Here is a 42271-nt window from a genome sequence, read left to right on the forward strand (position 1 = left end):
CGGGCAGGCCGGGCGCGGCGGCACGCCCACCGGCGGCGGTGGCGGGCACGGGCCCGCCAGGTCCGGGCGTGTCCGGGGCGTCGACGGGCGGCGGGGCCACCGGCGCCTTGGGCGCGCCGGGTCGGCTCCACCACGTCGGCTTCGGGCTCGTCCGCTTCCCGTCGTCCATGCTCTCCCCGCTACTGGCCACTGACACGCCTTCCGCGGCGCCCGTGCCCCTGGATTCAACCAGGTCTCCCGGGCGGCCCGCAGCGGACCCCGCGCCTTCTTCCCTACGGCGGCGGGGCCGCGATCCCGGTGGTGGCGGCGACCGTGGGCGGCGGCCCCGCCACGGGAGCGGGGACCGGATCGGAGGCGTACGGCCCGGGGGCCGTGCCGAGCGGTCCCACGAGCGGGGCGAACAGGTCGAGCCTGACCGGCACGGGCCCGGGCGGCAGCGATCCGGCGGCCGCCGGGGGCACGGCGGCGTGCAGGTAGGGCGGAGGGGCCGCCCCCGACCGTTCGGAGGGCCGCGCCACGCCGGTGTGCGCGGACAGGCTGGACCCGGTGCCCGCCGTGCTGAGGGCACCGCCGCTGCGGCGGCGCTGGCCGTCCGCGCCCGTGGACGAGGACTGGCCGGACGCCGAGCGCAGGGGCGTCACCTTGCTCCCGGTGCCGTCGCCGCGGGCGTCCGCGGTCGTGGCGACGGGCAGCGCCCCGCCCAACGCGATCGCCGCGAACGACACGGCGCTGGCGGCGGCGAAGGCGAACCTGCGGCCGCGCCACGGCGACCTCTCCGCCTCGGGACGGCCGACCTCGTGGATCCGGAAACCGGAACCGGACCGGCCGCCGGGCAGGACCGGCCCGTGCGCGCCGGGGCCGTCCGGCGCGGGCAGGCAGCCGAGCCCGCCGGTGCCCGCTGCGTAGCCGCCGCGGGCCCCTGCGATCCGCTCCGCTCCCGGCCCCGCGCCGCCGTCGGGCCCGGGCCCCGGCTGGACGTCGAAGCCGGTGCCCGTGCCGAAGAGGCCGCCGCCGGGGCCGTCGTCTCCGAGGGCGGGCAGCCCCTGGAGCCGGGCCAGCAGCCCTTCCGAGGGTGGTGGCGGGGCCGCCTGCGCGAAGTAGCTCTTCACGCGGCGCTGGGCGTCCGCCTCCGCCTTGCAGCGCGCGCACGTCGCCAGGTGGGCGAGGACCCGCTCGCGGGCGTCATGGCCGAGTTCGCCGTCGACGAGGGCGGCGAGCCGGTCCCCGAGGTGCTGTTCGGCCGGGGTGGGGTGTGTGCCACTCACGCAGCTCCACCCTCCCCGCCCACGGCGACGAACACCTTCCCCCGGCTGTGCTCGAACGGGCCTGACTGGGGCTCCGTGGCGGCGTCGTGGTGCTCGGCACGCGCCTTGGGAGAGCGGTGCTTCAGGGCCTTGCGCAGATGCGAGCGGCCGCGGTGGATGCGGCTGCGGACGGTGCCGAGCTTCACGCCGAGCGTCGCGGCGATCTCCTCGTACGACAGTCCCTCGATGTCGCACAGCACCACGGCCGCGCGGAACTCGGGGGCGAGGGTGTCCAGCGCCTGCTGCACGTCCGCGTCGAAGTGGGTGTCGTGGAACACCTGCTGCGGGGACGGCTCGCGGCTCGGCAGCCGCTCCGCCGCGTCGTCACCGAGGGCGTCGAAGCGGATGCGCTGCTTGCGCCGGACCATGTCGAGGAACAGGTTCGTGGTGATGCGGTGCAGCCAGCCCTCGAAGGTGCCGGGCGTGTAGGTCGACAGCGAGCGGAAGACCCGGACGAAGACCTCCTGTGTGAGGTCCTCGGCGTCGTGCTGGTTGCCCGTCAGACGGTAGGCGAGTCGGTAGACGCGGCCGCTGTGCGTACTGACGATCTCCTCCCAGGAGGGCGGAGCCCACGCCTGCGATTCCGCATCCGATGCGAAGGTCGCCGTGGTGGCTGCGGTGTCGTCGGCGGCGTGGCTGTCAGCGATGTCGGTCACGGATTTCGGCTCACCCGCCGACCTGAGAAAGCGCCGCAACCGCGACACTCCTCCCCGATCCACAGGCGCAGCCGCACCTCCCCTGTCGGCTCTGGTGGTGTCCAGTGGAGCCCCTACCATAGCCACCTCGCCCGTTAGCTCCGGATAAGAATCTTTACGTGCATTTGGGACGGACGTGCGGTCCGGCCCTCCGTCCCGGTCCGCGCCCGGGTCCGCGATCCTGTCCACGGCGTTCCCCCCTGCCCCTCCCAACGCTCGGTCCCATCTGCGGGTTCCCGACGGCGAACGGCTACAGTCACGGTTGCCGACTACGGGACAGGAGAGGGCCATTACCGCCAACCGGCAGACGAGCTGGGCGTTCGCCGACGCCTTTGTCTGCGAGGACGAAGCGCTGCTCTGGGCTCGTGAGCGGGCCCGGGAGACGGGGCTCCCCTCGGTGTCCCCGGGCACGGGCGCCGCGCTGCGGATGCTCGCCGCGTCGGTGGACGCCAAGGCGGTGGCGGAGATCGGCACGGGTACCGGGGTCTCCGGTATCCACCTGCTGCACGGCATGCGGCCCGACGGGGTGCTGACGACGGTCGACCCCGAGCCGGAGCGGCAGCAGTTCGCCCGGGAGGCGTTCCGCGCCGCGGGCTTCGCCGGGAACCGGGCGCGGTTCATCCCGGGCCGGGCCCTGGAGGTCCTGCCGCGGCTGGCGGACGGCGGATACGACCTGGTGTTCTGCGACGGCGACCGTACCGAGTACCCCGACTACCTCGCGGAATCGTTGCGGCTGCTGCGGCCCGGCGGGCTGGTGTGCTTCGAGGGCGTGTTCGCCGAGGGGCGCACGGTGGACTCCGCGGCCCAGCCGGCGGAGGTGCTGGCGCTGCGCGACCTGCTGCGGACCGTACGGGAGAGCGGCGGGCTGGTGGCCTCGCTGCTGCCGGTCGGCGACGGCCTGCTCTGCGCGGTCCGTCCCTGACCGTCCGCCTCACCGTGGCCGGCCGGCGACGGGCCGCCCGGGACCGGCCTCATCCGAGGGACCGCCTCACTGCGGCGGACTGCTCCCCGTCGGCGACGCCGGCCGTCCGCCTCCCAGGGGCCGCGCCACCGCCGGGCCTGCGACGGCCCGCTTCCCGCGCGGCCGCCGCCGAGGGGCCGCCACCCGCTGCCGGTCGGCGATCGTCCGCCGCGACCCGGCTCCGCCGGGGAGGTCCTGCCCCTTCCCCGCTTCCGGCACCGCCCGCTTCACACGCGAGCGCCCTGGCGGGTCGGGGAGGTCCCCAGCCCGCCAGGGCGCTCGGAAGACAGCGCGACGCGCGTGCCGGTGCCGGGTGTCAGCCGACGACCTTCTTCAGCGCGTCACCGAGGGCCTCGGCCTCGTCCGGGGTCAGCTCGACGACAAGCCGACCGCCGCCTTCGAGCGGAACGCGCATGACGATGCCCCGCCCCTCCTTGGTCACCTCGAGCGGGCCGTCGCCCGTCCGCGGCTTCATGGCCGCCATGCTCGTTCCCCTTCCTGAAACCAGCTCATCGCAAGCCGATCGGAGGCCCCGGGAAGGGCACGTACCGGCTTCGAACACATTGCTTCCAGGTCATTATCCCGCATGGCGACACCCGATGACCAACATCGGGCCGCATCGCTTGGGCAACGCGATTACGCAAAACCCCACAATTGGGCTTTCCGCCTGCGATACTGCGCCCTCGCCGCACCTGGCCCGGAGTGCCGTTCTTTGACGCAGGTCACATGCCCGGGCTCGTGTCGGAGCCGGATGATCTCCGCCATGCTGGGCGGGACACCAGACGCCCGGAGCCGCGAAGGGACCCGCCAATGGCCGACACCGTGCTGTACGAGGTGAGCGACGGACTCGCCACCGTCACCCTCAACCGGCCCGATGCCATGAACGCGCTGAACACCGAGGCGAAGGTGGCCCTGCGGGACTGCCTTCAGGCGGCGGCTGCGGACCCGGCCGTGCGGGCGGTGCTCCTCACCGCTACCGGGCGGGCGTTCTGCGTGGGGCAGGACCTCAAGGAGCACGTGCGGAGCCTGGGCGAGGACGAGCCGATGCGGACCGTCCGAGAGCACTACAACCCCATCGTGCGCGCGATCACCGGGATGCCGAAGCCGGTCGTGGCGGGGGTGAACGGGGTCGCGGCGGGCGCCGGTTTCGGCTTCGCCCTGGCGGCGGACTACCGCGTCGTCGCGGACACGGCGTCCTTCAACACGGCGTTCGCGGGGGTGGCCCTGGCCGCCGACTCGGGCATGTCCTGGACGCTGCCCCGCCTCGTGGGCCCGAGCCGCGCCGCCGACCTGCTGTTCTTCCCGCGGACCGTGTCGGCCCAGGAGGCCGACGAGCTGGGGATCGTGAACAAGCTGGTCCCGACCGCCGAGCTGGCGGCCGAGGCGCTGGCCGTGGCCCGCACGCTGGCGGCCGGGCCGACGGTGGCGTACGCGGGGCTGAAGGAGGCCCTGGCGTACAGCGCGGGCCGCGGCCTGGTCGAGGCACTGGAGAAGGAGGACGAGCTCCAGAGCCGCGCGGGCACCTCGGAGGACCACCGGATCGCGGTGGAGGCGTTCCTGGCGAAGGAGAAGCCCGCTTACGTGGGCCGTTGACCGCGCCCCCGCGGTGGCCGGGCCGTCGCACGGCGCCGGTCCCGCGGGAGCCGCTGGCGTGCGGAAGCCGGGCTCCGTCCGGTCCCGGACCGGCGGCGCGCGGGGCCGTTGCTCCTCCGGCGGTGCGGGGGCGGCCCCCGGTGCGGGGCCGCGCAGGGCGCGTCCACCGGACGCAGGCCCTGTCCTCATCCCGCGGGCGGCCTCCGGCACAGGGGCTTTCCGGTGCCCGCTCGGCGACTGCCGGTCCCCTGGCCGGTGGGCCGGCGCAGGTTGGTGGGTCCGCCCGGCACGGCGACGGGCGGCCGCTGGGCCGACGCCGCCGCGCGGACCGGCAGGAGGTCGACCCGGGGCCGCGCCCGACCCGCCGGACCGCCGGGGCCCACCCGCGCCCGCGCCTGCACCGGCGGTGGCGGGGGACGCGGTCGGGAAGCGCGGGGGTCAGGTGTCCGCGGGCGTCCGGGCCACGCAGTCGGCGAGGTGGTCGTTGACCAGACCGCAGGCCTGCATCAGCGCATACGCCGTCGTGGGGCCCACGAAACGCAGGCCGCGCTTCTTCAGCGCCTTCGACAGCGCCGTCGACTCGTCGGTGATCGCCGGGACGTCGTCGAAGGTCCGGGGCGCGGGGCGGGTCTCCGGGTCGGGGGCGTGCGACCAGATGAGGGCGTCCAGGTCGCCGGGGGCCCATCCGGCGAGGACCCGGGCGTTGGCGAGGGTCGCGTCGATCTTGGCCCGGTTGCGGATGATGCCGGCGTCGGCCAGGAGGCGCGCCCGGTCCTCGTCGGTGTAGGCCGCCACCACGGCGATCCGGAAGTCCGCGAACGCCCGGCGGAAGCCCTCCCTGCGGCGCAGGATCGTGATCCACGACAGTCCGGACTGGAACGCCTCCAGAGAGAGCCGTTCGAAGAGCGCGTCGTCCCCGCGGACGGGCCGGCCCCACTCGCCGTCGTGGTACGGCAGGTAGTCCGCCGTCGAGACGCCCCACGGGCAGCGCAGGGCGCCGTCCGGTCCCGGCACGGCTCCGCCGGCCGCCATCAGTCCCCGCTCCCGCGTGCGGCGTCCCCGGCCTCCCCTGCCGCGTCGTCGGCCGGCGCGCCGCCCCGCTCGTCGGCCTCCCGGTCGCCCGCGTCGCCGGTCCCGGGCGGCTGCTGCGGCCGCTTCGCGAACAGGTCGCCGCCGACGGCCGTCGCCTGGGCGCCCGCGAGGGCCGCCTCCAACTCCGCGATCCGGGCGTCGCGCTCGGCCAGTTCCGCGGCCAGCCGGTCCAGCACGTCGTCGACGTCCACCATGCGGTAGCCCCGGACCGCCATCGGCAGCCGCAGCGCCTCGACGTCGGCGCGGCTCACCGGCCGGGTCGCCGGGAGCGGGTCGACGAGGTGCTCCGGCGCCGCCTCGGGCAGCGGCTCGCTCCGCCCCCCGCCGATCACCGCGACGGTCACCGCGGCCACCACGACCACCATCGCCACAGCCAAGAACCAGAACACAGCGCGCCTCTCCCGGGAGCGGAAAACGTCCGGCCCCGATCGTGCCACGTGGTGGCGGCGGTTAGGGTCGCAGGGACGTCACGCGAGGAGGACATACGGGATGCTGCGCCTGGGACGACGCGAATTCGGGCGGCACGAGCCGGTGATCATGGCGATCGTGAACCGGACGCCGGACTCCTTCTACGACCAGGGCGCCACGTTCCTCGACGAGCCGGCCCTCGCGCGCGTGGAGCAGGCCGTCGCCGAGGGCGCGGCCGTCATCGACGTCGGCGGGGTGAAGGCGGGGCCGGGCGAGGAGGTGACCGCCGAGGAGGAGGCCCGCAGGACGGTCGGCTTCGTGGCCGAGGTGCGCCGCCGCCACCCCGACGTGGTGATCAGCGTCGACACCTGGCGGCACGAGGTCGGCGAGGCGGTGTGCGAGGCCGGCGCGGACCTGCTGAACGACGCCTGGGGCGGGGTGGACCCGAAGCTGGCGGAGGTCGCGGCACGGTACGGGGCGGGGCTGGTGTGCACGCACGCGGGGGGCGTGGAACCGAGGACGCGGCCGCACAGGACGGCGTACGAGGACGTGGTGGCGGACATCCTGCGCGTCACGGTGGGGCTCGCCGAGCGGGCGGTGGCGCTGGGGGTGCCGCGGGAGTCGGTGCTGATCGACCCGGGGCACGACTTCGGCAAGAACACCCGGCACTCGCTGGAGGCGACGCGGCGGCTCGGCGAGATGGTGGAGACGGGCTGGCCCGTGCTGGTGTCCCTGTCCAACAAGGACTTCGTCGGCGAGACCCTGGACCGGCCGGTCAAGGAGCGGCTGGTGGGGACGCTGGCGACGACCGCCGTGTCGGCCTGGCTGGGGGCGCAGGTGTACCGGGTCCACGAGGTCGCGGAGACCCGTCAGGTCCTCGACATGGTCGCGTCCATCGCCGGCCACCGGGAGCCCGCCGTGGCCCGGCGGGGCCTGGCCTGAGCGTCCCGGCCGCCCCGGGGGGTCGTCCCGGCCGCCTGGTGGCGCCCGGCCCGGCCGCCCGTGTCGGACGCTCGGGCCGGGCCCCGGGGCGGGCGCGGCGCTCCGGAACCCGGCCTCGGCGCGGGACCGCCCCGGTAGAGCGGACGGGTGCACGCGCCGTCAGTTGCGGCCGGCCTCCTTGCTGACGAGGGCCACGGCCTCGTCCACGTCGTCCGTGACGTGGAACAGCATCAGGTCCCGCTCCGCGGCCTTGCCCTGCGCGATGACCGTGTGGCGCAGCCAGTCCACGAGGCCCGTCCAGTACTCCGTGCCGAAGAGGACGATCGGGAAGCGGGTCACCTTGCGGGTCTGCACCAGCGTCAGCGCCTCGAAGAGCTCGTCCAGGGTGCCGAGGCCGCCCGGCAGGACGACGAAGCCCTGCGCGTACTTCACGAACATCGTCTTGCGCACGAAGAAGTAGCGGAAGTTGATGCCGATGTCGACGTGCGGGTTCAGCCCCTGCTCGAACGGCAGCTCGATGCCGAGGCCCACGGAGACGCCCTTGGCCTCCCGCGCGCCTCTGTTGGCGGCCTCCATCGCGCCGGGGCCGCCACCGGTGATCACCGCGAAGCCGGCCTCCACGAGGGCCCTGCCGAGCTTGACGCCGGCCTCGTACTCGGGGGTGTCCGGCTGGGTCCGGGCGGAACCGAAGACGCTGATGGCGCTGGGCAGTTCGGCCAGGGCACCGAAGCCCTCGACGAACTCGGACTGGATGCGCATCACCCGCCACGGGTCGGTGTGCACCCAGTCCGAGTCGCCGGCGGTGTCCAGAAGGCGCTGGTCCGCCGTGCCCGGCTGGACCTGCTCCCTGCGGCGGAGCACCGGGCCCAGCCGCTGCTCCGCCAGCGCACGCAGCCCTTCGGCCTCGGGGTTACCCATGATCCGCTCCCTTACGCTGGACATCGTTTGCCGGGATCAGCGTAGGACGGCGAAAGTGACGCGTGGCGAAATTACGGTCGTCAGGCAGTGAGCCAGTCGTACAGCCGCCGCTCGCAGTGGGTGATCCGGTCGACGGCCACGTGCTCGTCCCGCTTGTGCGCGAAGAGCGCGTCTCCGGGCCCGTAGTTGACGGCGGGCACGCCGAGGGCGCTGAAGCGGGACACGTCGGTCCAGCCGAACTTGGGCTGGGCCGTGCCGCCGACCGCCTCCATGAAGGCGGCGGCCGCCGGGTGCGACAGGCCGGGCAGGGCGCCGCCGGTGTGGTCGTCCACGACGAACTCGTCGACCCCGCAGTCGGCGAAGACCTCCCGCACGTGCTTCTCTGCCTCCTCCTTGCTGCGGTCGGGGGCGTAGCGGTAGTTCACGACGACGGTGCACGCGTCGGGGATCACGTTGGTGGCCACGCCGCCCTCGATGCCGACGGCGTTGAGGCCCTCGCGGTACTCCAGGCCGTCGATCAGGGGGCGGCGCGGCTCGTACGCGGCGAGCCGGGCCAGCACGGGCGCGGCGGCGTGGATGGCGTTGGCGCCCATCCAGGAGCGGGCGGAGTGGGCGCGCTCGCCGGTCATCCTGAGGTGGACGCGCAGGGTGCCCTGGCAGCCGCCCTCGACCTGGCCGTCGGTGGGCTCCAGGAGGACGGCGAAGTCGCCTTCGAGCCAGTCGGGGTGGGCGGCGGCCACATGCCCGAGGCCGTTGAGGTGCGCCGCGACCTCCTCGTTGTCGTAGAAGACGAACGTCAGGTCGCGGTTGGGTTCGGGGACGGTCGCGGCGATGCGCAGCTGGACGGCCACGCCGGACTTCATGTCGGAGGTGCCGCAGCCCCACAGGACGCCGTCGGCGTCCAGCCGGGACGGGACGTTGTCGGCGATGGGCACCGTGTCGATGTGGCCGGCGAGGATGACCCGCTGGGCCCGGCCGAGGCGGGTGCGGGCCACGACGTTGTTGCCGTACCGGTCGACGGTGAGGTGCGGGAGGGTCCGCAGGGCCTGCTCGATCGCGTCCGCGAGGGGTTTCTCGGTGCCGCTGACGGAGGGGAAGTCGACCAGTGCGGCGGTCAGCGCGGGGCCGTCCTGCTTCAGGTCGAGAGCCGTGTACGGGGGCGCTTCGGGCGTGGAGTCAGGCATGTGCCGAGCCTATCCCGGCCCCTTGTACGGTGGGGCCGTGTCCAAGTCCACCGCAGCTCCCGCGTCGCCCCCGCCTCCGGTCGCCCGTGCGTCCCGTGCGTCCCGACGTGCCCGGATCGCGGCCGGGTTCGCCGTGCTGCTCACCGTGGCCGGCTATGTGGCGGTGCGCTACGAGACGGGCGGCCGGGGGGCTCCGGGCTGTGTGGTGGGCAGCGGCAGCCACACGTACCGGTTCACGCCCGAACAGGCGTCGAACGCGGCGACGATCGCCGCGGTCGGCACGACCAAGGGGATGCCGGAGCGGGCGGTGACGATCGCGCTGGCGACGGCGCTGCAGGAGTCGGCGCTGCGCAACATCGACTACGGCGACCGGGACTCCCTGGGCCTGTTCCAGCAGCGGCCGTCCCAGGGGTGGGGCTCGGAGCGGCAGATCATGGACCCGGTGTACGCGTCGGCCATCTTCTACGACCGGCTGGCGGAGGTGCCGGGCTACTCGCGGCTCCCGCTGACGGTGGCGGCACAGAAGGTGCAGCGCAGCGGGTTCCCCCAGGCGTACGCGAAGCACGAACCCGATGCGGCGCTGCTGGCGGCGGCGCTGACGGGCCGCTCGCGGGCGTCGCTCACGTGCACGACGCTGCTGGGGTCGCGGACCGGTGACGCGGCGCAGGTGCGCGCGGAGCTGACGCGCTCGTTCGGTACGGACCTGCTGGTGGAGGGCGCGGGCGGGGAGGACGGCCCGGACGACGGCAAGGGAGCGCCGGCCGGCGGCGGGTCCGCGGGGACCTCGGCTCCCGCGGAGGGCGCCGACGTCGTGACGGTGCCGGTCGGCCCGGTCCCCGGCTCGCCGGCGGACGAGGCGGCGGACCGGGAGGACACGGCGGGCGGCGGCGTGGCGCCCGCCGGTTCGCGGCGCGGCTGGGAGCTGGCCCAGTGGGCGGTGGCGCAGGCGGACGCGCTGCGGATCGAGGAGGTCTCGTACGCGGGGCGGGTGTGGAGCGCCCGGCTTCCGGCGCACGGCTGGCGGGAGGTGCCCGGGGGCGGGGACCAGCGGGGGGAGACGGACCGCGTGCGGATCCGGGTGGCGGCGCGCACGGCACGGTGAGCGCGCAGACCCTTTCCGCATCGTAGTCGACTCTGATCACAGAGTAATCACGCTGCTCTCGCACAGCATTCGGGCATCCTCCCGGCGGTACGCCTGGAAGAGCTAGCCGGGCCCGGGCCGCAGCCGCCCCCGCCCGGGGGGCCGCCCGTTCCCGCCGCCGCCCGCGAATTCGCTGCGGGAGCTGGGCAGTGACGGTTCCTCAGCATGCGGGAAAGCCCATTGTTTGCCCGGTTTTGGGCGGGGCCGAATACCGAGGGACCGCCCGGCGCATTGCCAACTCTTTACCTTGGCCCGCCGCAACCTTCCCGGGCCTCCGAGCGGTTGTCACAGCGTCCGATCGTCGGACAGGCAGCACAGCCCACACGACTCTCCCTCGTCGAAGGAGCATCATGTCCCTCCCCCTGACCCGCCGGATCGCCAGTGCCGCGCTGCTCACCGCAGCGGGAGCTGCCTCCGTGGTCGGTGCGGCCGGCTCCGCGAGCGCCGTGGCCCTTCCCGAGAACACCGACCTCGCAGGCGGCGTGACCGCCCTCGACACCGCCGCGGCGACCGACACGGTCGGCACCGCTTCGCAGGGCGTCACCGGCCTGGCCGGTGACGCGGGCAGCACGGTGACCGACAAGGCGGTCCCGGCCGCGACCGAGAAGGTCGGCGGAACCGCCAAGAAGACCGCCCCGGCCGCCCAGAAGGCCGCCGGCGACGTCGCCCGCAGCGGCGGCGAGGCCGCGGGTGACGCCGCCGGCGCCACCACGGACGTCGCGGGCGAGACCGCCCCGGCCGAGCTGCCGGGCGGCGGCCTCGGCGGCGGCCTGCTCGGCGGCATGCCGGTCGGCGGGCTCTGAACGGACCGGGCGCGCCCGCCCGCGACGGACGGGACGCCCGGAGCCGGGCGACCTGAGCGGGCACCACAGCCCGCCGCCCCTCCATGCGGAAGGCCCGGGGAGCACGCCTCCCCGGGCCTTCCGCATGCGCGCTCGCCCCGGTCAGCCGAGCCGCTTGACCGCCGCCTCGACCCGTTCATCCGTCGCCGTGAACGCGACCCGCACGAACCGCTCCCCCGCCGTGCCGTAGAAGTCGCCGGGCGCCACGAGGATGCCGCGCTCCGCGAGGTACCCCACCGTGTCCCAGCACGGCTCGTCGCGCGTGGCCCACAGGTAGAGGCTGGCCTCGCTGTGCTCGATGCGGAAGCCGTGCCCGACCAGAGCCGACCGCAGCACGGCGCGGCGGGCCGCGTACCGCTCCCGCTGCTCCCGCACGTGGTCGTCGTCGCCGAGCGCGGCGACCGTCGCCGCCTGCACCGGGGCGGGCGTCATCATGCCGCCGTGCTTGCGGATCTGCAGCAGCTCCCCCAGCACCGCCGCGTCGCCCGCGAGGAAGGCGGCGCGGTAGCCGGCCAGGTTGGACCGCTTCGACAGGGAGTGCACGGCCACGAGCCCGTCGTACGAGCCGCCGCATACGTCAGGGTGCAGCACGGAGACCGGGTCGGCCTCCCAGCCCAGCTCCAGGTAGCACTCGTCGCTGACGACCAGGACGCCGTGCCGCCGCGCCCACGCCACGATCCGGACCAGGTCCTCCTTCGGCAGCACCCGCCCGGTCGGGTTGGACGGCGAGTTCAGCCACAGCAGCTTCAGCCCCGCGGGGTCCAGCTCGGTCGGGTCGTCGTACACCACCGGCTCGGCCTGCGCGAGGCGGGCGCCCACCTCGTACGTCGGGTAGGCGAGCCGAGGGTAGGCCACCCGGTCGCCGGGGCCGAGCCCCAGCTGCGTCGGCAACCAGGCCACCAGTTCCTTGGAGCCGACCACGGGGAGCACGTTCGGGTGCGCCACGTCCCGCGCGCCGAGCCGCCGCCCGCACCAGCCGGCGATGGCGTCGCGCAGGGCGGCCGTGCCCCACACCGTCGGGTAGCCGGGTGAGTCGGCGGCGTCCACGAGGGCGCGCCGGATCAGCTCCGGCACCGGGTCCACCGGGGTGCCGACGGACAGGTCGACGATCCCGTCGGGGTGCGCGGCGGCCGTCGCCTTGTACGGCTCAAGCTTGTCCCAGGGGAAGACGGGCAGGCGGGACGAGACTCCGGACACGGGTGGTGCTCACTTTCTCGTACGGGCGGCGGCGGACACCGTCCGGCGCCGCGGGCGCACGGTCGCGAAACGCCTCGGCCCCGTACAGCGGGAGACCGTACGGGACCGAGGGCGATGAACAGGCGATCCGGTCAGCCCTGCGGCGGCAGGGCGGCGATGAACGGGTGGTCGCGCTCGATCAGGCCGAGCTTGGAAGCGCCACCGGGCGAGCCGAGCTCGTCGAAGAACTCGACGTTCGCCTTGTAGTAGTCCTTCCACTCCTCCGGCACGTCGTCCTCGTAGAAGATCGCCTCGACCGGGCAGACCGGCTCACAGGCCCCGCAGTCGACGCATTCGTCCGGGTGGATGTACAAGGACCTGCTGCCCTCGTAGATGCAGTCGACGGGGCACTCCTCGATGCACGCCTTGTCCTTCACGTCGACACAAGGCTGCGCGATGACGTAGGTCACGCTGTCGTTCCTCCTTGGTAGGGCTGGCTCTGCGCGGGAGCGCGGCGTCGTCGATGCCCGCCCCTAGTATCTCCGTTCTTGGAGAGGATCCGTACAGGAGGGGCGCAGGCAGCTGTGGAATTCACTGCGGGCGGACGGCTCGACGTCCACATCACGCCCTCTGACGTGGGCAAACGCATCTCGGTGCGCCGCCTGAGGAACGCCGACGACGGTGCGGGGACGTTCACGGACGCGGTCGGCGTTCTCACATCCTGGACCGGAGGTGTGCTGCTGATCACACAGCGGACCGGGGAGACGGTCCGCATAGCGGAATCGTCCCTGGTCGCGGGCAAGGTCGTGCCCGCCGCGCCGGCCCGGCGAAGGGGCCCCGCCGCCGGGTTCGCGGAGCTGGCACGGGCCCAGGCGCGGGCCTGGCAGCCCCTGGAGAGCGAACCACTCGGAGAGTGGACGCTGCGCGCCGCGCACGGCTTCACCCGCAGGGCCAACTCGGTGCTGCCCCTCGGCGACCCGGGCCTGCCGCTCGACGACGCCCTCGGAAGCGTCCGGGCCTGGTATGCGCAGCGGGGCCTGCCCCCGTACGTCCAGGTGGCGACCGGGGCCGAGGGCACGCAGGAGGCGCTGTGCGCGGCCCTGGACGAGCGGGGCCTGCGGCGCGAGGTGACGGCGGAGGTCCGCGTCGCCGCCCTGGCACCGCTCGCGGACGTGGAGGTGGCGGCCGACGTGGCGGTGGCCCGCACGCCCGGCCCCGCGTGGCTGCGCCGCTACCACCGGGTCGGCGAGCCGGGCGGGCACGTGCTGCGGGTGCTGACCGCGGGCCCGTCGGTGTGGTTCGCGTCCGTGCCGGGCGAGGGCGGCGTCCCGGCCGCCATCGGGCGCTGCGTGGTGGACGGCCGCTGGGCCGGCCTGCTGGCGCTGGAGGTCGCCCCCGAGCGGCGCAGGCAGGGCCTGGCCACGGCTGTCACGGCGGCGCTCGCGGCGAAGGCGCTGGAGGAGGGCGCGTCGGCGGCCTGGCTCCAGGTCGAGTCGGACAACGACGCGGCACGGGCCCTGTACGCCGGGATGGGCTTCGCGGTCCACCACCACTACCACCACTTCCGCCTCTGACGGGGTACGTGAACCTTATGCAGCGCAACGACAGCGACGACGGCGAGGACCGGAGGGCCCGGTTCGCGGCGGAGGCCAGGGAGGAACGGCCGGACCTGGCCGAGCTCTGCCTGCTGCTCTGCGCGGAGGCGGAGCCGGGCTTCGGCCGGGACCGGATGGACGCCGCCGAGATCGAACTGGACCGGCTGGCCGGCCTCGTCCCTTACGGGGCGAAGAGCCCGCAGGACTGGGCGCGGGCGCTGGAACGGCTGCTGGGCGGCGGGCACGGCTTCCACGGCACGCCCGCGGACTACCGCCGCCTGGAGTCGTCCCTGCTGCACCAGGTGCTGCTGCGCCGCCGGGGGCTGCCCATCACGCTCTCGGTGGTGTGGATGGAGGTCGCGCGGCGGGCGGGGGCGCCGGTGTACGGGGTGGCGCTGCCGGGGCACTTCGTGGTCGGCTTCGGGGACCCGACCGAGCAGGTGCTGGCCGACCCGTTCGCCGGCGGGCGCCTCCTGACGGGCGCGGACACGGAACTGCTGGTGGCCGGTGCGACCGGGGAGCCCCTCGACCCTTCCGTGCTGCTGCCCGCGGACGTGCTGGACATCGTCCTGCGGATCCTGAACAACATCCGCGCCTGGGCGTCGGCCCGCCCCGAGCACTCGGCGGTCGCCCTGTGGGCCCTGGAGCTGGCGCTGCTGCTGCCCGCCCACCCGGCCCGGCTGCGCTACGAGAAGGGCCGGCTGCTGATCCAGCGGGGCGAGTTCCTGGCGGGCGCCGCGGAACTCGACGCGTACGCCGATGTACTGGACGTGGTGGAGCCCGCCACGGCGGAGACCCTCCGCTCACAGGCGCGCGTGGCCCGCTCCCGCCTGAACTGAGGCGTGCGGCGCCGGGCGGGGGCACCGCTGCTCAGCCGAGCGGGTTCCGCCGTACGGCGCCGACGAACGTCCCCCAAGCGGCGGCACCGAAGACGACGGCGGGGCCGGTCGGATTCTTGCTGTCCCGGACGGGGACGCGGACCGGGCGGGCGGAGTCGTCGACTTCAAGGCAGTTGCCCCCGTTGGGGTCGCTGTAGGTGGACTTGCGCCAGACGTCGCTGACTTCGAGGCAACTGCCGTTGTTGGAACCGCTGTAGCTCGACTTGCGCCACAAGGGCAGCATCGATGCGTCAGGGACGATGTGCCGACTTCGCTTCATGCTCGAATCCCTCCGCTACGGATCTCATCAGGGCCAGCGAATCTTGATGCGACAGTGCGTCCCCCAGAGCAAGATCGTAGGCGGCGAAGGCCTGCTCCACTCGGGATACCTGCTCCCAGACCTTCCCTGTCTTCCACCCTTCCACGTAGGCGATCGGCGGCAGTTCTTTGAAGCGCATCAGCTTGAGCGACCCTTCGCCCAACGCGTGCGCTCCGACCCGAAAAGGGAGAACGTGCGCGCGAATGCGGTGCTGCTGACCCAACTCCACGATACGCCAGAGCTGTTCAGCCATCACCGCAGCACCACCGACCGGACGTCGCAGCACAGCCTCGTCCTCCAGAACCCACACCATGGGCGACTGGGGATTGTCGAGGAGCCGCGCACGCTCAAGCCTCGCTACAACTGCGCTGTCACACTGCTCGGCCGTCTTCACGGGCACGGCATGCTGGAACACGGCTCGCATGTATGCCTCAGTCTGGAACATACCGGGCACCAAAGCGCTGGCGAACTCCCGAATCTCCGTGGCCTGCTGTTCGAGCTCCCTTGCCACCTTGAAATGCTCGCCGACATCCCACGTTTCCTTGGCAGGCAGGAACCGTACGAGCACTCCTCCCGAGCCGAGTGCCTGGTCAAGGCGTTTCGCGTCGGGCAGTGACGGGCGGCGGCGCCCCGACTCGAAGTGGGCGATCAGCGATCGCGACATCACCGCGCGGTCGGCCAGCTCCTGCTGCGTGAGCCCCGCGAGCTCACGGAGCCTCCTGAGTTCCTCCCCGTACCGCTCACGCGCTTCCGGTGTGTCCTCGATGGCCATGCGCAGCTCCCTCGCGCTCCAACCGCGTCGCCACAGGCGACCCCCTTCCGAGCGTAGCGACAGCCGCGCCACCCTGTAAGCGGTTCACCACACAGAGCGAAAGGCCGCAGATCATGGACATCCCCTTCCCGCCCGGCGCGTACGTCGCCCACACCGGTACCGACGTCTACGGGCCCGGCAAGGTGCTCGGCGTCGACGACCTCGGCGGGGCGGGCGACTGGCGGCGCGTGCGGTTCGTGCACTTCGTCGCCAGCGTCCACGTGCGGGATCTGCGCGCCGCCAGGACGGCGGAGGCGGCCGAGATCCAGTTCTGGCTGGACACCAAGCGCAAGCAGTACGGCGGCCGCTGGTGAGCCGAACGCTCCCGTGGTCGCGTGACAGGCGGCAGGAAGGGTGCGGCTTCGCCGGGGGGCCGCGCCCCACAGCTTCAGAGTGAGCCGGCCACCCGGGCACAGACGACCACGAGCAGGACGAACCGGACCAGGCACAGGGCCCACGCCGTCCTCCATCTGCGGGCGACCACGGCTGCCGCAGATCGATAGTGGTTCTGGTCTGTCGGCGAGGCGTCGAGCCGGTGCGGTGATCAAGGGGGGTGAGCGAGCGGGCGATGAGTTTCCCCGACGGCGGGAGTCCTCCTTCCGTCCCCGCGACCGCGGACGACCACCCAGGGAAGGACGACCGCCATGACCACCCACCGCACCCTCACCGTCCCGGGCGCACGCCTGTACTACGAAGTCCGCGGCGCGGGACCGCTGTTGCTTGTCATGGGAGCGCCGATGGCCGCGCAGGAGTTCGCACCGCTGGCTGATGCGCTCGCGAGCGACCACACCGTCGTCACTCACGACCCGCGGGGCATCTCGGGCAGCGTCCTCGACGACCCTGAGCAGGACTCCACGCCCGAACTGCGGGCGGATGACGTTGCCGCTCTCCTGGACGCCCTCGGAGCCGAGTCAGCGGATGTGTTCGGCAGCAGCGGTGGCGCAGTGACAGGGCTCGCGTTGGCCGCGCGGCATCCTGGGCGGGTACGCACGCTTGTCGCGCATGAGCCTCCCCTGCTGGAGCTGCTCCCCGATGTCGCTGAGCAGCGCGCCGCAACCGACGACATCATCGAGACCTTCCACCGGGAAGGGGTAGGGGCGGCGTGGGTGAAGTTCATGGCCAACGCCGGATTCGACGTCGGTGACGGCGCGGACGGTGCCCCCACTCCGCCGCCGGGGGAGCCCTCGGAGCAGGACCTGGCCAACAGCGCCCGCTTCTTCGCCCATGAGCTGCGGGGCACCACCCGCTACGTGCCCGACATCCCCGCGCTGACGGGCGGACCGACCCGTCTCGTCGTCGGCGTCGGCGCCGCCTCGGCCGGCCTTCTCACGTACCCGACCTCCACGGCACTGGCCGAACTGCTCGGCACAGCGCCGGTCGAGTTCCCCGGTGACCACGGCGGCTTCCTCGGGCAGCCCAAGGAGTTCGCTGAGACGCTGAGGCAGGTGCTGAGGGACGAGGGAGCGAACGGGCCGTTCACTCGCTAGTACTCCGCACAGTCCGAGTGCGGCATCTGCGGATCGTGATCCCGCCGGCGGGGTCCGGTGCGGCCACCGTTGATCATCGTGAGTTGTGCGGACTGACGATGAGACGGTGGCCGCAGATCACAGCATGACCAGAAGCACCGATGGGCACGCCCTTCGGGCGTGCCCATCGGTGTCCGTCGCCGGTCGCTCTGCCGCCCGCGTCAGCCCTGCGGGTCGAGTTCGATGGTGACCGTGCGCTCCGCGGGCGTCTTGCCGAGGAGCGCCTTCTGCATGGCGCTGGCGACGTCGTCGGCGGAGAGCTGGTGCTTCTCGCCGTCGCCCTTGGTGATCTCGATGCCGTCGAAGACGCCGTCCAGGAGGCGGTCGATCGCCTTCTTGTCGTACACCTCCACCAGGCGGCCGTCGATGGGCTTCATCGACAGGATCTGCGGCAGGGAGCGCTGCGGGCCGAACTGGATCTGCTTGCCGCCTGCCCTGATGGTGATCAGGTCGGACATGGCGGGCTTGGCGAACTCCTTCATCGCCCGGTCCAGTTCCGCCTGGGTGATCGTCGGCTCCTGGGACGCGACCGGAAGTTCGACCGTGTTCGTCCGGCCGGTCTCGACCTGGGCGCGGTAGGCGTCCCGTACGGAGATCATGGACCGCTGGACGTCCAGGGCCTTGCCCGGCTTGCCCGGTACGGCGGTGACCTTGCCGGGTTCGAAGGTGATGGTGCCCTCCACCACGGTGCCGGCGCCCCCCGCGAGGTCGCGCAGGGCGACGGCGAGCTTCTCCTCGTCGACCGGGATGACCGGCTGGGCCACGCGCTCCTGGCCGAACAGCGAGCCGATCACGGACACCGGGTTGTAGTCGCTGCCCGCGGCGCCGCGGACGGTGGCCTGGGTGTCCAGGGTCAGGCCCGCCTTGTCGGGGGCGAGGCTCTGCTGCTCGCCGCTGACACTGATCTCCAGCGGGCGGGTCGCACGCGGGCCGAGGGCGGCGTCGAGCTTCTGAACGGCCTCTTCCTTGGTGCCGCCGCCGATGTCCACGCCGAGGACCACGGTGCCCTTGGGCACGTCCGAGTGGTTGAGCAGCAGGCCCGCGCCGTAGGCGACGCCGACCAGGCCGAAGAGGCCCGCGGCGGCGACGACCAGTTTGGACCGGCCCTTCTTCCTGGGCGCGGCCGACGGTGTCTGCGGGGCCCGGGTCTCCGGGACGGGCGTCGGCCGGGGCGCCGGCGGGGCGGGCTCGTCCAGGGCGGGCGGGTAGGCGCCGAGGCCGGACGGCGGGCCCTGATGGTGCTGCTGGTCCTGCGTCACCTGTGCGGGCCCGGACAGGGGGAACGGCGCGCCGGGGCGCGCCTGCGGCTCCTGCGGGATCACCGGGATGCCGGTCGTCAGGGTGTCGCCGGACACCTGCGGCGGCGGCCCGGGGCGCGGGTCCTGCGGGGCGAGGAGCGCCGTGTCGTCCCCCGGGTGCGGGGGCCCCGCCAGCGGGTCGCCCACCGGGGCCGCCGAGCCGAGGGGGCCCGCGCCGAGGGGCCCTGCACCATAGGGGTCGGGACCCAGCGGGCCTGCGCCCAGCGGGTCGGGGGTCGGGTCGACGGGCGGCACGGGGGTCGTGCCCAGGGCGGGGCCGGTGGTCGGGCCCGACGGGGTGTCGGGACCGTCGGAGAAGTACGGCATGCCCGGCGCGGCCGCCCGCTGTCCCTGGGCGTCCTCGGCCTGAGGGAGGTCGCCGGTCCGCGGGCCGCCGCCGTACGGGTCGGCGTCGCGGGCGCCACCGAACCCGCCGGCCTGCGCGGCGGCGGCGCCGTAGGGGGCGGGCTCCTGCACGCCGCCGGCCGGGTAAGCGCCCCCGGCGGGCGTCGGGCCGGCCGGGGCGGCCTGGTCGGCGGGGCCTCCGGGGCCGCCCGACTGCGGCGGGGCCGGCGGGGGCTTGCGCGGCGCGAACCAGTCGCTGGTCGCCTTCTCGCGGGGTTGCGGCGCGGGCTCCTCGGCCTGTGGCCGCGGCGTCGCGCCCGTGCGCTCGGCGGGGCTCTCGGGCTGCGGTTCGCGGGCAGCGGGGCCCGCGGCCGGGGGGCCGGGCTGCGGGTGCTCGCCGTCTTCGTCCGCGTCGGTCCTGGCCGCCGGCTTGTCGCCGTCGCCGACCGGCTTGCGGACCACGACCGGCGGGATCGGCCGCGACCCGGGGATGTTGATCCGGATCCGCGTCGTCAGCGTCGTCTCGGTCTTCGGCTGCTCCGGCTCGGCCGCGGTGGCGCCGGAGCCCTCCGGCGCCTCCTCTGACGGGTGGCCGGATCCGTACGGCTGCGTGCCCGAGGGGTAGGCGGCTCCACCGCTTCCCTGGGGCCCCGAGGGCGAAGTGTCAGTGTCACGAGTCAAAGCAGGCTCTCCCGGTTGGCTCCGCCGCCCGCTCTCACACCCGCGGGCGTCCGGCGGCGACGCACCACCATACTGGCCGCCGTCGGCGCGCCCTCCCCGGCCCGGGGGACATCAGGGTGCCCGATGCAGCAAGTTCTCCCGCTCACTTGTCAAGTGGGCGGACCGGACGCGGTTGTTGGGGGAACATCCCCAGAGTGGCGCACATCACAGCCAGGGCCATGCCGCCCAGCAGGTACACGAGGTCGGCGAGACCGCCCCAGAACAACTTGTCCCCCTCGCCACGGCCCAGGCTCAGCAGGACGACGGCGACCAGCCAGCCCGCCCCGGTGCTGATGACGCCCGCCTGGCCGCCGGCGGCGCGCAGCCCGCCGTAGAACAGGGCCGTGGTCGCGGTGAGGGCCAGCAGCAGGCCACCCGGGAACCAACCGCCCTGGACGAGGGCACCCGCGGTCGCGACCAGCACGCCCAGCAGGGCCAGCCCGGCGTGGAGGAGCGCCTTCACGGGGCCGTCACCCCGGCGAACAGGTCGGTCTCGCGCTCGCCTTCCGGAGCACCGGAGGTGCCGCGGGCCAGCTCGTAGTACTCGTCGGCGAAGATGGGCTGCCCCAGGTCGTTCGAGAGGGCGAAGAACGCCCCCTGCACGGCGACCTGCGTGGCGTGTGCCCGCATGGCCGCCGTCTTGCGGTCGACGTACGCCGCACCGTCGATGCACGCGGTGACGTGCGTGTCGTCGACGACGCCCGGGATGTCCTCGATGGCCGCGGTGCCCGGGAACGTCACGTCGGTGGCGGCGCGCAGGGCCGCGAAGCCGTCCTCGGCGACCGAGCGGGGGACGCGGTTCCAGTAGATCTTGTCGATGGTGTGGGCGGCACCCAGGTCGGGCCGGTAGTCCGGGTCGGCGGCCGCGTCGGCGGCCCACATGGCGACCCGGGGGGCCGGGATGTGGTCGGGGTGGCCGTACCCGCCGTTCGGGTCGTACGTCACCAGCACCTGGGGGCGGACCTCGCGGATCACCTCGACGAGGTGCGGCCCGGGTTCGTCCGTCACGCAGGTGTTCCAGAAGGCACCGGGGCGGCGGTTCTGCGGGGCGCCCATCATGCCGGAGTCGCGGAACCGGCCGGGGCCGCCGAGGAAGCGGTGGTCGGTGACGCCCAGCTCCTTCATGGCCGCGGCGAGTTCGCCGACGCGGTACGGGCCGAGCCGGTCCTCCCGGTCCGGTGCCAGGTGGGCGAGGGCGGGCGGGATGACCTCGCCCTCCTCGCCCCGGGTGCAGGTCACCAGGGTGACCTGGGCGCCCTCGGCCGCGTACTTGGCCATGGTGGCGCCGTTGTTGATGGACTCGTCGTCGGGGTGCGCGTGCACCAGGAGGAGACGACGGGCTGGCAGATCCGTCATACGGACACCCTACGAGTCCTCCCGCCCGTGTGCCCCGGAAGCCCGGTGACCGCCCGGCGGTCCGGGTGCGGGGCCGCTCAGAACTTGAGGTTGCCGATCATGCTCGCCACGCTCGTGGTCAGCTGGCTGACGGTGGGCGCGATGGACGAGCTGGCGATGTAGAAGCCGAGCAGCGCGCAGACCACCGCGTGACCGGCCTTCAGGCCCGATTTCTTGATCAGCAAGAAGACGATGATCGCCAGCAGCACCACCGCCGAAATCTCCAGTGCCACGGCGGTTCACCTCCAGAGACGTTCGGTCGGGAACGGGCAGCGTGCACGTGCCGGGAACTTCCTACCCACCTTGCGCTACGGATCATAACTTTGCGATGCCGCTCCGTGTCCGGTGCACGGCAGCACTGGGGGCGCACAACGCCGGTTTCGGTCACATGATCGCGACTGCGCCGACGCTCTCCACCCGGTCCCAGGTGGCTGGAATCCATGCCCGAGAGGTCCGCCGGGGCAGCCTGCCGCAGGCGCGTCCGCAGGTCGGACGGTTGCGCGGCCGGATCCCGTCCTGCGGGGGCTCACAGGGCAGTTGGGCGGCCGTGGCGGAGGACGGAAGGGCGGGACCGCGGCACGGAACAGGTCTGCGCGCGTCACGAGCCCCCACACGGGAAGTTGGCCGAATCTGTATGTGATGGTGTCCACATGGCGACCGGCCGGGGCGACATGGCAACGCCCCGGCCGGTCCACGGCACCCGCACGGCCGTACGCAGTACAGACTCCCGTGTCCGTATATCGGAACGGAGTCGGCGGGGTGTCACCGCTGTTAACACGGGCCGCCCCCGGTGGCCCTCGGGGCGGCCGCCGGTCAACCGGCCTCCGGCACCACGTGCTTCTCCTCGGCGTAGTGGCAGGCCGAGGCGTGCCGGGCACCGGTGTCGGCGTCCCGGAACCACGGCGGCACGTCGAGCGGCGGCAGCTCCAGGGCGCACCGCTCGCGCGCCTTCCAGCAGCGGGTGCGGAAGCGGCAGCCGGACGGCGGATTCGCCGGGGACGGCACGTCTCCGGCGAGGAGGATCCGCTCCCGGTGCTCGCGCGCCTCCGGGTCGGGCACCGGCACGGCGGACAGCAGGGCCTGGGTGTAGGGGTGCGTGGGGTGCTCGTAGATCTCGGCGTCGGTGCCGGTCTCCACGATGCGGCCGAGGTACATGACGCCGACGCGGTCGGAGATGTGCCGGACGATCGACAGGTCGTGGGCGATGAAGACGTACGACAGGCCGAACTCCGCCTGGAGGCCTTCCAGCAGGTTCACGACCTGGGCCTGCACGGACACGTCGAGGGCGGAGACCGGCTCGTCGGCGACGATGATCCGGGGCCGCAGGGCGAGGCCGCGGGCGATGCCGATGCGCTGGCGCTGGCCTCCGGAGAACTGGTGCGGGTAGCGGTTGACGTGCTCGGGACTGAGGCCGACGACCTCCAGCAGCTCCTGCACCTTGCGGCGGCGGTCGCCCTTCGGCGCGACCTCGGGGTGGATCTCGTACGGCTCGCCGATGATGTCGCCGACGGTCATGCGCGGGTTGAGCGAGGTGTACGGGTCCTGGAACACCATCTGGATGTCGCGGCGCACCGCCTTCAGGGCGCGGCCGGACAGCCGGGTGATGTCCTCGCCCTGGTAGCGGATGTGCCCGGAGGTGGGGCGTTCCAGGTTCACCAGCATGCGGGCGACGGTGGACTTGCCGCAGCCGGACTCCCCGACGATGCCGAGGGTCTCGCCCTTGTACAGGTCGAAGGAGACGCCGTCGACCGCCTTCACTGCGCCGATGTGCTTCTTGAACAGCACGCCGCGGGTGAGCGGGTAGTGCTTGACCAGGTCCCGTACTTCGAGGAGGGGTTCGCGGGCGTCAGCGGCGGCCATCGACGGGCTCCTTGTCGAGCGTCTCGCGCCAGAAGTGGCAGGCGCTGCTGCGGGTCTCCGACACCTCGTACAGGGGCGGGACGTCGGTGCGGCAGACGTCGCGGGCGCGCGGGCAGCGGGGGTGGAAGGCGCAGCCGGGCGGGATGGCCATCAGGTTGGGCGGCAGGCCCTTGATGGCGTACAGCTCGCGGCCCTTCTGGTCGAGGCGCGGGATGGAGTCCAGCAGGCCCTGCGTGTAGGGGTGGGCGGGCGCCTTGTAGATGTCGTGGACGGGGGCGGTCTCGACGATCCGGCCGGCGTACATGACGGCGATGCGGTCGGCGACGTCGGCGACGACGCCGAGGTCGTGGGTGATGAGGATGAGGCCCATGCGCAGCTCGCGCTGGAGCTCGGCGAGCAGCTCCATGACCTGGGCCTGGACGGTCACGTCGAGGGCGGTGGTGGGCTCGTCGGCGATGATCAGGTCGGGCTCCAGGGCCATCGCCATGGCGATCATGATGCGTTGGCGCATGCCGCCGCTGAACTGGTGCGGGTACTGCCCGACGCGTTCGCGTGCGGCGGGGATGCGGACGCGGTCCATGAGCTCGACGGCCTTCTCCCGGGCGTCCTTCTTCGACATGCCCCGGTGGACGACGTACATCTCCCCCAGCTGGTCACCCACGGTCAGCACGGGGTTCAGCGCGGACAGCGCGTCCTGGAAGATCATCGCCATGCCGGCGCCGCGGACCTTGCGCCGCTCGTCCTCCTTGGCCTGGAGCAGGTCGCGGCCCTGGAAGAGGATCTCGCCGCGGGTGATCCGGCCGGGCGGCATGTCGAGGATGCCCATGACGGCCTGGGCGGTGACGGACTTCCCGGAGCCGGACTCGCCGAGGACGGCGAGGGTCTCGCCCTCGTCGACGGCGTAGCTGACGCCGTTCACGGCCCTGGCGACGCCGTCGCGGGTGTGGAACTCCACGTGCAGGTCGCGGACTTCGAGCAGCACGGCGGCTCACCTCAGCTTCGGGTCGAGGGCGTCGCGGACGGCGTCGCCGAGCATGATGAACGCGAGCACGGTGATGCTGAGGGCGCCGGCGGGCCACAGCAGCATGTGGGGGGCGTTGCGGATCTGCGGGGCGGCGTTGGAGATGTCGATGCCCCAGGAGACGGTCGGCGGGCGCAGGCCCACGCCGAGGAACGACAGGGTGGCTTCCAGGGCGATATAGGTGCCGAGGGCGATGGTCGCGACGACGATGACGGGCGCGACGGCGTTGGGCGCGACGTGCCGCAGCAGGATCCGGGCGGGGCTCGCGCCCAGCGAGCGGGCGGCCTGCACGTAGTCGTGCTGCTTGCTGGTGATGACGGAGCCGCGGGCGATGCGGGCGAGCTGCGGCCAGCCCAGCAGCACGATGAAGCCGACCACCGGCCACACCGTGGTGCTGGTCACCACGGAGAGGAACACCAGTCCGCCCAGCACCACGGGGATGCCGAAGAAGATGTCGGCGGTGCGGGACAGCAGGGCGTCGGACCAGCCGCCGAAGAACCCGGCGAGCCCGCCGAGGAGGCTGCCGAGGAGGGCGGCGCCGAGGGTGGCGGTGATGCCGACGGTGATGGAGGCGCGCGCACCGTGCACGGTTCGGGCGTACACGTCGCACCCCTGGGTGTCGAAGCCGAAGGGGTGGCCCGGCTCGGCGCCCTGCTGCGACTTGGACAGGTCGCAGCGGAGGGGGTCGGTGCTGGTGAGGAGCTGCGGCCAGATCGCGATGAGCACCAGGAAGACGATGAGGAGCGCCGAGACGAGGAAGACGGGGTTGCGGCGCAACTGGTGCCAGGCGTCGGTCCACAGGCTGCGGGGTCTGCCGCCGGGCCCGGGGGCCGCGCCGTCGGTGGTGGTGGGCTCGGTCTCCCTCTTGTCGAGGGTCTCCGCTTCGCTCATGGCAAGGTCCATGGCGCCGCCGGCGCCGGTGGGGGCGATGGCTTCGCGCGGGTCGTCGTACGGGGCGTAGGGGCTGTGCGGGTTGCCGGGGGCGCCGATGCCGCCCGGGTCCTTCGGGTCGGCCGGGTCGTGGGGATGGTCCTCCGGCGGCCGGTCGTGGCCCTGCGGTTCGGGGCTGGTCGGGCCGGCGTGCGGCTCGTCCGCACGGTGGGAGCGGGAGACGCGGCCGCCGCGGTGCGGCCGGTGGGCGTGGCCCGGGGCCTCGTCGGACGGGCCGGGTGCCCCGTCGTCCGGGGACCGCGGCTGCCGCGGGGACCCGGCGTCGGCGGCCTGCGGGGCGGGCACCCCGCCCTCCGGGGCCGCCGGGCCCGGGGACCGGCTGTCGGGGTCCTGCGGGTCCGGGGACGGGCGGTCGGGGTCCTGCGGGTCCGGGGACGGGCGGTCGGGGTCCTGCGGGTCCGGGGGCCGGCGGTCAGGGTCCGGCGTCTGGCGGTCAGGGTCCTGCGGGCCCGGGGGCCGGCGGTCAGGGTCCGGCGTCTGGCGGTCAGGGTCCTGCGGGCCCGAGGACGGGCGGTCGGGGTCCTGCGCGCCCGGGGGCCGGCGGTCGGGGTCCTGCGGGCCCGGAGGCCGGCGGTCAGGGTCCGGCATCTGGCGGTCAGGGTCCTGCGGGCCCGAGGACGGGCGGTCAGGGTCCTGCGGGTCCGGGGGCCGGCGGTCAGGGTCCTGCGGGCCCGGCGACTGGCGGTCAGGGTCCTGCGCGTCCGGAGGCCGGCGGTCGGGGTCCTGCGGGCCCGGAGGCCGACGGTCGGGGTCCGGCATCTGGCGGTCGGGGTCCTGCGGGCCCGGAGGCCGACGGTCGGGGTCCGGCATCTGGCGGTCAGGGTCCTGCGGGCCCGAGGACGGGCGGTCAGGGTCCTGCGGGTCCGGGGGCCGGCGGTCGGGGTCCTGCGGGCCCGGAGGCCGGCGGTCAGGGTCCGGCGACTGGCGGTCAGGTTCCTGCGGGTCCGGGGTCTGCGGGTCAGGCATAGCGGATCCTCGGGTCCAGGACCGCGTACAGCAGGTCGACGAGCAGGTTCGCCAGCAGGAAGACGATCACGAGGATCGTCACGAAGCCGACGACGGTGGGTGAGTTGTTGCGCAGGATGCCCTGGTAGAGCTGGTAGCCGACGCCGTGGATGTTGAAGATCCGTTCCGTGACGATGGCCCCGCCCATGAGCGCGCCCACATCGGCGCCGATGAAGGTGATGACGGGGATGAGGGAGTTGCGCAGCAGGTGGCGGGTGATGATCCGGCGGCGCGGCAGTCCCTTGGCCACGGCGGTGCGGACGTAGTCGGCGCGGACGTTCTCCGCGATGGAGGTCCGGCTGAGCCGGGTGACGTACGCGAGGGACACCAGCGCCAGCACGACGCCGGGCAGGATCAGCTCGTCGAAGGGGGCGTCGGGCGACACCGAGGGCCGCACCCAGCCCCACTTCACGCCCAGCAGGTACTGGAGCAGGTAGCCGGAGACGAAGGTGGGGACGGAGATCACGACCAGGGTGAGGATCAGCAGCCCCGTGTCGAGCGGGCGGCCCCGCTTGAGGCCGCTGACGACGCCGAGCGTGATCCCGACGACGATCTCGATCACGATGGCGACGATCGTCAGGCGCAGCGTGACGGGGAAGGCGCTCGCCATGAGCTCCAGGACCGGCTGCCCGTTGAACGCGGTGCCGAAGTCGCCCTGGAAGATGGCGCCCATGTAGAGCAGGTACTGCTTCCACAGGGGCTCGTCGAGGTGGAGGTCCTCACGGATGCGCGCGGCGGTGGCGGGGTCGGGGGCCTTGTCTCCGAAGAGCGCGGCGACGGGGTCCCCCAGGGCGTACACCATGAGGAAGATGAGGAGGGTGGTCCCGATGAAGACGGGGACCATCTGGAGCAGCCGCCGGATGACGTAGCGTCCCATGGCCGGCGCCCGCTCAGCCGACCTTGATCTGGCGGTAGACCGGGACGCTGAACTGGTTGAGCTTCACATCGGAGAGGCGCTCGCTGTAGCCGGCGCTGCCGCTCTGGTACCAGAGCGGGATGGCGGGCATCTGCTCGGCGAGGACCCGCTCGGCGTCCTGGAACAGCTCGATGGCGCGGGACTGGTCGGTCGCGGCGTTGGCCTGGTCCACGAGGGAGTCGAACTGCTCGCTGGAGAACTTGCCGTTGTTGGAGGACGCCCCGGTGTAGTAGAGCGGCTGGAGGAAGTTCTGGATGAGCGGGTAGTCGGCCTGCCAGCCGGAGCGGTACGGCCCCGTCATCTTGTCGGTGGTGACCTGGTTGCGGAAGTCCGCGAAGGTGCCGACGGGGTTGACGGTGCAGACCGTGCCCTGGTCGAGGACGTTGTTGATGCTGTTGCAGACGGCGTCCATCCACTGGCGGTGGGAGCCGGTGTCCACGTTGGACGTGAGCGTCATGCGGCCGCCGGGCAGGCCGCCGCCCTCCTCGATGAGCCGCTTGGCCTCGTCGGGGTCGTACTCGCAGGCGTCGCCGCAGATGTCGGCGTAGCCGCCCTCCTCGCCGAGGGCCGGGGACGTCCAGTCCTGCGCGGGGGTGCGGGTGTTCTGGAAGATCTGCTGGGTGATCTCCTCGCGGTTGATCGCCTTGGAGATGCCGAGGCGGACCTTCTCCATGCCGGGCTTGGTCCACTCCGACCGGTAGAAGGGGAAGACGACCGTCTGGATGATCAGCGCCGGCTGGTTGATGTAGCGGTCGCCGAGGTCGTTCTCGACGTTCTTCAGCTGCTGCGCGGGCACGTCGTCGACGAGGTCGAGGTTCCCGGACAGCAGGTCCGTGTAGGCGGTGTTGTTGTCGGTGTACACCCGCAGGTCGACACCCGCGTTCTGCGCCTTGTCGGGCCCGTTGTAGCCGTCCCAGCGGCGCAGCCGCATCACGCTTCCCTTGTCGTACGACTCCACCAGGTACGGGCCGTTGCCGACGGGCTGGTTCAGCCAGGCGGCCTTGTCGTCGAAGAACGCCTGCGGCAGCGGCATGAACGCGTTGTAGCCGAGCGTGTCGGGCCAGGTGGAGAACTTGTCCTTCAGGGCGACGGTGAAGGTGCGGTCGTCCTTCACGACGAGTCCGCTCATCGTCTCGGCCCGGGGCGCACCGGACTCGGGGTGCACGTCGTCGTAGCCGACGATGTCGCTGAAGAAGGGCGCGTTGGCCTGCCGGTTCTCGACGTTCGCGGCGTAGTTCCAAGCGTCGACGAAGGACTTCGCCGTCACCTTCTCGCCGTTGCTGAAGGTCCAGCCGTCCTTGAGGGTGACGGTGAAGTTCTGCGAGTCGGTCGTCTCGATGCTCTCGGCGACCATGTTCTCGGCGGCACCGGTGTCCGGATCGTACTGCTTGAGGCCCCGGAAGATCATGTCGAGGACCTTGCCGCCCTGCACCTCGTTGGTGTTGGCGGGCTCCAGGGGGTTCTGCGGATCACCCCACGAAGAGCTCAGGACCCCCTCGCCGCTGCCGCTGCCGTTGCCTCCGCCGCAGCCGGTCGCCGCGAGGACGACGGCCACGGCGCATGCGGCCCACTTGGCGTGCCTGGCTCCGCGCATGGGATGCCTCCTGGAGGGGGACGGTCGGTGTCGACTGCGCCCCAATACACCGCGCGCGATGTGGGCCCGCACCTCGGCGGCACCCATCCGGTGACGTGTGGCCCCGCCAAACCTGCCGTACGGGTGGGCGGGGCCGGAAGGCGGTGCCCACTGCGGGCCCCGGAGGAAGAGACGGCACACAGGCCGGACCGGTCGCCGGAAAGCCCGGTGCCCGGACCTCCGCGGGGAGGTCCGGGCACCGGGTGCGGCGTGGGCGGTCAGGCCGCGTGGATCACGTCCTTCTCCTCGGCGAAGTGGCACGCCGAGGGGTGCGCCGCGAGGGAGTCCGTGTCCGCGAAGCGCTCGGGGATCGCCAGCAGCGGCGTCTCCTGCGCGCACTTGTCCTGCGCCTTCCAGCAGCGGGTGCGGAAGCGGCAGCCGGACGGCGGGTTCGCCGGCGACGGGACATCACCGGTGAGGATGATCCGTTCGCGGCCCTCGCGGGCCTCCGGGTCCGGGACGGGCACGGCCGACAGCAGCGCCTGAGTGTAGGGGTGCGTCGGGTGGTCGTAGATCTGCGCGTCCGTACCGACCTCGGCCATGCGGCCCAGGTACATCACGCCGACGCGGTCGGAGATGTGCCGGACGATCGACAGGTCGTGCGCGATGAAGATGTAGGACAGGTCGTACTCGTCCTGCAGCTTCTCCATCAGGTTGATGACCTGCGCCTGGACCGACACGTCCAGCGCGGACACCGGCTCGTCGCAGATGATGATCTCCGGGTTGAGCGCCAGGCCGCGTGCGATGCCGATGCGCTGGCGCTGACCGCCGGAGAACTGGTGCGGGTACCGGTTGATGTACTCCGGGTTCAGACCGACGACGTCCAGCAGCTCCTGGACCTTGCGGCGGCGGTCGCCCTTCGGGGCCACCTCGGGGTGGATCTCGAAGGTCTCGCCGATGATGTCGCCGACGGTCATCCGGGGGTTCAGGGACGTGTAGGGGTCCTGGAACACCATCTGGATGTTGCGGCGGACCTCCTTCAGCGCCCTTCCGGACAGCCGGGTGATGTCCTCGCCCTTGTACAGGATCTCGCCGGACGTCGGCGTCTCCAGCAGCATCAGCAGCTTGGCGACGGTCGACTTGCCGCAGCCGGACTCGCCGACGATGCCCAAGGTCTCGCCCTTGTACAGCTCGAAGTCGACCCCGTCGACGGCCTTGACCGCGCCGATCTGCTTCTTGAACAGGACGCCCTGGGTCAGGGGGAAGTGCTTGACGAGGTTGCGCACCTGGAGGATCGGCTCACCCCGGTCCTGGACGGCCACGGCCTCGTCCTTCTTGGCCAGCTCAGCCATGGATCGTCTCCTTCCAGAAGTGGCAGGCGCTCGCGCGGCCCGGCATCTCGGCGCCGTCCCGCTCGGTCACCTGGTGCAGCGCCGGCAGGTCCGTGCGGCAGATGTCCTGCGCCCGGTCGCAGCGCGGGTTGAAGGCGCAGCCGGCCGGCGCGCGCAGCAGGTTGGGCGGCAGGCCCTTGATGGCGTACAGCTCCTGGCCCTTGTGGTCCAGGCGCGGGATGGAGTCCAGCAGACCCCGGGTGTAGGGGTGCGCGGGCCGCTTGTACAGCTCGTGCACGGGCGCCTGCTCGACGATCCGGCCGGCGTACATGACGGCGATCTTGTCCGCCACGTCGGCGACGACGCCGAGGTCGTGGGTGATCAGGATCAGCGCCATGTTGAACTCGCGCTGGAGCTCCGCGAGCAGGTCCATGACCTGCGCCTGGACGGTCACGTCCAGGGCGGTGGTGGGCTCGTCCGCGATGATCAGGTCCGGGCGCAGCGCCATCGCCATGGCGATCATGATGCGCTGGCGCATACCGCCGGAGAACTGGTGCGGGTAGTCGTTGACCCGTTCCTTCGCCGCCGGGATCTTGACCAGGTCCATCAGTTCGATGGCCTTGGCCTTGGCGTCCTTCTTGGACATGCCCTCGTGGACGCGGAACATCTCGCCGAGCTGGTTGCCGACGGAGAAGACCGGGTTCAGCGAGGACAGCGCGTCCTGGAAGATCATCGCCATCTTGGCGCCGCGGAGCTTGCGCCGCTCCTCGTCGCCGAGCTTGAGGATGTCCTGGCCCTGGAACCGGATGGCTCCCTGGCTGACCTCTCCGGGCGGGCTGTCCAGGATGCCCATGATCGCCTGCGCGGTCACGGACTTGCCGGAGCCGGACTCGCCGAGCACGGCGAGGGTCTCCCCCGCGGAGACGTTGTAGTTCACGCCGTTGACGGCCTTGACCACGCCTTCGCGGGTCTTGAACTCCACGTGGAGGTTCTCCACTTCGAGCACGGGGGTGGCGCCGTCCCGCGCGGTCGACGTGCCGGTTGCGGCCGTCTTCTCGACATTCGTCATGCCGTCCTACCTTCGTCCTGCCGATTCGTGTTCGCTGCGGGCATCCGGGGCCTACCGGAGCTTCGGGTCGAGGGCGTCGCGCAGGCCGTCACCGACGAACACGAACCCGAGAACGGTCAGCACGATGGCGAGGCTGGGGAAGAGCCACAGGTGGTCCTCCACGCCGATGAAGCCGCGGCCGAGAGCGAGCATGTTGCCCCACTCCGGCACCTCCGGGGACACGCCGACGCCCAGGAAGGACAGCGAGGCCACGGCGACGACGGCGGTGCCGATGTTGAAGGCGGCGTACACCATCACGGCGGTCAGCGAGTTGGGCAGGATGTGCTTGCGGATGATGCGGCCGTTGCTCGCGCCCAGGGCGCGGGCCGCGTTGACGTAGTCCATCTCGCGTACCGAGAGGATCGAACTGCGCAGCAGCCGGGCCACGGTGGCCCAGGAGAACAGCGCCAGCGAGAGGACCACCGGCAGCACACCGCGGCCCACGACCAGGATGATGACGATGGCGCCGATGAGCAGCGGGAAGGCGAAGAAGATGTCGGCGGTACGCATGATCAGCGTGTCGACGAACTTGCCGAAGTAGCCCGCCAGGGCGCCCAGCACGATGCCGATGAAGCAGGTGAGCGCGATCGAGCTGAAGCCCACGATCATCGCGATGCGGGTGCCGGCCAGCACCCGGGAGAACAGGTCGCGGCCCAGGTCGTCGGTGCCGAACCAGTGCTCGGCGGACGGCTTCTGCAGGGGCTTCAGCAGGTCCTGGTGGTAAGGGTCGTGCGGTGTGATGTACGGCCCGAATATCGCGAGCAGGAACATCACGACCACGATGGCCAGGCCGGCGACCGCCAGCTTGTTCTGCATGAAGCGGTAGCGGATCTCGCTCCACTGCGTGATCTTGGGGATGGCCGCCTCGCCGTTGGCGGTGGTGGCGGGTTCTGCGGCGGCGCCCGCGGGCGCCGCTTCGGTCTTGGTGGTTTCCGTCATGGAACTTCCTCCGTCCTCAGGGCGCCGGTCACTCGTAGCGGATGCGCGGGTCGAGTGCCGCGTACAACAGGTCGACGATCAGGTTGAGAATCACGAAGATCGCAACGCTGTAGGTCACCACACCGATGACGACGGGGTTGTTCTGCGCCTGGATGGCCGTCACGAGGGCCAGGCCGACGCCGTCCCAGTTGTACATCGTCTCGGTGATGAGGGCACCGCCCATGAGGGCGCCGAAGGAGATGCCGAGGTAGGTCACCACGGGGATGACGGAGTTGCGCAGCACGTGCTTGAAGAGCACGGCGCGGCGCGGCAGGCCCTTGGCGACGGCGGTCTTGACGTAGTCGGCGCGCAGCACCTCGAGCATGGTGCCGCGCATCAGCCGGGCCACGAGGGCCGCGTCGAGGATGGCCAGCGTGAACGCGGGCAGGATCAGTGACTGGAGGTCCCCCTGGCTGAACAAGGGGAACCATTCCAGCTCCAGTACGAACACCTTCAGTAGGAGGAAGGCGGTGATGAAGGTCGGGAAGCCGATGATCAGCGTGGTGACGAAGGTCGTCAGCATGTCCCAGACGCTGTATCTGTACAAGGCCGCGATCAGGCCCACGACGATGCCGAGGCCGACGTCGATGATGATCGCCGCGACGGCCAGCTGAGCGGTGTTGCCGAGCTTCGGGCCGAGGATCTCGGAGACCGGGCGGCGCTGGACGTAGTCCTCGCCCATGTCGCCGGTGACGAGCCGGCCCACGTAGTTGGCGTACTGCTCGTAAATCGGCTTGTCGAGTCCGTAACGCTCGTGGAGTTCCGCGATGACCGCGGGATCACGCGCCTTGTCGCTGCCTGCCAGGGACCCCACCGGGTCGCTCGGGAAGACGAACAGACAGGCGAACAGGATCATGGTCGCGCCTATGAGGACGATGACCATCTGCCCTAGGCGTCGGGCGACATACCTTCCCATGACGTGCCTCTCTTCACGGCCGCTCCGGACGGGGGAGAGCGGCCGACCCCGCTGCCGGATTGCGGTACGGGTGTGGAGCGGCGGGCGCTGTGGAGCCCGCCGGAATCGGTGTACTTCGGCCGAAAAGCCGCGGAGTACCAGTGCCGTCCCGGCACTCCGCGGCCTTCGCTGGTGCGGTGGGTGCGCCCCACCGCCCCTACGGGGTTACTTCTTCAGCGAGATGTTCTCGAGGATCGGGTCCTCGCCGAAGTCGATGTCGTCCAGACCGTTGAACTTGTCGGTCGCCATGAGGCGGTACTGGGTCCGGTCGAACATCGGGATGAGCGCCATGTCGTCCATGGCGATCTTCTCGGCCTTCTTGTACAGCTCGATCCGCTGGGCCTCGTCCTTCAGGGCACGGGCCTGGCTCACCAGCTTGTCGAACTCGGGGTTGCTGTAGCGGACACGGTTGTCACCGATGACCTTGCCGCTCTCGTCCTTGTTGATCGAGTCGGTGTGGAGCAGCGGGTACAGGTAGTTGTCCGGCGTCGGGTAGTCGGCACCCCACGCGAAGCGGAACAGGCCCTGGGCACCCGGCGCGGTCTGCGCGTCCAGCAGCTCGGGGAAGGTCTTGCCGTCCAGCTTGACCTTCAGGCCGAGGACGTCCTCCAGCTGCTTGCCGACGGCCTGGATCCACTGCTCGTGGCCGGCGCCGGTGTTGAAGGCGAGGGTGATCGGCGTGCCCGGCTTCAGGCCCGCCTTGGCGGCGAACTCCTTGGCCTTCGCGGGGTTCTGGCCCTCGCAGGCGTCGCCGCAGAGGCCCTTCTGGTACGAGGCCGGGAGAGCCGGCGGCACGATGGCGCTGGCGGGCTTCTGGAAGCCCTGGAAGACACCGTCGGCGATGGCCTTCTGGTCGATCGCGTAGGCGATGGCCCAGCGCGCGTCCTTGGTGAGGAGGTCGCCCTTGTCGTCCGCCGGCAGGAGGTAGTTGGCGCCGTTGGTGTCCTTCTCGAACCACTTGCCCTGCGGCTCGTACTTCGCCTTGGCGGGCTTGAGGTGCGGCGTGGGGATGTGGGCGTAGTCGAACTGGCCCGCCTGGAAGCCCTGGTACTCCAGGTCCTGCGCGTTGGCGGCGTTCAGCAGGGTGATCTCGACCTTGTCGAGCTTCGCCTTCTCCAGACCGTAGTCGTCGTTGCGGACGAGGTGGATCTGCTTGTTGTGCTCCCACTTGCCGCTCATCTTGAACGGGCCGTTGCCGATGGGGGCCTCGCCGAAGCCCTTGTCGGTCAGAGCGACCTTCGGCATCGGGCTGTAGACGGTGTGGCCCGTCTTCTTGTCGAACTCGCAGTCGGCGCCGGAGAGCTTGACCTCGAGGGTGTTCGGGTCCACGGCCTTCAGGCCGGACAGGGTGTCGGCCTTGCCGCCCTGGACGTCCTTGAAGCCGTCGATGCCGGACAGGTGGTAAGCGACGTCGGAGGCGAGCTCCTTCGACGCGGCACGGCTCCAGCCGCGGATGAACGCCTCGGCGTCCACCGGCTCGCCGTTGGAGAACTTCGTGCCACCCTTGATCTTGAAGGTCCAGGTGGTGCAGTCGTCGTTGGCCACGGCCGACTCGGCGAGCTTCGCCTCCGACTTGCCGTCGGGCGTGTTCTCGAACAGACCGGCGTACAGGGCCTTGGAGACGATGATGCCGGTCGACTCGTGGGCCTTGCCCGCGTCGATCGTGTCCGGCTCCGTGCTGCCCAGGCGGAAGGTGCCACCGGACGCGGACTTGCCGCTGTCCTTGCCCTTGTCGCCACCATCGTTACCGCCGCCACTACAGGCGGTCGCGGCCATGGCGACGACGATCGCGCCCGCCACCCACTTGGCGCCCTTGGCACCGCGCATGGGTTCCTCCTCATGAGTCACTTGTCACTGAAGTGAGGGACGCACGCAGCCCACCGACACCCCTGACGGCGTTCGCGCAGTGCCCTCTGTGTGTGCTCGTGAGTCGGCGCGCTCCCCACAGCGCGTGACCCATTGACCCGAGCTCAGTGGAGCCAACTATTAAGTACGACGGGTCCGTAAACCACACTTAAAGGGTCTCGTTTTGACAACATCACCCGGCTTCGCGTGACCGAAATCCGGACAAAACGATCATAGACAGACACCCGCGAAACGGACTGTTAACACATGTTTCGGTGATCACCGTCCGGTAGACGGACGCTCGGGGTACGAAATCGGCTTGACCGTCCGTCGCCCACGGCGAAGCTCAGATGATCCTCAAAACGCTTCCCAAGCCACCGTGCCCGAAGCGAGAATGACGCCCCGACCCGTCCGACCCTCGGCCGGAGAGCCCCCCGTAGCGGGCGCTGCACCACGCGGACGAGTGCCGCTGCGGCCGGCAGCCGGGGACCCGAGCCGGTGGCCGCCGTCGCCCCTCCGCGGTCGACGCGGCCCCCGACCGCGGCAGCAGTCCGCCGCTCCCCCGCGAGCCCGTACGACCGCCGAAACGAGCGGCGCCCGACAGCGGGCGAATCCCCCCGAATCCACCCGAGGACACCCCCGTCGCCTTGCGAGGCCGCCGGGCGGGCCGCGTCGACCTGTCGGCCGCAACGCCCCGAGGAGGCTCGCGGGCGCGGGAGCCCTCGGTGACAGGCGGCGGGTGGGCCGCTGGCAGGCCAGCGGACAGCAGGCCCGAGGCGCGAGCGGGTGAAAGGTGAAAGGGGCGCAGGGGTGACGCAGCTCACCGCACGCCGCCGCAGCGTACGGCGGGGAAGTCGCCGGCAACGGCCGCCGGGTGGCGGGCCGTCGACCAGCGAGCCACAGATGCCGTGCCGACGGGCAGCAGGAAAAGGGCAGTTGAGCCGCTCACCCGGGACTGCGCGACGGCCGTTCCCGGCCGGCTACCACTGTGCCCCGCCGGCCCCCGGACCGGGCCCTACGCCACCGGGGGCACCCGTGCCGCCGCGGGCCCGCGGCCCGTACGGTGGCGGCCCCGCCGGCCGGCCGAAGCGCCGCCCTCTTGGCGCCCCCCGCGGTCCGGCCGCGGCCGGCAACGCGCAGGGCCCCCCGCCGTCCCACGGCGGGGGGGCCTATGCGTTCCGGCGGGTCAGCCGTGCTTGGCGCGGGAGGCGGCGCGGGCGCGCTCGCGCTGGTCCAGGTTGACCTTGCGGATGCGGACGGCCTCCGGGGTCACCTCGACGCACTCGTCGTCGCGGCAGAACTCCAGCGACTGCTCCAGCGACAGCTTGCGCGGCGGGACGATCGACTCGGAGACGTCGGCCGTCGAGGACCGCATGTTGGTGAGCTTCTTCTCCTTGGTGATGTTGACGTCCATGTCGTCGGAGCGGGAGTTCTCGCCGACGATCATGCCCTCGTACACCTCGGTGCCCGGCTCGACGAAGAGGACGCCGCGCTCCTGGAGGTTGGTCATCGCGAACGCGGTGACGGCGCCGGACCGGTCGGCGACCAGGGAGCCGTTGTTCCGGGTGGTCAGCTGACCGAACCACGGCTCGTGGCCCTCGTGGATGGAGTGGGCGATGCCGGTGCCGCGGGTCTGCGTCAGGAACTCCGTGCGGAAGCCGATGAGGCCGCGGGACGGGACGACGAACTCCATGCGGACCCAGCCGGAGCCGTGGTTCGACATGTTGTCCATGCGGCCCTTGCGGACGCCCATGAGCTGCGTGACCGCGCCCATGTGCTCCTCGGGCACGTCGATCGTCATGCGCTCGACCGGCTCGTAGACCTTGCCGTCGACGTCCTTGGTGACCACCTGCGGCTTGCCGATGGTCAGCTCGAAGCCTTCCCGGCGCATCGTCTCGACGAGGATGGCCAGCGCCAGCTCGCCGCGGCCCTGCACCTCCCAGGCGTCGGGGCGGTCGGTCTCCAGGACGCGGAGCGAGACGTTGCCGATGAGCTCGCGGTCCAGGCGGTCCTTCACCTGGCGGGCGGTGACCTTGCGGTCCTTGACGGCGGCCTTGGCGTCGGCCCCCTTGCCGGTGCCGCCCCGGCCGACCAGCGGCGAGGTGTTCGTACCGATCGTCATCGAGATCGCCGGCTCGTCGACCGTGATCAGCGGCAGCGCGACCGGGTTCTCCGGGTCCGCCAGCGTCTCACCGATCATGATGTCCGGGATGCCGGCGACGGCGCAGATGTCGCCCGGGCCCGCCTTCTCGGCCGGCTTGCGGGTCAGCGCCTCGGTCATCATCAGCTCGGAGATGCGGACGTTCTGCACCGAGCCGTCGCGCTTCATCCACGCGACGGTCTGACCCTTCTTCAGCTCGCCCTGCATGACGCGCAGGAGGGCGATGCGGCCGAGGAAGTTGTCGGCGTCGAGGTTGGTGACGTGGGCCTGGAGCGCGGCGTCGCCGTCGTACACGGGCGCCGGGATGTGCTCCAGGATCGTGGAGAAGAACGGCTCCAGGTTGTCGGAGTCCGCGGGGACCGTGCCGTCGTCCGGCTTGGTCAGCGAGGCGACGCCGTCGCGGCCGCAGGCGTAGACGATCGGGAACTCGATCTGGTCCTCGTCCGCGTCGAGGTCCAGGAAGAGGTCGTACGTCTCGTTGACGACCTCGTCGATGCGGGCGTCGGGGCGGTCCGTCTTGTTGATGCACAGGATGACCGGCATCCGCCGCTGGAGGGCCTTGCGGAGCACGAAGCGGGTCTGCGGGAGCGGGCCCTCGGACGCGTCCACGAGCAGCACGACGCCGTCGACCATCGACAGGCCGCGCTCGACCTCGCCGCCGAAGTCGGCGTGGCCGGGGGTGTCGATGATGTTGATGGTGATCGGGGCCCCGCCGTCCTTGGGGTGGTACTTCACCGCCGTGTTCTTGGCGAGGATCGTGATGCCCTTCTCACGCTCCAGGTCGTTCGAGTCCATGACGCGGTCGTCGACGGAGTCGAGCTGGTGGGCGGCGAAGGCTCCCGCCTGCTTCAGCATGGCGTCGACGATGGTCGTCTTGCCGTGGTCGACGTGGGCGACGATGGCGACGTTACGGATGTCGTGGCGCGTGGGCATGAGTGGCTGGCGCTTCTCTCGGATCGTGGGTGCGGCGTCTCGTTTTCCTCAGTACGCCCGCCGGGCGGATGCGCCACGGCTGTGTCCCATGGTACGGGGCGGCCGGGTGGTCGGCCTCCCGGGCGGGATCGCGCCCGCCGTCCGGACCGCCCTCCGAAGCCCCGACGGCCGCGGAACGACTGGTTCCGGAACACCGCCGTGCCCGCCGGGGGAGCCGGCGGGCACGGTGGGGAATCGGTGGGACCGGGCCGACCCCGGTCGGGGCGGCGGCCTCGGCCACGCTCCGCGCGCTACTCGGAGCTCTCCTCGGCGGCCTCGTCGGCGGCCTTCTCGCCGGTCTTGTCGCCGGTCTTGTCGGCGGCTTCGTCAGCGGCCTTCGCGGCGCTCTTCTCCGGGCTCTTCCCCGGGCTCGCCTCGGTGCTCTTGTCCGGGCTCTTCCCCGGGCTCGCCTCGGTGCTCTTCTCACCGGCCTTCTCGGCGCTCTCCTCGCCCTGCGCCCCGGCGCTCGCCCCAGGGCTCTTCTCCGGGCTCGCCCCCGGGCTCCCCTCCGGGCCCTTCTCCGGGGCGCGGAAGCCGATGTCCTCGTAGCGCGGGGTCAGGAAGCCGAAGGCGCCGGCGTTCACCACGGTCTTCCTCACCGCCACGAGCTGCGGTCGCTGGTAGAGCGGGATCGACCCGGCGGCAGCCCAGATGCGGGCGTCGGCCTGCCGCACGAGGTCCCGGGACGCCTTCTCGTCCAGCTCCGCGGCCGCCTGCTCGAAGAGCTGGTCGATGTGGTCCGTGCCGACCCGGGTGTAGTTCTGCTCCACCAGCAGGGAGCCGTCCGTCGCGGGCTCCGGCTTGGCGAAGATCGGGCGTCCGTCGGTGGCCGGGTAGGCGGTGCCGGGCCACGAGTAGAGGGCCAGGTCGTAGTCGCCGGAGGCGATGTGGTCCTTGAAGAAGCTGTCGTCGGACACCTTCACGATCTCGGTGCGGATGCCGATGCGGTCCAGCATCCCGACGATCTTGTCGCCGACGGTGCGCAGGGCCTCGGAGCCGGGGCCGGAGGGCAGGACGAAGCGGAGGCTGAGCGGCTGACCGTCCTTCCCGAGCGGGCCCGCGGCGGCCTTGTCGGGCGCGGGAGCGGGGGCCGCGGCGGTGCCCCGGGGGGCGTACGCGCCCGGGGCACCGCCCTGGGCGTCGGAGCGGTCGCCGGCGGCGCCGTCCTCCGCGGCGGCCCCGTCGGTGCCGGCGGCCGGCTTCGCGTCGGCGAGCGCTTCGGTGAGGGCGCGGGCCTGCCGCAGCAGGGCGCTGTGCACGGCCGGCGCCGGCGCGGGCGCCAGGACGTGTGTGCCGGGCGCGCTGTCCGCCCGGACCGTGCGGGCGCCGCCCTTGTCGTCGCCCACGATGTACAGGCCCTCGTCGGAGGCCCGGTCCGCCGCCCTGGCCCCGGCGGCGGGTGAGCCGCCCGACGGGGAGGGCGAGGCGGAGGCCGGGGCCTTGGAGGCTTCGGCGCCCGCCTTCGTGCCGTCCTCGGGGGTGGCGGTCGCGCGCGCCCCCGCCTTGGTCCAGCCGGCGTCGGCCAGCAGGGCCAGGGCCTCCTGCGTGTCCTGGCTGCCGAGGGCGCCGCTGCTGTCGGCGTAGGCGTCCTGCCCCGCGAGCGCCAGGTGGGAGCCGACCGGCTGCGCGGGCAGCCCCAGCGGGCCGAGCACCGTCTCGGCCAGTTCCCGGCGGTCCAGGGCGCGGGCGACGGCGCGGCGCACCCGCTCGTCGGCGAGCGGTCCGGTCTCGCCGTTCAGGGCGAGCTGGGTGTAGGCGGGCTCCAGGGTCTTGCGGACGGTGTAGCGGCGCAGTCCGGCCTGCTCGGCGGCGTACGCGGCGGCCGCCTCCTGCGCGGCCTTGCGGGCGGCGCGCTCCTCGGCGGCCTTGGCCTTGTCGGAGCCGTACGCGAGCGCCCAGGAGCGGATGGCGTCGGCGGCGGTGACCTGCGCGCCGGGCCCGTGGCTCAGGGGGCCGCCCTGGTCGGCGCCGCCCTGGCGGGCGGCCCGGGTGATGCGGTCGGCGGTGGACGGCTCGACCTCGGCGACGTCGAGGCTGCCGCCGGCGAGCGCGGCGGCGCGGTCCTTCCGGGGGACGGCGCGCAGGACCAGCGTGTCGAGCTTGGCGACCTTCCCCCACCAGCGCGGGTTGCGGTCGAGCGTGGCCGTGCCGGTCTTGGTGTCGACGGTCTTGAGGCGGAAGGGGCCCGCGGTCTGGGTGAGCTTGGTGCGGGCGCCGTCGTTGAAGGCGTCCGGCGAGCCCATCACCTCTTTCGGGTAGAGCGGGGTGAACAGCGCTTCCCAGTCGGTGTACGGCTTGCTGAAGGTGACCCGGACCTCCAGGTCGGAGGCGCCGCGTTCGATCTTCTGGATGCGCTCGTAGCCGGCGTTGCGCGCGGTCCAGTAGGCGCTGTCCTTGCCGCTCAGGGCCCGCCACTGGGCGACGAAGTCGGGGGCGCCGATCTCACGGCCGTCGCTCCACACGGCTTCCTGGTGGAGCTTGTAGAGGACGACCTGCTGGGGTTCGCGTTCGACGATCTCCGCCGACTCCAGGTAGTCCGGGTTCATCCGGGGCCGGCCGCGGTCGTCGAGGGTGAAGAGGGCCGGCAGCACGGCTCCCACGACGCGGGCCGTGGCGGCGTCGGCGTCGGCCTGGAAGGCGTTGAGGGTGGTGGGCAGGGCGTCGACGGCCCAGCGCAGGGAGCCGCCGTCGGCGGTCCGGGAACGGTCGGCGGGCGCGATGTCCACGGGTACGGCCCGGGAGCGGTTCTCCTCGTCGCCCCCCGAGCCGCAGCCGGCGAGGACGGAGACGGCGAGCACCCCGCTCGTGAGGAGCGCGGCGGTCCGGGTTGCGCGGGCGCGGGCGCGGACCTGGAACATGACGGATACCTCTTCGTCCGGGTTGAGGATCTTCAGGGGGATTCAAGGAGAAGGTGCAAAGGTCACGAATTTGGAGATGATCACACCTATTGCCCCTCTACTGAAGACGACTGCGCCGCCGCCTCCCGGGCGACACGGCGGCGCGGCCCGCGAACCCCACCCGTGCGGCCCAACGCGCCCGGAAGCCGTGCGGGCGCGAGGGCGGCAGAGTGGAACCGTGCACGCGGCTTCCCGAACCGGGACGGGCACGCGACACTTGCCCGCGCGTGCCGGCCGCCCGCACCACACGGAAGTGAGGGCAGGACATGTCGCTTCAGGACGATGTGAACGCCGTCAAGCGCTGCCTCGACGAACTGGTCCGCTCGGTCGGACAGCTCGAAAGGGACCTCGCGCGTGAGCAGGCGCCGCAGGAGAGACAGTCGCCCGCGGTCGCGCCGGGCCGCCCGGAGGCCCTGGCCGCCGCGCCCGACGCCCCGTACGGCGCGTCCGGACGGCGGGGCACGGAAGACGAGGGCACCGGCCACCGGGACCGCCGCTCTCCGTGACGCCGGCGTCAGCGCCCGGGGTCGCGCCGCAGGAGGGACCACCCGACCCGCAGCGGCCCGGACCGGCGCCGTACCGCCCGGACCGGGCGCGGGCCGGGCTGCTGCGGGATCACGAGGTGCTGCACCACGGTGTGCCCCGGAGGGGCCGCCGACGGCACGCCGATCCCGCCGAAGGGGCGCGCGGTGGACCGCTCGTACGCACCTCCCGCGCGACCGGGGGCCGGATCCCCTCGCCGCTCCTGGCGGCTCCCTGGACACCTGTGGGCCGCTCCCGTGTGCGGGCCGCGCAAGGCCCCGACGGTGCGGCCCCGGAGGGCGGTTCGGCGGGTGCTCCGGGGACCGTCGTCCGGTCGCGGGCGGCGGGGGGTCGGCTTAGCCTCGCTGGTGTGAGGCGACGACCCACCCGGGGGTTCGGGGCCCTGCCCGCCGGGGTGCTGGTGGTGGCGTGGTGGCTGTCCGGGCCCGCCGCCGCGGACGGGTACGCGCGGCAGCAGGACGACGTGGGCACGTCGGGTGCTGACCTGGTGCTCCCGCTGGCGCTGCTGGCCGCGGTGGTCGCGGTCGCGGCGTACACGTTCCTGACGCGGCGGCGGCGCGCCGCCACCCGCACCACGCCGCACGGCGGCGTCCCGGTGCCGGAGCTCGCGGAGCTGGACGGCCGGGCCCGGGCCGCGCTGGTCGCGGCGGACGACGCGGTCCGCACCGGCCGGGAGGACCTGGCCGCCGCGACGGCCCTCGCCGGAGCCGGGGCGGCGCAGCCGTTCGCGCAGGCGGTGCGGCACGCCGAGGGGGAGCTGGCGGCGGCGTTCCGGCTGAGGCAGGAGCTGGACGACGCCCGGCCGGAGGACGAGCCGGCGCGGCGGGAGATGCTGGAGGAGGTCGTCGCCCGCAGCGTGGACGCGCAGCGCCGACTGGAGGAGGCGTCCGACGTCCTCGACGCCCTCAGGAGCGCGCCGGGGTCCGCGAAGGAAGCGCTGGACGCCGCCGACGAGCGGTGCCGCGAGCTGGCCGGGCGGCTCGGCACGGCGGAGGCTGCCCTGGCCGCGCTG

The 42271-nt window shown here is 72.6% G+C and carries 37 protein-coding genes and 1 pseudogene; 11 read left to right on the plus strand and 27 right to left on the minus strand.

Translation table 11 applies throughout. The features are described 5' to 3' along the window. Window positions 1–272: 272 nt before the first annotated feature. On the minus strand, window positions 273–1265 hold the full coding sequence (locus BJP40_RS10485) for an anti-sigma factor (RefSeq protein WP_071280139.1): 993 nt from the start codon (window positions 1263–1265) through the stop codon (window positions 273–275). Beyond that, a complete protein-coding gene (gene sigE, locus BJP40_RS10490) occupies window positions 1262–2080 on the minus strand; it encodes an RNA polymerase sigma factor SigE (protein WP_226962466.1) in 819 nt (272 codons plus the stop codon). Before sigE ends, BJP40_RS10485 begins: the two co-directional genes overlap by 4 nt. A 181-nt stretch (window positions 2081–2261) precedes the next feature. Here sigE and BJP40_RS10495 point away from each other — a divergent pair, with 181 nt between their 5' ends. After that, window positions 2262–2921 carry an O-methyltransferase gene (locus tag BJP40_RS10495; RefSeq protein ID WP_079168894.1) on the plus strand — a complete coding sequence of 220 codons (660 nt, stop codon included), beginning with the start codon at window positions 2262–2264 and terminating at the stop codon, window positions 2919–2921. A gap of 355 nt (window positions 2922–3276) precedes the next feature. Here the strand turns inward: BJP40_RS10495 and BJP40_RS10500 are convergent, their stop codons facing one another. After that, window positions 3277–3444 (minus strand): DUF3117 domain-containing protein, encoded by a 168-nt coding sequence (locus BJP40_RS10500; RefSeq protein ID WP_009997451.1) that lies wholly within the window; start codon window positions 3442–3444, stop codon window positions 3277–3279. A 326-nt stretch (window positions 3445–3770) separates the two neighbouring features. On the opposite strand from BJP40_RS10500, the gene BJP40_RS10505 reads away from it, so the two are divergent. Further along, window positions 3771–4553, plus strand: coding sequence for an enoyl-CoA hydratase/isomerase family protein (locus BJP40_RS10505; RefSeq protein ID WP_071280140.1), 783 nt, complete (start codon window positions 3771–3773; stop codon window positions 4551–4553). 438 nt (window positions 4554–4991) lie between these two features. Here the strand turns inward: BJP40_RS10505 and BJP40_RS10510 are convergent, their stop codons facing one another. After that, complete coding sequence (locus tag BJP40_RS10510; RefSeq protein ID WP_071280141.1) at window positions 4992–5585, minus strand: DNA-3-methyladenine glycosylase I; 594 nt, start codon at window positions 5583–5585, stop codon at window positions 4992–4994. Beyond that, a complete protein-coding gene (locus tag BJP40_RS10515; protein WP_071280142.1) occupies window positions 5585–6034 on the minus strand; it encodes a DivIVA domain-containing protein in 450 nt (149 codons plus the stop codon). Before BJP40_RS10515 ends, BJP40_RS10510 begins: the two co-directional genes overlap by 1 nt. Window positions 6035–6134: 100 nt before the next feature. On the opposite strand from BJP40_RS10515, the gene folP reads away from it, so the two are divergent. Next, window positions 6135–6995: a dihydropteroate synthase gene (gene folP, locus BJP40_RS10520; RefSeq protein WP_071264529.1), complete on the plus strand. Its 861-nt coding sequence runs from the start codon at window positions 6135–6137 to the stop codon at window positions 6993–6995. A gap of 159 nt (window positions 6996–7154) precedes the next feature. On the opposite strand, the gene BJP40_RS10525 is transcribed toward folP, so the two are convergent. Together BJP40_RS10525 and dapE are read right to left on the minus strand one after the other, a co-directional pair. Then, the gene (locus BJP40_RS10525) at window positions 7155–7913 is read right to left on the minus strand and encodes a TIGR00730 family Rossman fold protein (RefSeq protein ID WP_071264531.1); all 759 of its coding nucleotides are present in this window, start codon (window positions 7911–7913) and stop codon (window positions 7155–7157) included. An 80-nt stretch (window positions 7914–7993) separates the two neighbouring features. After that, the gene (gene dapE / locus BJP40_RS10530) at window positions 7994–9097 is read right to left on the minus strand and encodes a succinyl-diaminopimelate desuccinylase (protein WP_071280143.1); all 1104 of its coding nucleotides are present in this window, start codon (window positions 9095–9097) and stop codon (window positions 7994–7996) included. Between dapE and BJP40_RS10535 the strand changes: the two genes are divergently transcribed. Both BJP40_RS10535 and BJP40_RS10540 read left to right on the plus strand, forming a co-directional pair. Continuing rightward, complete coding sequence (locus BJP40_RS10535) at window positions 9096–10199, plus strand: hypothetical protein (RefSeq protein WP_071280144.1); 1104 nt, start codon at window positions 9096–9098, stop codon at window positions 10197–10199. The two genes, dapE and BJP40_RS10535, sit on opposite strands and share 2 nt — an antisense overlap. Before the next feature lie 389 nt (window positions 10200–10588). After that, a complete protein-coding gene (locus BJP40_RS10540; RefSeq protein WP_071280145.1) occupies window positions 10589–11041 on the plus strand; it encodes an ATP-binding protein in 453 nt (150 codons plus the stop codon). Window positions 11042–11182: 141 nt separating this feature from the next. Here the strand turns inward: BJP40_RS10540 and dapC are convergent, their stop codons facing one another. Together dapC and fdxA are read right to left on the minus strand one after the other, a co-directional pair. Then, on the minus strand, window positions 11183–12277 hold the full coding sequence (dapC, locus tag BJP40_RS10545; RefSeq protein ID WP_071280146.1) for a succinyldiaminopimelate transaminase: 1095 nt from the start codon (window positions 12275–12277) through the stop codon (window positions 11183–11185). A 131-nt stretch (window positions 12278–12408) separates the two neighbouring features. Further along, window positions 12409–12726, minus strand: a complete 318-nt coding sequence (gene fdxA / locus BJP40_RS10550; RefSeq protein ID WP_071264537.1) for a ferredoxin — start codon at window positions 12724–12726, stop codon at window positions 12409–12411. A 114-nt stretch (window positions 12727–12840) separates the two neighbouring features. Between fdxA and BJP40_RS10555 the strand changes: the two genes are divergently transcribed. Beyond that, window positions 12841–13830 carry an N-acetyltransferase gene (locus tag BJP40_RS10555; protein WP_071280147.1) on the plus strand — a complete coding sequence of 330 codons (990 nt, stop codon included), beginning with the start codon at window positions 12841–12843 and terminating at the stop codon, window positions 13828–13830. 17 nt (window positions 13831–13847) lie between these two features. Then, entirely contained in the window at window positions 13848–14690 is an 843-nt protein-coding gene (locus BJP40_RS10560; protein ID WP_071280148.1) for a transglutaminase-like domain-containing protein, read from the plus strand. Window positions 14691–14721: 31 nt separating this feature from the next. Here BJP40_RS10560 and BJP40_RS10565 read toward each other — a convergent pair whose 3' ends face one another. Together BJP40_RS10565 and BJP40_RS10570 are read right to left on the minus strand one after the other, a co-directional pair. Next, window positions 14722–15009, minus strand: a complete 288-nt coding sequence (locus BJP40_RS10565; protein WP_071280149.1) for a DUF397 domain-containing protein — start codon at window positions 15007–15009, stop codon at window positions 14722–14724. Further along, the gene (locus tag BJP40_RS10570) at window positions 14981–15820 is read right to left on the minus strand and encodes a helix-turn-helix transcriptional regulator (RefSeq protein WP_071280150.1); all 840 of its coding nucleotides are present in this window, start codon (window positions 15818–15820) and stop codon (window positions 14981–14983) included. Before BJP40_RS10570 ends, BJP40_RS10565 begins: the two co-directional genes overlap by 29 nt. 113 nt (window positions 15821–15933) lie before the next feature. Here BJP40_RS10570 and BJP40_RS10575 point away from each other — a divergent pair, with 113 nt between their 5' ends. Both BJP40_RS10575 and BJP40_RS10580 read left to right on the plus strand, forming a co-directional pair. Further along, window positions 15934–16173, plus strand: a complete 240-nt coding sequence (locus BJP40_RS10575; RefSeq protein ID WP_071280151.1) for a hypothetical protein — start codon at window positions 15934–15936, stop codon at window positions 16171–16173. A 330-nt stretch (window positions 16174–16503) separates the two neighbouring features. Then, on the plus strand, window positions 16504–17346 hold the full coding sequence (locus BJP40_RS10580) for an alpha/beta fold hydrolase (RefSeq protein ID WP_071280152.1): 843 nt from the start codon (window positions 16504–16506) through the stop codon (window positions 17344–17346). Window positions 17347–17546: 200 nt separating this feature from the next. On the opposite strand, the gene BJP40_RS10585 is transcribed toward BJP40_RS10580, so the two are convergent. From BJP40_RS10585 to BJP40_RS10660, 16 genes are all read right to left on the minus strand, one after another. Further along, on the minus strand, window positions 17547–19709 hold the full coding sequence (locus BJP40_RS10585; RefSeq protein ID WP_177204352.1) for a hypothetical protein: 2163 nt from the start codon (window positions 19707–19709) through the stop codon (window positions 17547–17549). 142 nt (window positions 19710–19851) lie between these two features. Continuing rightward, window positions 19852–20211, minus strand: a complete 360-nt coding sequence (locus BJP40_RS10590) for a DUF6113 family protein (RefSeq protein WP_071280153.1) — start codon at window positions 20209–20211, stop codon at window positions 19852–19854. Beyond that, window positions 20208–21104 (minus strand): N-acetyl-1-D-myo-inositol-2-amino-2-deoxy-alpha-D-glucopyranoside deacetylase, encoded by an 897-nt coding sequence (mshB, locus tag BJP40_RS10595; RefSeq protein ID WP_071280154.1) that lies wholly within the window; start codon window positions 21102–21104, stop codon window positions 20208–20210. The genes BJP40_RS10590 and mshB overlap by 4 nt, the downstream gene beginning before the upstream one ends. A gap of 77 nt (window positions 21105–21181) precedes the next feature. Next, window positions 21182–21376 carry a hypothetical protein gene (locus tag BJP40_RS10600; protein ID WP_071266328.1) on the minus strand — a complete coding sequence of 65 codons (195 nt, stop codon included), beginning with the start codon at window positions 21374–21376 and terminating at the stop codon, window positions 21182–21184. Window positions 21377–21956: 580 nt separating this feature from the next. Continuing rightward, a complete protein-coding gene (locus BJP40_RS10605) occupies window positions 21957–23003 on the minus strand; it encodes an ABC transporter ATP-binding protein (RefSeq protein WP_071280155.1) in 1047 nt (348 codons plus the stop codon). Next, window positions 22990–23985 (minus strand): ABC transporter ATP-binding protein, encoded by a 996-nt coding sequence (locus BJP40_RS10610; protein WP_071280156.1) that lies wholly within the window; start codon window positions 23983–23985, stop codon window positions 22990–22992. Before BJP40_RS10610 ends, BJP40_RS10605 begins: the two co-directional genes overlap by 14 nt. A gap of 6 nt (window positions 23986–23991) precedes the next feature. After that, window positions 23992–24927 carry an ABC transporter permease gene (locus BJP40_RS10615; protein ID WP_226962879.1) on the minus strand — a complete coding sequence of 312 codons (936 nt, stop codon included), beginning with the start codon at window positions 24925–24927 and terminating at the stop codon, window positions 23992–23994. Between the two features lie 1006 nt (window positions 24928–25933). After that, window positions 25934–26857, minus strand: a complete 924-nt coding sequence (locus BJP40_RS10620) for an ABC transporter permease (RefSeq protein ID WP_071280157.1) — start codon at window positions 26855–26857, stop codon at window positions 25934–25936. 13 nt (window positions 26858–26870) lie between these two features. Then, window positions 26871–28490: an ABC transporter substrate-binding protein gene (locus tag BJP40_RS10625; protein WP_071280158.1), complete on the minus strand. Its 1620-nt coding sequence runs from the start codon at window positions 28488–28490 to the stop codon at window positions 26871–26873. Window positions 28491–28747: 257 nt separating this feature from the next. Next, window positions 28748–29821: an ABC transporter ATP-binding protein gene (locus tag BJP40_RS10630; RefSeq protein ID WP_071280159.1), complete on the minus strand. Its 1074-nt coding sequence runs from the start codon at window positions 29819–29821 to the stop codon at window positions 28748–28750. Further along, complete coding sequence (locus BJP40_RS10635) at window positions 29814–30869, minus strand: ABC transporter ATP-binding protein (protein WP_071280160.1); 1056 nt, start codon at window positions 30867–30869, stop codon at window positions 29814–29816. Before BJP40_RS10635 ends, BJP40_RS10630 begins: the two co-directional genes overlap by 8 nt. Window positions 30870–30920: 51 nt before the next feature. Further along, on the minus strand, window positions 30921–31847 hold the full coding sequence (locus BJP40_RS10640; RefSeq protein ID WP_079171067.1) for an ABC transporter permease: 927 nt from the start codon (window positions 31845–31847) through the stop codon (window positions 30921–30923). A gap of 28 nt (window positions 31848–31875) precedes the next feature. Beyond that, entirely contained in the window at window positions 31876–32802 is a 927-nt protein-coding gene (locus BJP40_RS10645) for an ABC transporter permease (RefSeq protein WP_071280161.1), read from the minus strand. 204 nt (window positions 32803–33006) lie between these two features. Then, window positions 33007–34668, minus strand: coding sequence for an ABC transporter substrate-binding protein (locus BJP40_RS10650; RefSeq protein ID WP_071280162.1), 1662 nt, complete (start codon window positions 34666–34668; stop codon window positions 33007–33009). A gap of 1204 nt (window positions 34669–35872) precedes the next feature. Further along, window positions 35873–37780, minus strand: coding sequence for a translational GTPase TypA (gene typA, locus BJP40_RS10655; RefSeq protein ID WP_071280163.1), 1908 nt, complete (start codon window positions 37778–37780; stop codon window positions 35873–35875). Between the two features lie 290 nt (window positions 37781–38070). Then, on the minus strand, window positions 38071–40677 hold the full coding sequence (locus BJP40_RS10660; RefSeq protein ID WP_071280164.1) for an ABC transporter family substrate-binding protein: 2607 nt from the start codon (window positions 40675–40677) through the stop codon (window positions 38071–38073). Between the two features lie 305 nt (window positions 40678–40982). Here BJP40_RS10660 and BJP40_RS10665 point away from each other — a divergent pair, with 305 nt between their 5' ends. Next, window positions 40983–41222 carry a hypothetical protein gene (locus BJP40_RS10665; protein ID WP_071280165.1) on the plus strand — a complete coding sequence of 80 codons (240 nt, stop codon included), beginning with the start codon at window positions 40983–40985 and terminating at the stop codon, window positions 41220–41222. A 386-nt stretch (window positions 41223–41608) separates the two neighbouring features. Next, window positions 41609–42271 (plus strand): annotated as a pseudogene (locus BJP40_RS10670) (TPM domain-containing protein); the annotation flags it as partial.

It is taken from the genome of Streptomyces sp. CC53, from assembly GCF_001865245.1.
Lineage (GTDB): Bacteria > Actinomycetota > Actinomycetes > Streptomycetales > Streptomycetaceae > Streptomyces.

Bases quoted from the DNA above. Each gene is read 5' to 3' on its own strand.
- typA (WP_071280163.1), bottom strand. From the start codon at position 37,780: ATGCCCACGCGCCACGACATCCGTAACGTCGCCATCGTCGCCCACGTC.
- BJP40_RS10660 (WP_071280164.1), bottom strand. From the start codon at position 40,677: ATGTTCCAGGTCCGCGCCCGCGCCCGCGCAACCCGGACCGCCGCGCTC.
- BJP40_RS10560 (WP_071280148.1), top strand. From the start codon at position 13,848: ATGCAGCGCAACGACAGCGACGACGGCGAGGACCGGAGGGCCCGGTTC.
- BJP40_RS10605 (WP_071280155.1), bottom strand. From the start codon at position 23,003: ATGGCCGCCGCTGACGCCCGCGAACCCCTCCTCGAAGTACGGGACCTG.
- BJP40_RS10635 (WP_071280160.1), bottom strand. From the start codon at position 30,869: ATGACGAATGTCGAGAAGACGGCCGCAACCGGCACGTCGACCGCGCGG.
- dapE (WP_071280143.1), bottom strand. From the start codon at position 9,097: ATGCCTGACTCCACGCCCGAAGCGCCCCCGTACACGGCTCTCGACCTG.
- folP (WP_071264529.1), top strand. From the start codon at position 6,135: ATGCTGCGCCTGGGACGACGCGAATTCGGGCGGCACGAGCCGGTGATC.
- BJP40_RS10640 (WP_079171067.1), bottom strand. From the start codon at position 31,847: ATGACGGAAACCACCAAGACCGAAGCGGCGCCCGCGGGCGCCGCCGCA.
- BJP40_RS10525 (WP_071264531.1), bottom strand. From the start codon at position 7,913: ATGGGTAACCCCGAGGCCGAAGGGCTGCGTGCGCTGGCGGAGCAGCGG.
- BJP40_RS10665 (WP_071280165.1), top strand. From the start codon at position 40,983: ATGTCGCTTCAGGACGATGTGAACGCCGTCAAGCGCTGCCTCGACGAA.
- BJP40_RS10570 (WP_071280150.1), bottom strand. From the start codon at position 15,820: ATGGCCATCGAGGACACACCGGAAGCGCGTGAGCGGTACGGGGAGGAA.
- BJP40_RS10510 (WP_071280141.1), bottom strand. From the start codon at position 5,585: ATGGCGGCCGGCGGAGCCGTGCCGGGACCGGACGGCGCCCTGCGCTGC.
- BJP40_RS10645 (WP_071280161.1), bottom strand. From the start codon at position 32,802: ATGGGAAGGTATGTCGCCCGACGCCTAGGGCAGATGGTCATCGTCCTC.
- BJP40_RS10615 (WP_226962879.1), bottom strand. From the start codon at position 24,927: ATGGACCTTGCCATGAGCGAAGCGGAGACCCTCGACAAGAGGGAGACC.
- mshB (WP_071280154.1), bottom strand. From the start codon at position 21,104: ATGACGGATCTGCCAGCCCGTCGTCTCCTCCTGGTGCACGCGCACCCC.
- BJP40_RS10625 (WP_071280158.1), bottom strand. From the start codon at position 28,490: ATGCGCGGAGCCAGGCACGCCAAGTGGGCCGCATGCGCCGTGGCCGTC.
- BJP40_RS10650 (WP_071280162.1), bottom strand. From the start codon at position 34,668: ATGCGCGGTGCCAAGGGCGCCAAGTGGGTGGCGGGCGCGATCGTCGTC.
- sigE (WP_226962466.1), bottom strand. From the start codon at position 2,080: ATGGTAGGGGCTCCACTGGACACCACCAGAGCCGACAGGGGAGGTGCG.
- BJP40_RS10620 (WP_071280157.1), bottom strand. From the start codon at position 26,857: ATGGGACGCTACGTCATCCGGCGGCTGCTCCAGATGGTCCCCGTCTTC.
- BJP40_RS10505 (WP_071280140.1), top strand. From the start codon at position 3,771: ATGGCCGACACCGTGCTGTACGAGGTGAGCGACGGACTCGCCACCGTC.
- BJP40_RS10630 (WP_071280159.1), bottom strand. From the start codon at position 29,821: ATGGCTGAGCTGGCCAAGAAGGACGAGGCCGTGGCCGTCCAGGACCGG.
- BJP40_RS10565 (WP_071280149.1), bottom strand. From the start codon at position 15,009: ATGAAGCGAAGTCGGCACATCGTCCCTGACGCATCGATGCTGCCCTTG.
- BJP40_RS10580 (WP_071280152.1), top strand. From the start codon at position 16,504: ATGACCACCCACCGCACCCTCACCGTCCCGGGCGCACGCCTGTACTAC.
- BJP40_RS10535 (WP_071280144.1), top strand. From the start codon at position 9,096: ATGTGCCGAGCCTATCCCGGCCCCTTGTACGGTGGGGCCGTGTCCAAG.
- BJP40_RS10575 (WP_071280151.1), top strand. From the start codon at position 15,934: ATGGACATCCCCTTCCCGCCCGGCGCGTACGTCGCCCACACCGGTACC.
- BJP40_RS10500 (WP_009997451.1), bottom strand. From the start codon at position 3,444: ATGGCGGCCATGAAGCCGCGGACGGGCGACGGCCCGCTCGAGGTGACC.
- BJP40_RS10540 (WP_071280145.1), top strand. From the start codon at position 10,589: ATGTCCCTCCCCCTGACCCGCCGGATCGCCAGTGCCGCGCTGCTCACC.